Raw genomic sequence first — 57,671 nt, forward strand, 5'->3', positions numbered from 1 at the left:
TGGATAACCCGGTATATATTGTGATATCTCGTACAGGTAAGAGTAATAGCCCTTTGATTGTGCTGTACTGCGTGAAAGAACGGTTTGCGCGGTCCATTGATCGTTGAACCTATAATTCATTTGCCCTTGCAGGGTAGTAGTGGGGTTTTGCATGGTCAGATCATTACTGGTGAATGATTTGTTACGATCATACCCTAATTCTGAAAGATTTTTTGCCCTCAATGCTGTTCCCCTGTCAAAAAACAACATGGTTGGGTTGGTACCTTCGGCAGCTAAAAATTCAGCATTCACTAAAAAAGAAAGCTTATCATCTACTTTGTAAGATAGGGATGGGGCAAAAAAGCGGGTCTTTTTAAAACCGGCATCCTGAAAACTATTTTCGTCGTGGTAAGCGGCGTTAACCCTTAGTAACACTTTTTTAGCAGAATCCAATGGCGTATTAACGTCAGCCGTGAACCTGTTCAAGCCAAAACTGCCTGATGTATAGGTAACTTCGGTTTTGAAACTTTCAAATGGTTTTTTGGTCACAACATTGATCAACCCACCGTAAGAGATCAAACTACTACCAAATAATGTCCCTGATGGCCCTCTCAATACTTCAATGCGTTCAACGTTGGCTACATCAAGTCCGCCATTGGTTAAGCCCGGTAGGCCGTTCACCATAGTAGGCTGTACGGCAAACCCTCTTAAAGAAAAGTAACCTGCACCATCACCGGCACGGCCGGTTGACGACCAAAGTTTATCAATACCCGGAGTATTTTTCAAGGCATCATCAAAATTAGTGATCACTTGTTCTTTGAGCAGTTCGCTTGATATTACACTATGCGATTGTGGGTTTTCCAGGTTTTTGAGAGGCATTCTGGCAATGTAGTTACTCTGCTTTTTGGCAAATCTATTTGTTTTGTTATCGCTCACTGTAACCTCTTGCAGTGATGTTGCAGATATGTTAAATATTAATGGTTGCACCTTGGTTGTTTGGCCTGCTTGTACAGTAATTTGCGTTTCCTGGTTTTTTGCGCCTATGTGCGATATCACAATTGTATAAGTTCCGGCCGGAACCCTAAATGAATAATTACCATTTTCGTCAGATAATGTGCCAAAACGTGTATCCTTTAAAACTACATTCACATTTTCGGCTGGTTTATGTTCAATAGTAATAATTTGGCCATGTATGTTACCACGGGTTGCTTGTTGTGCAACTACATTTAGGGTAAATAAACTAAGAATAAGGGAAAGAAGTAAGAGTAAAGTTTCAGGTTGCTGTTTTTTCATTTTTATTTAGACTAATTATAATTAATGGCAAAAGTAATGATGAAATCTACAATTGCAAACTTTATTTATAATTATTCTAAATAGTATTAACGAATATCCATCACCTCTTTCTTTTTGCGGCTTCGCATCCGTTTAGGTACAAATTCAATTATCTCGGCACGTAAGGCTTCTATCATACGGCGTTTTAGGTAGTTCTTTTGTATAATGATGCTTACCTCACGCACGGGCTCTGGAGATTTGAAATAACGAACTTTGTCGAGTTGTTTTTCACTTAGGTCGGATAAAGCTAATTCTGGTAATATCGTGGCACCGCTGTTTTGATCAACCATCCGCTTTAACGTTTCAACACTACCAGTGTTATATTCAAAGTGCTGGAACCCCTTAGTTGAACGCCTGCGCTGACAAATGTTGAGCACCTGCTCGCGCATGCAATGCCCTTCGTTCAACACCCAAATTTCCTCCATATCAATATCATCGGGATTAATGCTTTTCTTTTTGTACAGGCGGCTACTTTTAGAAGCATAGGCAACAAAGTTTTCATAAAAAACAGGTATCTCCATTAACGATGGCTCATGCAAGGGGGTTGAAAGTACACCACAATCTATCATGCCTAACTTAACCTGTTGTATGATCATTTCGGTGGTTTGTTCCCAAACAATCAATTTAACCTGGGGGTACTTTTCAATAAACTTATTAATTATCCGTGGCAACAAATAAGGTGATATGGTTGGGATGATGCCTATCTTTAACTCACCCGAAAGTTCTTTTTGCCTATCACTAATGATCTCTTTGATCTTTACACTTTCGCCTAATAAAATGCGGGCCTGTTCTATAATTTCAATACCAATCTCGGTGGGTACAACGGGCTGTTTGCTTCGGTCAAATATTTTAACACCAAGGGTATCTTCAAGCTTTTGCACCTGCATACTTAGCGTGGGCTGCGTTACAAAGCACTTTTCGGCGGCGGTTACAAAACTACGGTAGCTATCTAAGGCTACAATATATTCCAGTTGTACTAATGTCATAATACTATAGATAAAATCTATTCAAATATAACATTAATTGATTTTGTCTATAAAATAAATTTCATCAGCTTTGATATATAAAGTTCAAGGCGATTATTATGGACGATCAAGGAAAAAAATTAACAGCCACAGGCTCAAACGTATCCGATTGGTTTGACAATAACGGACAACCTAAAAGCAACGATTACGCTCTGCTTGGCAACAAATACCGGTTATTGAGCGATAGTGAAAAACAACAACTCATTACCGCCATAATTAGTCTGTTGAAAGAAATTGATGGGCCCGAAAAGGAAATGACCATCAATCTCCAGCTTTGCCATTGGTTTAGAATTGATATGGGTTTAGGTATGGCAGTAGCCAATGGTTTAAATATAAACCTGCAAGATATCATGAAGAATATGCAGTAATTTAGAGGAGAGGTTAGACGTGAGAGTTGAGAAGCACCCTTGTGCATATCTCAACTCTCATATTGCTTTCAAGCCCGTGAGTAACCAACAAGGATTCTCAAATCTTACTCCACCGTAACAGATTTGGCAAGGTTCCGGGGCTGATCAACATTGCAACCGCGCATTACCGCGATATGGTATGCTAAAAGCTGTAAAGGAATTGTCGCGATAAGCGGAACAAAGGCTTCGTGGGTTTGAGGTATCTCAATTACGTAGTCAGCCATCTCTTTAACATCTACGTCACCTTCGGATACAATAGCGATAACTTTTCCCTTCCGGGCCTTTACCTCTTGTATATTACTCACCACTTTCTCGTACGACGAATTTTTGGTAGCGATAAATACAACCGGCATTTCTTCATCTATCAACGCTATTGGTCCATGCTTCATTTCGGCAGCAGGATAGCCTTCGGCATGGATGTACGAGATTTCTTTCAACTTTAAAGCACCCTCAAGCGCAACCGGGAATGAACTGCCACGGCCAAGGAAAAGACAGTTATTACTATCCTTAAACTTTTCGGCTATCTCTTTAACATGATCATTGCACTGCAAAGCGCGTTCAACCAGGTCAGGTATCTCATTAAGTTCGGTAAGGTATTCTATAAGCTTACTCTCAGTGATAGCGCCACGTTGTTGTGCCGCATAAAAGGCGATCAGCGTGAGGGCTGTTACCTGGGCTGTAAAGGCCTTGGTGGAAGCTACGCCAATTTCCGGGCCAGCGTGTGTGTAAACACCCGCATGGCTGGCACGCGGTATTGATGCACCTACCACATTACAAACACCAAAAATGGTAGCACCTTTCTCTTTAGCCAATTCAATAGCTGCCATTGTATCGGCAGTTTCGCCGGATTGTGATATGGCTATTACCAGGTCTTTTTCGGTAATAATAGGGTTACGATACCTAAATTCCGAAGCGTACTCAACCTCTACCGGTATACGGGCATACTCCTCTATCAAATACTCGCCTACCAAACCCGCATGCCATGATGTTCCGCAGGCTACTATGATAATACGATCAACATTTTTTATCTTCTCGGTATATTCTTTAATACCACCTAACTGTACTTTACCCGTTTTAGGGTAAATGCGTCCGCGTAAGCAATCTCTTATTGATCGTGGCTGCTCATATATCTCCTTCATCATAAAGTGATCATAGCCGCCTTTTTCAAGCATTTCAAGCTTAATATCCAATTCCTGTATGTACGGAGTTTGGATGGTATTATCTATATTTTTAACCAACAGATCATCCTTACGGATATAGGCTATTTCATTATCGTTTAGATAGATCACATTGCGTGTATACTCAACAATAGGTGTAGCATCCGATGCTACAAAATATTCACCCTTGCCAACACCAATTACCAGCGGACTACCTTTACGTGCCGCAATTAACTGGTCGGGCTCATCACTGCTCATTACTACTATCGCGTAAGCGCCAACAACTTTGTTCAAAGCAACACGTACAGCTTCGCGTAAATCAAGACCTGCCTCCAGTTGAATATCTTCTATCAGATGAATCAAAACTTCGGTATCGGTATCACTTTTAAAACCATGGCCACGGGCAGTTAAAGCCTCTTTTATAATGCCATAATTTTCGATAATACCATTGTGAATAATGGTAAGCTTGCGGTTGCCCGATGAATGCGGATGTGAGTTACGGTCGCTTGGTGCGCCATGTGTTGCCCAACGGGTATGGCCCATGCCAATGCAACCCTTAAGGTCAATATCCTTAACAAAATTTTCCAGATCACTAACCTTACCGGCTTTTTTGTAAACCTTAAGTTCTTTATCAAAAAGTGCAACACCGGCACTGTCATAACCCCGGTATTCCAGCCTGTGTAGTCCTTTTATAACAATTGGATAAGCATCTCTGTAACCTATATAACCTACAATTCCGCACATAAAATTCTTTTTTAGTAAAATAGAAAAGCACCCTTTTGTTTAATGCAAAAGTGGTGCTAATATCTTAATTAAGATCAATAATTTATTGAGTTGGCTAAATTATCTATTTAGTTACCCTGTTGTATAAAATGTTCAATTTCATTTTATAGGCCGATGTTTTATCGCCACCTAAAACCGCACGTGCACCCACCTGGGCAGTAGTACTGATATTAATTGAAGCGGTACCGGTTGATAGGCCGGTGGTGTCAGCAGGCGCAATAAAGGTGCCGTAATCAGTCAGTTTGCCACGCATCAGATCTTCAATATAACCAGTTATTACGTAGTGATATGATTTGTGATAATTATCATAAAAGCCACCAAATGAGCCTATCAAAATATAATGCAGATCACCCGCATAAGCATCAGGTATAAGTTGTCTTTGCTGGGCAATATCATTGCGATATAATGTTAGGCGAGGCAACGGTACATAAGGTATTTCTGTGCCAGTAACGGGGGTAACCACTAATTCGGCCCGGTTCAATACAATATCACCACCGGATGCTTGTGCAGCTGTTACTATTTTTTTAAGGTATGGGAAACTTATTTTAGCCCTTAAACCACCTAAACCCTGCACATATAATGTATTGTATGTGCCCTTAGGATTACCTATTTGCGTGGCGATAGCCGCGCCGGCACTACCCGAAGTAAAATTGTGTTTTATTTCTGCAGCGTGTGGGGTTCCAATAGCTAACGATACCTTTTCGGTATCAATGGTACTTCCACTAACTGTATGGTAATAAACATCCAGTCTGCTTGAATCGGCCACTACATTAAAAAACATATTGCCACCTACACCCGGTCTGGTTTTATCCAGTGTTATATAAAAACCTTTAATGTAGTTTTGGAATACAGTGTTAGTAGTTAACTGGCCAGAGCTTGCTCCAAAAAACTTGTTAAAAACAAAATTCTTATCAATAGGTATGCGCAATTGTGGCGAAACACGGATCAAAGTATCCTTAGCGCCAGTTACTATAGTTGTAATTTTAAACTTGGTTTTTGGTCTTGGCGAAAATATTTTGGTACCAAGCAAGGTACTGTTATAGCTCCATACCTTATTGTTGTAATAGGCTTTACTGGCTATGGGCTCATTTAACTGATAAACATTTGCCTTATAGCTTGTGGTAAGCGAATCGCCATAAAAGCCGTCAGCGTAAGACATGACCAATACAGCAGAATCAACCGAGATCGTTCCGGTTGGTATAGTATAGGCCGATAACGAAGGTAAATTCAGGCTCGCAACAATATTAGCTTCTGTAATACCAAAAACCGGATCTTTAAAGTAAGCCAAAGGAGCTTTTGATGCATTAGTGGTTTGCACACTATCCTCAAGTACAGTAGTAGTATTAATTGTAGCAGTATCAATCAGGTTGGTTTGCAACGCTTTAGTCGGATCTATAGGCAAACCTATGCTATCCGGATTTTTACAACTGCCTAAAATAAAAAGACTTATCAACAAGGTCAATAAGTCTATTCTGAAAAATTTCATATATAGTTTTGTCTTATGCAACATGTACCAATTCCTCATTGGTAATTTCGTCGTAAAAATTGTAATAATTTTCGTAATCTGAGGTAGATTCGTAATCCAAAACCAATTTATTGCTGTTTTTAACATTATTTAACACATCCGCCTCAATATTAGCACTGCCTAAAACAATACCATCAGAGTAATGGATAGCCCCTGCGTATAACGATGAGTTAGTACCTGGTTTGTAAATTTCGGTATTAGCCTCGGTCATATCAGTCATTACGGCTTTGTGTGCAAAGTCGGCATCCAATTGCTCGGTGAAAGCGTTTTCGTAAATAGAGTAAACTACTTTTGAATTCTTAAATGTAGGGTCGTCTTTATAAGTTGTTTTTAAGTAGGCAGGAACCAAAGCGCTCATCCAGCCATGGCAGTGAACAATATCCGGAGCCCATCCTAATTTTTTAACAGTTTCTAAAGCGCCTTTGCAAAAGAAGATCATCCTTTCATCATTATCGGCATAAAATTTACCATCCTTATCTCCAAACACTTGTTTGCGTTGAAAATACTCCTCGTTATCCAAAAAGTACACCTGCATACGTGCGGCAGGTATAGAAGCAACTTTAATGATCAAAGGGTTATCATTATCATTGATTATAATGTTCATGCCCGATAAACGGATCACTTCGTGTAACCTGTTCCTGCGCTCATTAATATTTCCGAAACGGGGCATCAGGATGCGGATCTCAAATCCTTTATCCTGCATAGCTTGTGGCAATTGCCTTGTAATTTCAGAAATTTTAGTGAGTTCTAAGAAAGGAGACATTTCATGAGTGATGAACAGTAGCTTAGATTTACCCATCTTTAGTCAGTATTAATTTTATGTAAAGAGTCAAAAATTTTGAGTTTGCAAATATAAGCATTATCTTATGATATATCAACGAATTATGCAAGTTGTTTTTGGTTATATTTAATCTATTGTTAATCTTTGCCAGCTTTTACCAAATTTAGCCGTGAAACCATCATTGACTAAGGCTCACCAGCCGGAATGAGTAAACCGGCTCATGATAGCTTCATCACAATTAAAAAGCAAATTAACACGGATGAAAATCTTTAACACCAGGAGCAGCCTACAGCAGTATTTGTCGCAAAAACGTTCCGAAGGCAATACAACAGGCCTTGTACCTACCATGGGCGCATTGCACAAAGGTCATATCTCGTTATTGGCCGAAGCCAAAAAATATGCCGATGTAATAGTTTGCAGCATATTTGTAAACCCCACCCAGTTTAACGACCCTAAAGATCTCGAAAAATACCCCCGCCCAATTGAGCACGATATTGAAATGCTCATTAATGCAGGCTGTGATGTGCTTTTTAACCCTACGGTTGACGAAATGTACCAACCCGGCGAAACCTGGCATTTAGATATCGGCCCGCTCGAAAGCATGCTCGAAGGTAAATTCCGCCCCGGCCATTATCAGGGTGTTACCCAGGTTGTATTCAAGCTGTTTGATATCATTAAACCCGATTTTGCCTTTTTCGGGCAAAAAGACTATCAGCAGGTTAAAGTAATTACCCGCATGGTTGATATGCTGCACATGCCGCTTAAAATGATCATGTGTCCCATCGTTCGCGAACCCGAAGGTTTAGCCATGAGTTCGCGCAATGTGCATTTAAGCACTAATGAAAGGGCTAATTCAATATTGCTATCAGCAACTCTGTATAACGTAAAACACCAATTCGGTAAGCTTACCATTGATGAACTAAAACAATTAGCCGTTAAGGAGTTAACAAGTAACCCCAATATTCAGCTCGATTATTTTGAGATCGCTGATGCGGATACCCTGGTGCCAGCAAAGGCTGATACCCAGCATATGGTGGCCCTTGTTGCGGCTAAAGTTGGCAACGTCCGGTTAATTGATAATATTATTCTGAACTAACCGGATTAAAGGGGGATTTCTATGCCTTAATTCCTACCCCTTGGTTCTGCTCCAAAGGGGGATTTTCAATCCATGTTCCTCTACTTTTTCATCCAAGGGGGGGGGGGATAAAGTAAGAATATTTAAAGAACATCTGAGCCCTTCAGGCTACGCATCTCACTCCACACAAATATACTCATTTTCAACCTCATATCAAAAATACCAAACACCCATAAAACAAAAAAAGTCCGGTGATTAAAACCACCGGACCAATAAATACATAATGCTGATTACCGCTTAACAGCGTACCCCAACCCTACATTCAACGATACAAACACCGCGCCCTGGCTCTTATCCGGGCCGTTGTTTAGTTTATAATCTTCTATCCTCCAATCCCCCCTGGCGGCATTAATATAATAACCCGCCCTGATACCTATCGGGATATTACGCTGAACGGTATAGCAATCCATTTGCTTAGGTTTCATCTTGATCACATAATCAAAACCGGCACCCAACTCAATACCAAAATTACCCTGGTACAATGTTTTGCTCGATGTGCTGTTCAGCAACTCCTGGTTAAAATTACTCACATTCTGCTCACGCGCTTTATCCCTGATGTTTAACACCGCTTCCGAAAAATTCAATCCCACAAAAGGATAAAATCTAAAATCGGTTGATTTTGAAATATCATACCCCGCTCTAAAATAAGCCTGGTACTGGTTAAAACGCGTCTTAATATTATTCACTTCGGATGATGAAAATGGCGTAAAACCAATCCCATCCTCAAACAACCATTTTTTATGAATATGGCTCATCGAAGCATTGATCCAGATATTATTATCCGATACCGAAGGCAGGCCAACGCTGTTCAACCCGCTATTCAATTGCCCCACATCATACTGCCGGTAAGTTACCTGTATCTGCATTGCGCCCGCAAAATCACGTTTGCCCATTTGCGCCTTCGCTGTAAAGCCCGCTAATAAAGCGAGGCCCAGGGTGTACACTAATTTTTTCATGTTGTTAGATTGATGTTTGTTTATGTAACGCTATTCGTTTTGCTTTGTTCTAATTACGTTTAAATCCATCTCCACGGTTTTACATAAAAAACAAAAGCCCCCGGATCACTCCGAAGGCCCTGCAATTGTTAATTATGATTGGGTTTGATTATAGACTAATTCACATTATAAATATCCACTTTTAAAGCCCTGGCCTTTCCAACACTACCTACTCTGCATCAACGGACTAAACTTATTACTATAATCCTTCAGCTTAGCCACCAGTTGCCCGTGCAGTTCTTTATCCTGATAAATTTTGGATGTATCAACCATCGCGTTCAATAACGACATCGATATCTGCACCGTACGGATATCTAACCCCTGTTCCTGTTTATCCAACAAGGTATAATTATAATCCAACTGGTCGGTAATGTAGTTATCAACACTCTTAATATATCGTTTACCCAACACGGCATCATGTAATCTGTAGGCAGTTTCTGCCAACAGATATTTCTTACTGGCGGTATCAATATCAGGGTTAATATCCGGCATTTCGGCATCAAACTTATGCAGGGCATTCAATGCCATATCCGGGTGCCCGTCTTGTATTAAACCATTCGCCAGGTTAAAAAAGGTATTCTCCATCACATCATAAAACTGCATGGTCGATATATTATCCAAATACTTAGCCTTTTTATAATTGCCATATTTAAACTTCGTCATTACATTATGGTACATCACCAAGCTGTTGATTTTATTATTGTTGTAATCATCGTGCTGTGCAGTATCAGGTTTAAAAGGCAGCAACCGGTAAGTAAAACCCTCTTTATACAAATACGGAGCAAGCCCGGCCATACTTTGGTTGCTCATGGTAGTAGTAAAGCAAATAGGGCGCTTCCAGTTGTTATGAGTCAAAATGTCCAGTATGGCTAAATTGTCTTTGGTCATGTAGTTACCATTGTAGGTCCACTCCATAGCTTTAGCGATCCTGTCTTTTTGCTCAGGTGTAACTACGCCATTTTTCATCACCGCGTCGGCATCAATAGTCAATTTAAAGTTTTTGGTGGGCAGGTAGTTCGACATTTCCCCATTAGAGTATTCCACTTTCGTGCGGCTATCGTCCGATGTAATAAAATCAAAAACATCCTTCACCTCAACTGCCCCGGCAAGTTTGGCATCATTATAATAGATCACATCGCGCGTGCCATCCTTATACTTACTAAAGTCCATGGTGATAGGCAGCGGGTCCGATTGATTCATTTTGCCCTGCATCTGGTGAACATACCAATCGCTGCTAAATAAGCTCAGGCAAACAATTCGCACATCTGGCCTGATACCTTCCACCTCCTGATCGTACCATAACGAGTACGTATCATTATCCCCATAAGTAAATAAAATAGCATCCTTAGGGCACGATATTAAAAAGTTATAAGCCATATCATGCGCCGTTAACTTGGTCGATCGGTCATGACTTTTCCATTCTTTGGCCGCAATCAAAACCGGCACCACCAAACATATCGCGAACGATCCGATAGTAGCCATCCGCACCGTCAGCCATCGCCGGGTAAACTCAATCAAGGCAATCACCCCAAGTCCTATCCATATCGCGAAAGCGTAGAACGAAACCACGTACGAGTAATCCCGCTCCCTCGGCTGCAAATTATCCTGGTTCACATACAGCACAATAGCAATCCCGGTAAAAAAGAACAGCAGGGCAATTACCAAAGCATCCCGCCTTTTATTCCTGAAATGGTAAACCATCCCAATCAATCCCAGCAAAAACGGAATAGCATAAAGCGGCGTATAAGTAACACTCCCCGTTACCGATTTTGGCAAATGCTTGCTACCATCAAAAATCCCGCTCGTCCAGTTACCATCAATACCACTTGGGTTTTGCTGGCCATCTGCATCATTATACCGGCCAACAAAGTTCCAAAGAAAATAGCGCACATACATCTGGTATATCTGCCAGTTAAACAGGTATTTCAAATTATCGCTAAATGTTGGCGCTTGCCCTTCGGCAATGCCTAAAAAGTTTTTATAGAACTGTACATTCTGCGCATAATTAGCATCGCTTTCGGTACTCCATATGCGTGGCAACAGCGTAGTATGGTCGTAAGTATAATTCATCCGCTTACCTGTTACCTCATAATTGGTTTTTCCCTTACGGTAGATGGGGCTGCCCTCGCTCTGGTCAACAACCTTGGCATCATAAAACGGACCGTTTAGCAAAGGTGTTTCACCATATTGAATGCGGTTCAAATAACCATACAAAGTAAAAGCGTTATCCGGATGCGAATTATTCAAATTCGTATTTGCCGTTGCCCGGATAGGAATATAAGCGAACGAGCTATACCCGAAATATATAAAAGCCAAACAAAGCAAAGCCAAATTCAAAATAGGTTTTGCTTTGCGGATGCTGTAAAACAAGCCATAAACAATAGCGCCAATAAGCAAAGCAAAAAACACAAAGGCGCCTGTGCCAAAGCCCATCCCCAACGTATTCACAAAAAACAGGTCGAAATAAGCCGCGATGTGTATGGTATATCCCCGCACCCCAAACTGCACAAAAGCCAGTATGGCAATGCTCATAGTAAAGGCAACCAACGCGCTCTTTACATTCACTTTTTTATGCCTGCGGAAAAAGTAAACCATCACAATCGCTGGAATGGTTAACAAATTCAACAAGTGTATCCCGATAGATAATCCTATAATATAGGCTATCAGCACAATATATTTATCTGCGTCTGCCTCATCAGCATGCGCGTCCCATTTCAGTATCGCCCAAAAAACAATAGCCGTACAAAGCGACGACATCGCGAAAACAATAGTCTCCACCGCCGAAAACCAAAACGTATCCGTAAACGTAAACGCCAAAGCGCCAACCAAACCGGCCGCCATAATCATCCAGGTATGGTTGCTATCCAACTTCTCAACCTTTTTCAGCATCAGCTTTTTAGCCAGCGCCGTAATCGTCCAAAAAAGGAACATAATAGTAGCCGCGCTTGCCAACGCCGACATTAAATTGGTATAAAACGCCACCTTGGCATTATCCCCCATCGATAACAGCGAAAAAACCTTCCCCAGCATCGCGAACATTGGATACCCCGGCTGGTGCGATATCTGCAACCTGAATGCGCAGGCAATAAATTCGCCGCAATCCCAAAAGCTTACCGATTGCTCAAGCGTTAAAATGTAAGTAATGGCGGCTATCCCAAAGCAAAGCCAGCCCAGCAGGTTATTCAGTTTTTTGTAGTGCATAGTGATGTGGAGTAAAGTTTTACCATAGCACCAATATCCAAACAGTTTTTGTTAAAGCATTGACATTTAACATGTTTTAACATCATTTAACTATAATCCGGACCCATTTAACAATTGAGGATGCGGATTTAACATTTGAGATTGATTATTAAAGTCACAAAGAAAATACAAAGTGCAGATATTAAAAGCAGCCCCAACTGTCACCCCAAAATCTTTTCCACAATCGTTATTTTTATTTGTGTTGATAAATTAATTTATTAAACTTACCTTTGCACCCACCAAACAACTTGAGGTAAAATACGTTATACATAAACAAATTACACAAAACTTAAACGCAACCCAGCCAACTACGCATAAAATATGCGGCTATATGGTTCACCAGGTAAAATTGTTTATAAATGTTGTTGTTATTTCAGTTGATTGTCATATAAATAGCCCAATGTTATTTATACAACAATTAAAATATATTTTTTTTCGTTAATCTACTTTAACGAAAGTATTTAGTACATTGTACAACCATCTGTGCAGTAAAATTATTTATGTTATTATAACAAATGAGACAACTCAAAATATCCCAATCCATTACCAACCGCGAATCTCAGTCATTGGATAAATATCTGACCGAGATTGGTAAAGTAGACTTGATAACTGCCGACGAAGAAGTTATACTCGCGCAAAAGATCAGGGAAGGGGATCAGGCGGCTTTAGAGCGCTTAACAAAAACCAACTTGCGTTTTGTGGTTTCTGTTGCAAAACAATACCAAAACCAAGGCCTTACCCTGGGTGATTTAATTAACGAAGGAAACTTAGGCCTCATTAAAGCGGCAAAACGCTTTGACGAAACCAAAGGTTTCAAATTCATCTCGTACGCCGTTTGGTGGATCCGTCAGTCTATCCTTTCAGCTGTTGCCGAGCAATCACGTATCGTTCGTTTACCATTGAACCAGATCGGATCATTGAATAAGATCCGTCAGGCATTCTCTAAACTGGAGCAACAATACGAGCGTGAGCCGTCGCAAGCCGAATTAGCCGATATACTGGAAACCACCGAAGACAAAATTTGTGATTCACTAAGCAACTCTGGCCGTCACGTATCAATGGATGCGCCCTTTGTTCAAGGTGAAGAAAACACTTTGTTAGACGTATTGCAGAACAACGAGCCAACAACAGATGATTATTTGATGGAAGAATCCCTTTCACAAGAGATCATGCGTTCATTGGTTACTTTAGCCGAGCGTGAGCGCGAAGTTATCGTTCTGTTCTTCGGTTTAGGTAACAACTACCCGCTATCTTTAGAAGAGATCGGCGAGAAGTACAACCTGACCCGCGAGCGTGTTCGTCAAATTAAAGACAAAGCATTACAACGTTTACGCCACACTTCGCGCAGTAACCTGTTGCAATCTTACTTGTAAGCAAAATTCTTAAAATATCCGAAAAGGGCTGGAGATGATCCAGCCCTTTTTTTATGACCGTTGATTTTTTTATGATTAGCCTGATTTCGTTGATCCTTGCTATATTTATAAAATCAGCCCAATCATGAAAATCAGTTCAATCAGCGGTCAATGGTGCATCAATTCCTCAAAAATATCTTAGCTAAACCCTTAGGCAAACTTGCCGATAAGTATGATTCCCGGCCAGATGCCCAAAGAGTTTTTCCCGCACTATCAGCCTTGAGCCAGAACATCAAAACCGATCCCGGCAAAAAAGGCCCGGTAATTAATTTTGACGATAGCCACTCCTTCATCATCTTTTCCGATCAGCATAAAGGCATAAAAAACGGTTCGGATATTTTCGCCTTAGCTGAAGGAAACTACATAACCGCTCTCGATTATTACAACAATCAAAACTACACCTACATTAACCTGGGCGATGGCGAAGAGCTTTGGCAAAACAACATCCCACAGGTAAAACGTAAAAACAAAGCCAGCTTTATTAAAGAGAAGCTTTTTGCCGATAGAAACGCCTTCATCAAAATATTTGGCAATCATGATCTCTATTGGGACAACGATCCCTTAGCCATCATCTTCCTCGAACGCATTTACAAACAAAAACTCCGCATCTACGAAGGTGCCATTCTGCAAACCCAAATAGATGGCAAACCGCTCAGCATCTTCCTCACTCACGGCCACCAGGGCGATCTGCAGAGCGATGGTAACTGGTTCAGCAAATTCTTCATCGGTAAAATTTGGGGCCCGCTGCAAATGTACCTCGAGCTCAATTTAAATACACCCTCTGTTGATGATCATCTCAAAACGCTCCACAATACCATCATGTTCAATTGGAGTGCACAGCAAGCTAATACGCTGCTTATAACCGGGCACACCCACCAACCAGTATTCGAATCACTCACGCATTTGGAACGTATGTATCGCAAGCTCGATATCGCCCAGGCTCAAAACAACCAGCAGGCTATAGCCGACATTCAACAACTGATAGATAAGCATGTAAATAAAGGCAGCGCACTGCCCAGCTTTAAAGGCTACAAACCAACCTACTTTAACAGCGGCTGCTGTTGTTTTGATGATGGTGATATTACCGGCATCGAGATTTGTGGCGGCTACATCCGTTTGATCAAATGGAAATATGATAATAAGGCATCAGTCAGAATTGTACTTGAAGAAATCACACTCAAAGAACTTATAAATACCATCTGAAACCCATATTTATATAATTACACTGAGTTGCACCTTTTTTTTTACATTCTTACAACAAAACCAAATCACATAAAATAACTCCAAACTACCTCTCCATCTGCATTAATCATAAAAATCAGCGTAATCAACGGTCGGTTTTTCAATGTTGTTAATATTTTAATTAATCAATTATCATAATTGTAATAAATAAATTAATTTGTTATAAATTATATAATTACATATCTTTGTTATTGAAATTAATTTATTAAAATAAGCAAATCATTACAACTATGAAAAAGATAATAACACTGATTTCTGTATTCACCATTGGATTTGGATTTTTTGCGAATGCGCAATATATAGGTATCAAAGATCTTCCGGCAAGCGTAACCGAAGACTTCTCTTTTAAATATCCAAAACTGTCAAAAGTAGACTGGGAGAAAGACGGAAAAAAGTTCAAAGCAACCTTTAACGTTGAAACTTACGCTCACGAAGTTGTTTACGATCAAAAAGGAAACGTAATATCGCAAGTATTCGCGGTACCGGTAGCAAACTTGCCATCAGATGTTTTCGACGGTGTGAAAAAGAATTTTCCTGATGTTCAGGTTAAAGAAGCTAACCAGATAGTTGAGAATGGTAAGATATCTTACAAATTAAACCTGGTTGACGAGAACAACGGCTTAGAGCGCATCCTGATAGCACCAGACGGTCGCATCATCAAAACCCTGATCACCGAAAACTAATTCTTCGCACCATCCGGGCGAGGCGCCCACATCCATCATATATGTAAGTTCTTCTTTTACAAAAGGGAGAACTTTTTTATTTTTAGCCCTATTGTCATTTCGACGAGGTACGAGGAGAAATCTTCTGAAATCGAAAGGCTTTTACCCTGTTCGGAAATGACATTTTAATTATAGATGCCTCATCTATTAATGCGTTAATTTGACAGGATAAATTATCACCATGAAAAGAATCCTCGGCATAATCGCCTTCCTTATAATTACCCTCAACTCATTCGCTCAAAGCAAACTGATCAACGGCACCTGGCACGCCTCGGTAAAAACATCAACAGGTAAGCTCATCCCTTTCACCTTCGAAGTAAAAGGCGAAGCTACCCACAAACAAATAGCCATCATAAACGGCAGTGAACACTTTGCCGTACCCGATGTAAAAGCTATAGGCGATTCCGTATTCATCCATATGCCTCTGTTCGATTCCGAGTTCAGAGCCGCCTTTTCGGGAGATAACTTAAAAGGCTACTGGATCCGCCACCTGCCAAAACAAGATGTTAAATTCGAATTCGCCGCCGAGCCAAACCAAAACTACCGCTTCTTTAAAACAACAGCCAAATCAGCCTACAATGTTGATGGCCGCTGGAACGCGATATTTGCCAGTGGCGATACCACCGTTGCCGAGTTTAAACAAACTGGGGCCAAACTAACCGGAACATTCCTAACCACCACCGGCGATTATCGTTATCTGGAAGGTACCGTTGCCGGCGATAGCGTTTACCTATCCTGCTTTGATGGCGGCCACGCATTCCTGTTCACCGCAAAAATTAAAGATGCGCAAACCCTAACCGATGGTAAATTCTATGCAGGCTATTCGGGCAAAGATGAATGGACGGCCATCAAAAACGCCAACGCCAAACTACCCGACGCCTACTCGTTAACGGCCCTAAAACCCGGCTACAAAAAAATAGCTTTTACCTTTACCGATCTAAGCGGCAAAAAGGTATCGTTAACTGATGAACGCTTTAAAAACAAAATAGTAATATTACAAATGATGGGCTCCTGGTGCCCTAACTGTATGGACGAAACCGCCTACATGGTTAACTTCTACAAAAAATATCACGCCAGAGGAGTCGAGGTTTTGGGATTAGCCTATGAGCGCAGCACAGATTTTACCCGCTCAAAGAAAAGTTTAGAACCCTTAAAAAACCGCTTCAATGTACCATACCCCATATTGATAACCGGTTACACCAATGACAGGGGCGAACCAGCTAAGAGCCTGCCCATGCTGGCTAATTTTGCGGCGTTCCCAACAACTATCATCATTGATAAAAAAGGAGAAGTACGCAAAATACACACCGGCTTTAGCGGACCCGGTACAGGCGATCACTATGCCGAATTTATAAACGAGTTTGAAAAACTAAATGACGACCTGTTGGCCGAAAAGTAATTACTTGCTCTCCTCGAAGCTATGGAACAGCATCTTAATTAATGCCAAAGCTATAGCGAACAAACATGCGGTAAAAAAGCCGCTGATATAAAAACCATTCAAAAGATGGCTTACTAACAAAACCATGCACACGCTGATAATAAACGATACCAAACCCAGCGTTAAAAAGTTAAGCGGGAAAGTAAGCACCCGCAAAATAAAACCAATGGTAGCATTCACCAATCCCAATAAAATACCGGCGATAAGCGCCGTAAGGTAACCATCAACTTTAACGCCCGGTATAATTTGAGCTATCAGCAATATGGCAAGGCCGGTCAGGAATATTTCGAGTATAAATTTCATCAGCGTATATTTGAGAATACAATTGTAATAAATTTTTGATAATGCGATGCTGCCTGCTCTGTTTTTTTATCCTGATCTGTGCATCATGCCACAGTCCATCAACTTCGGAAGTTAACAGGATCGGCATCCACCTCAGTAAAGATTCCCAAACGGTTTGCATTAGCGGCTTAGAATACGCCGTCCTTCGCGAAATGAAACAAGACTCGCTTACGCAAGAAAACTGGCAAGGCATTTTCCCTGTCTACCGCATGCCTGCGGATACAGACATGAAAGACCTTCAACCCGAGCAACCCGGCACCTACCAAATTACAGATAGCCTGCTCACCTTTAAACCCGACACAGTCTTCAAAAAGCAGCAACAATACTTTGCCCGCTTCTACGGCAACGGCACAAACTTTAGCACAGCCAACCTCATTCGCTCAAAAAGCAACCTGAAAGGCCAGAGTTTTACAGAAGTAATATTCAGGTTTTAGATAATATTCAATTACTTTCTTCAAGCGTCATTGCGAGCCTGCCTGTCGGCAGACAGGGTACGAAGCAATCTCTTTAGGACAAGCGACTATATAAGTGCATCATCAAGAGTTGTGGCGTTGTAACCCTACCGTTCCGCGCTAACCTTCTTCGTCAGCACCACAAAATCAGCAACACTCAAACGCTCTGCACGCAGCTCCAATAAAGGGTCGTCAGTAATCTTTTCTTTCGGGATAACCGATGATATCGCGTTACGCAAAGTCTTCCGGCGCTGATTAAAGCCTGCCTTCACCAGTTGCCAAAAAAGCTTCTCATCGCAATCCAAAGCAGGCGTTTCATTTCGCGTTAAGCGGATAACCGCCGATAACACTTTAGGCGGCGGATTAAACACACCAGCCTTTACAGTAAACAAATAATCAACCTTATAATAGGCTTGCAAAAACACGCTCAAAATACCATACTCTTTACTCCCGGGCTTTGCAGCACATCGCTCAGCAACTTCCTTCTGAAACATCCCAACAACCTCTAAAACCTGCTGCCGGTTATCTAAAACCTTAAAAAGTATCTGCGATGATATATTGTAAGGAAAATTCCCGATAATGGCGAATGGCCCCGCAAAGGTCTGGCTAAAATCCATTTCCAAAAAATCAGCGTTGATCAAACGGCTGCCTAATTGCGGGTATTTCTTTTTCAGGAAATCGTAGCTCTCGGTATCAATATCTATCAGGTAGGTTTCATAGTCGGTTTTCTGCATCAAAAAATCCGACAGTATCCCCATCCCCGGCCCAACTTCAAGCACCTGGTTGTAGCTTTCGGTAAGCTTCAAACTGTTCACAATTTTTTCGGCAATGTTCTTATCCGTTAAAAAATGCTGACCCAGATGCTTTTTTGCCCGTACTATGCTCATTATATTATACTTTACCGCAAATAACGTCATATTTGTGCTTTGTTAAGGTAATGAGGTTTAAAATCTTTTACTTTGCGGATAGAGAGCTGCAGGCCACAAGCTTCAGGCTCCAAATTAAATCGGTGTGAAATCTTTTTTTCCTCGGTGTAATCAAAAAAAACATGAGCGATAAATTAAAAATAGGAATAAGCATAGGCGATGTAAACGGCATTGGTTTAGAGGTAATTATCAAAACCCTGGCCGAAGTAAAAATATTGGATTACTGCACCCCCATAGTTTACGGGCATACTAAAGTAGCGTCCTTTCACCGCAAGGCTTTAAACCTGAATGATTTTAGCTTCAATGTAATTAACGATGCCTCCGAAGCAAATCCAAAACGATCTAACATGATCAATTGCTGGGAAGAGGATGTAAAAATAGAACTCGGCCAGTCAACCGAAACCGGTGGCAAATACGCTTTCTTATCACTCGAAAGAGCGGTTAACGATCTGGTTGCAGGCCATATCGATGCCCTGGTAACCGCGCCTATTAACAAACACAACATCCAAAGTGAAAACTTTAAATTTGCAGGCCATACCGAATACTTACAGGAACGCGCCGGGGCAGCAGATTCGCTCATGTTTTTAACCAGCGAAGATCTGAAAGTTGGCGTAGTAACCGGACACATCCCAGTTGGACAGATCTCTCAGAAGATCACCATCGAAAGCATCGTATCCAAGCTGAAGCTGATGAACGACAGTCTGAAGAAAGACTTCTGGATCCGCAAACCCAAGATTGCCGTATTAGGGTTAAACCCACATGCCGGCGACGATGGATTAATAGGTAACGAAGAACAAACCACCATTATCCCCGCCATAAACGAAGCTAAAGCTTTAGGCATACTGGCAATGGGCCCTTACGCCGCCGATGGCTTCTTCGCTAATAAATCATACCTTAAATTTGATGCGGTATTGGCCATGTATCATGATCAGGGCTTGATACCATTTAAACAGATCTCTTTCGAAAATGGGGTAAACTTTACCGCCGGGTTGAACTTTGTGCGCACCTCGCCAGATCATGGCACCGCCTACGATATAGCCGGAAAAAACGAAGCCTCCGAAGTATCCTTCCGCGATGCCTTGTTTGCCGCCATCCACATCGTTAAACATCGCCGTGAATCTGCCGACTTGGCCTCAAACACTTTGGTTTACGCTAAACTAAGCAGGGATAGGGACTAAAATTAACCATTATTGAACAGACATTTGCACCTTGAATACTAAGTAGATAGCCTTCATTTAACATTATTTAACAGTTTTATTATTCATTGATTAAAACAATTAACCTTAGGTTTCATTAAAAGGTTAATGAGTTTGAAGTTGAAAAACCGCGTTCAATCCATTGATATCTTCAGGGCGGTTACTATGTTCCTGATGATATTTGTGAACGACATAGAAGGTATTCCGGGTGTACCCGGATGGATACAACACGCAGGCGAACAAACAGACGGCCTTGGATTAGCCGATATCGTTTTCCCGGCATTTCTTTTTATCGTAGGTTTATCCATACCACATGCTATTCAAGGGCGGCTACAGCGCGGCCAAAGCAAGGGCAAAATAACGGGTTATATTATCAGTCGGTCGCTCATATTGATATTTATTGGCTTTATGCATGCCAATATGGAAACCTATAGCGATAGCGCTCCTATACCCTTAACCTGGTGGGAGATTCAGGTAACCCTGAGTTTCTTTTTGATCTGGATAGATTATCCTCGCCATACTTCAAAAATACTGGTTTACATTTTACGCGGAGCAGGTGTAGCCTTGCTCATAGCCATGTGTGCCCTATACAAAGGCGGCACACCTGCCGCACCAACCTGGCTGCACTTTAGCTGGTGGGGTATATTAGGGTTAATAGGATGGGCTTATTTACTTTGTGCCTTGATCTACTTATATTCCGATGGTCACCTGCTTGTACTGGTATCAGCCTGGGTATTATTTTTACTTTTCAATCTCGATTTTCACTTTGGCTGGCTCAACTTTTTAAATGGCACTCAAAACTATCTGGGGCTTGCCGGTAATGGCGCCATGCAAGCCTTCACCTCATCGGGCCTGGTCATATCATGCATGTACGATTGGTTTATGCGCAACAAACAACCCAAGCTAATTTGGGTAGCATTAATTATGCTTTCGCTGATCTTATTTAATATGGGTTTTATCGTACGATACTTTAGCGGGGGTATATCCAAAGCAAACGACACCCCATCATGGGTGATGATCTGTACCGCCATCAATATCCTCGCCTACGGCGTATTCATGTTTTTTATGGATATGAAACGCAAAGAAAACTGGTTCAGCCTCATTAAACCCGCGGGTACAAGTACCCTTACCTGCTATCTACTCCCATTTTTATTCTACCCACTTTACCAAATGACTAATATTGGCTACCCCAATTGGGCAACCCACGGTATTGGCGGGTTAATTAAATGTTTGCTCTTCGCCTTTTTAATGGTTTGGATGGCCGGTGTACTTGAACGTAAACACATCAAATTAAAGATATGATGGCTCTAATTAATAAACGTGATTCACCCTGTCATTTTTTATCGTTCTTTTCAAACCTTACCATTTCGGCACCTGCAAGCAAAAATGCGCCCAGGCCATGAATATCGTTTAACTCGGTTGGGCGAGAGTAATAAAACTTAATATCTTCGTCCATATTAGTACCTACACAAACATCCTGCATCTGGCCGTCGGCAGTAATTTTTGTGGCAAGCCCACGCCAACCTTCGTTGGCTATAGCTATGTATTTGGCATTGATCCAGCCTTGGTTCACAGCCCTTGCTACTGCATAAGTAAACATAGCCGTAACCGATGTTTCCAGGTACGAATCCGGTTTATCAAGCAATTGGTGCCACAAACCGGTTTGATCCTGGTAGCGTGAATAACCTACAATCTGTCTCAATAAAAGCCTGATCAATTCAGCCCGTTTAGGGTGACCGGCGGGCAACACATTCAACAACTGGCATTGTGCCATGGCCAGCCAGCCATTCGCCCTACCCCAACGTCCTACCCCGTTCATCTGCACATCATTGTAATAATTATGAATAAATAAACCCGTCATAGGGTCATAAAGGTATTTATTAAAGTTTTCTACCTGTTTAATAGCATCATCAAAGTATTTAGCATCGCCGGTAATTTTCCCCATTCGGGCCAAAAACGGAACGCTCATAAACAAATCATCGGCCCATATGGTGCCATCACGTGGGTTGGGGCGGCAAAGTGTACCATCGGCCAAACGCTGTTGCTTATGCGATATATAATCGGCCGAACGGCTTAAATATTCGCTATACTCCTTTTTATGCATCAGCGCATCAACATCGCATAACCCTGCCGACATAGCGCCACAAGCATCTAAATTCCCCATAGTAAAAAACTGGCCAAACTCAGGCTTTCCCATTTTCGCCTTATAGATCTGTTCAAAATAAGGAATGCTGCTAAAAATGAACTCGGAGTTATGTAATGAGTAATCCGAATATTTTTTATCGTTCAAAACATCAGCCATTTGCATCATCCCGATAGTTATAACCCCATTTACATAGTTCCATTTATTGTAGGCGGTTTCGGCTTTAATATCCGCGCTAAGTGGTAAACCTTTTGTAGAATCATACTTTTCTTTGGTTTTACTGTTAACAAACCTGAACGATGTATGCGCGATCACCTGATCGGCCACACCCCTCACAAGCTCTTCGCTGCTAATTTTTTGACCAAGCACTAAACCCGGGCAAGCAAGAGTTATAAAAAGCAATACAGATTTAATAGCTGGTGTTTTCATGCATAATTTTATTTGGGTCATAATTTAGGATCAATGAACTGTACCGGGCCCGAAACCTGTAAGCCCCGGTCATCAATTAACGAGAGGTACCATAGCGTTACACCCTTTGGCGGTAATGGCGCTATGATGGCATGATCATTAAACTTCACCTCAGTTGATACCCATTTTCTATTCATGAGCACATGGGTGGTATCTGTAGTATAATTAAAAAAGGCTTTATTTATTGGTGATGTATGTTTTACCGATGCCGTAATTGATGAACTACCAATTTCGGGATCAGCAATTTTGGCCAAAGGCGTACCATGATTAAGGTAACTATCAACAAAAGCGAAAATCTCATCGTTAAGCCAGGCGTAATGGTGACTATGTTTAAGCCCTATCTTTATACTGATATTTTTATCGTTCACCAGCTTATAAGTTTTAGCATAACTATCCAGGTAAAAATGCGGGTCGTTAGCGCCATTTAAAAACAACAAAGGCATTTTGCTTTTCACGATGTAGTTTGATGGGTCGTACTGCCTTATCCAGGTTTGTCTATCATGCTCGTTTAGCTGTAGTAAGCCCTGGCGCATCGAGCTGTTTTGAAACAGGTATCCACATCCGTAAACAGGTACACCAACTTTATACCGCTGATCAACCCCGGCCATTAAACAGGTAATAATACCTCCCCAACTTATTCCTGTTATGGCCGTCTGGTTAATATCAACCTCCGCGAAACTGCGTATCAAATTATTCGCCAGTATCACGTCGGCTACAGCCTGAAACATCCATTGCTCATTAATACCGGGTGTAATAGCAAAGTAGGGGGTTTGGGCATTATCCTCATCAAAACCACCTTCAATATGTTTTTTGCCGGGTCCGTTGCCCCGCAAATCCATCGCCATAGCGGCATAGCCTTTTTTTGCCCACATAATGGCCCATTCTTTAAATGCTGTGCCGCCCCCGCCATGTACCAATATCACAGCCGGCAGGTTTTTATCCTTGCTCCTATCTCCACCCAAAGTACCCGGCGTGGCATAATAAGCAAATACATTTTGTGGTTTACCCTTATAAGTCAAGCCCTGATATATTATCCCAATGGCCGAATCTGTACTTACGGTTTTATACTGCGGCACATCATAAATGCCTTTAATATCCCAAAGTGTGCCTTTAATTTGTGCCTGGCACATTACCGTGAAAAAGCAAAATACAAACAGAATAGATTTCATTACTTCTTGTTTTTATACCTGCGGTCCTTTTCCCAAAGCAAGCGGGCGGTTATGGGCATTGATACGGCAACTTTATTGGTATTGATCTCGGCATTGGCCATCTCCATAAACATATCTGGCCTAAACTCTGATAGATAGAGATACTCATCGCGCACAAAATTATCGCCACCGCCATGCCCGGTTCCGGTTGAACCATCTACCCGGCCCGCAAATTTGCCGTTGGTTACCGTACCCATTACCACATCGCAATAAGTATTGGCAAAAGGCAGCACATCGTTAAACGTTAAATGGTATCTGCCGCTATCATAAGCTATCCAAAGGCCTTCGCTATCGTAAGCCGCATGGTTGGTATCTTCCATACCTTTCGGATAAGCATAGGCCCAGGTATAACAGACCGTACCTTTTGCAGATCTGTTTGGTTTTGTGTTCGCTAAAAACCAATCAATATTAGGTTGTACAATGGCATCATAGTTGACTATCCGTTTAGTATCGTCGTTTAGTATCAGGTGGCATTCTACCAATCTCACCAAAGCATTGGTAACCATCCAGGCCTGGTTCCATGGAGCCGGCTCATTGGGTTTATAGGTATTTGGCGCACCGGGGAAATAGTAGTGATTATTTTCGCTTGCGCGGATAAAGCGGGGCAGTATCCAATTATCAATAACATAGTCGCCTTGTTTAATATAATTTAAGGCTCGCTCTTTATAGGTAGCCCCATAGTGATAGGCATCGCCTATATCAACTTTACTATCCCATAACAATGGGTTTTGCAGAATAAGTTTAGCACAAAAAGCCATATGCGCTATTTCGTCTCCTTGCTCTACCCCTGCTCCGGCAGGCGATACCTCAGGGTTTGATGATGGCCAAACCGGTTCTATCTTACCGGTCCAAACAATCCGCTGCCCTCCCTTATCTGCGGGCCACAAGTCATTCCTCCGCGAAAGCATCTCATCACAGTAATAGATCATCCTGTTCAAAATAGTTTTATCATGCGATACTTCGTACATCAGCCCGCAGGCTTCAATGCTTTTACCACCATTGCCAAATACCCAAACATTACCATTCCCCGGCGGGGCGTTCACCGTTTCAATATGCTGTTTAAAAGCATCTATTTCGTTTTGCGTAACAGGCCCCGTCAAACTTTCGATGATCATTTTTTGCGCGTGCGCATGCTCGATACCCAACATAAAAACGCTGCAAACTAACATAGCGATTTTTATTACAGGGAGGCTTAATTTAGTGGTCATAGGTATTGATGAAATATGGGGTCAAATAAGTAATAAACAACCTTTTAATACGCCATGCTATTGGCAAATTAGTAACTGTTATCGTCAAGCACCTGGCTGGAATTACAGAAGAACAGACGTATTCCTTGATCGCAACTTACACCCAAAGCAAAATATTTATACTTTTTATATTTTTTATATCTCAATACTTAATATAAAAAAAATACTTATTTTAATATAATTAATTTGTTTTATTAAAATATAGCCTTACATTTAATAAAACATTATTTAGTTACCATCTAGCTACTTATCAAATAATCCCCATTTGAAATTTAGAAGATTAATGTTTTTACCAATTATTTTTTTTCGAGATTTATTTTGCGGGTAAAACCGATTAATATATATTTTTTCTTAAACCTAACCTTAATCATGAACAAGTACAAAATCCTATGGATGGTCGTTTGCGTTATCGCGATCCTGACCTTTTTAAAATGCGCGTCGCCTGGCGAAAAAGCCCCGGATAACGGCGAAAAAACTGTAGATGACTCTAAAAACTTTCCCGACTTTGGCGCCATGATACCCGTGGCCCAATTTGTTAAGGATTACCCTGGTCATAAAATATTTAAACTAAGCCAGGATTACCCTAAAGCTTTACCCGGCGACGATAAGATCCCTGCATTCTTCAAGATCCCGTTTGACGATAAAAAAAGATGGATGGAATGGCTCGAAGCCGCCAAACAGTATTGCTTTGATGGCATGGTTGAGGCCGACTTTGTAGCGCAGGACAATAAAAAACGCGATTGGTACCACATGCCCTGGTTGCATTACGGCCCGCTGGCCTCCGAAGGTTTTAGCGGTTTAGCTAAAGAAGCACCTGTAAGCCCATACCAATTAGCCCCCGAACAAAAGCATAACGGGCAGGTATACGCGCTTGGTTACTATAACGATTTTGCCGGTCACACGCTTTATAAAATGTGGAACACCAAAACCGATCCCGATCCTTTTGTTACACAAGCGCCAAAAGGTGGTTTCCCGATAGGAACCGTGATCTTTAAATTTTTGTATACCGATCTGGACTCTACCGATGTACCTTTTTTGAAAAACCCGTATACCAGACTGGCCTTTATCACACCTACTTTTAAAGACAGTGTAAAAAGGATAGTTAAAACCATGAACCTGATCCAAATGGATATTATGGTGCGTGATAAAGCTGCCGAAAAATACGGCACCGGCTGGATATTTGGCAACTTTTGCTACAATGGCAACCTACACAAAGGCAATACCATGAAAGAGCGCGTAGCCAATTTAGTACCGGTAGGTATCCAATTTGGTAACGATAGTAAATACACCACCAACTGGATCAACCCGTACCCGGTTGTAAAAACCATGATCAATGATACTTTGAAAGAAACCTTTATCAACCCCTCTGCCGATCTTCCTCCGCAGCATTTAGGTTGGGGTGGCCGTCTGGATGGCCCGGTTGACTTGAACACGGCTTCATGTATGTCATGCCATGCAACAGGCGAGTTCCCTCAATTGGCTAAACTGGTACCCGATGAAGCCTTTATTGGCGATACAGCAGCCAATGGCTCTATGAAATATTTAACCAATACCAACAGCCCTGCCTGGAAAAAATACTATCGCAACTTTAAATGTGGTACCGCTTACGATCCTAAAAAGGCTACCTCAACCGATTTCTCGCTACAGGTTTCGCTGGCTCTGGAATATTACTGGTTATGGAAAAATAAAGATGTAGGTGGTTATTATGCCAGCCAGTTTGCCGGCGTACAGCATATGGCAGTAAGGGGTGGCATGCCTTTTACCCGGATGAAGACACTTAAAAAAGGCGGCAAAAAACAAAAAGCCGACGTTTTACCAGAAGGACAATCATTTTAACAGCTAATAAATCCAGACATGCATTCTATTTCTTTTTTCCTGAATGGTAAACGGGTAACCGTGGATAATCCGTCGATTGATACCCTGTTGATCGATTATTTAAGATCGCCGGAGGTTCATTTATGCGGGCCCAAAAAACCTTGCGGACAAGGTGGCTGTGGTGGTTGTACCGTTATTGTTTCGCAATGGAACGCCGAAGGTAAAACTGCCGATCACCTCGCCATCAACTCCTGCCTACGGCCATTGGTGGCTGTTGATGGCATGGTGGTAACCACCGTAGAAGGTACCGGAGCGGCACGTAAGCCCAACCCCGAGTACCTTACACACTCCCAAGCGTTTAGCAGGGCGGCACCACCTGCCGATCAGCCTTTGTCTAACTCGATAGTAAAAGCGCAGGTAGAAGTGCAGGAAAAAAGAGAGCAGGTTAGCGAAACAATTCAGATAGCGGCAAAGCAATCAGATTCGTTAGATATATTGCTGCAGCCCGATGTTTCGCCTTTCCCATCAGAAGTTACCCAAATGGGTATGAACCCGGTGGCGCTTTGCCTGGCCATGAATAATGGTACGCAATGCGGCTATTGCACCGTAGGCTTTGTGATGAACATGTCGGAGTTTATAGCCAATAATCCTAAAGCTACCAAAAAAGAGATCGAAGATATATTTGATGGTAATGTTTGCCGCTGCACAGGTTACAGGCCCATCCTTACGGGGATGAAAACCTTCGCATCCGACTGGACTGCAAAAGATGAAAAGGAACGGATGAAATGTTTGGGTGATGATGCCGTAAGGTCGCAATTGGCGGCTTCATCCATCGTGATCCCCTTCCCACCCGAAGCCAGAAAAACAGCGCATGGCGTATCTGTTGACGATGGTACACGCAAGTGGATCAACCCGGTAACTTTAACAGAGCTAACCGATACCTTAAAAAAGTATAAGCACGAGCAACCATTTATGGTTCATGCCAATACAGGCTATGGTATTTACAAGTCCGAATTTTTGGATGCCAGCATTGTGGTTGATCTCCGGAACGTTCCTGAGTTAAATTTTGCCCCGGTTGTTACAGCACAATCCATCAAAGTTTCCTCGGGTACAACCTATAGCAGCCTGATCAAAATACTCGAAGGCGCTTTGCAAAAATACGCAACCCATATTCCAAAAGGTCGCGATCCTGAAACTATGCCTTGGGGAGCGGCCCTGTTTATGGCCAAAAGAACAGCGGGCCGTATTGTTCGTAACGCGGCAAGCGTTGGCGGTAATACCATGCTGGTACTTAAACACATCGCGGCTGGTGAACCTTTCCCTTCAGATCTGTTAACCGCCCTTACCGCGGCCAATGTTAAGATAGATTATATAGACCCATACGGCCCCAAAGGCAGCAGTGTTAAAAGCAGCACAGTTGGCGAAATTGCAGATACCCTGCTCAAAAATCCGAAGCTTGCTCAAAGCATGGTATTACTGGCGTTCCATATTCCATTTGGCACGGCCGATGATGTTATCCTTGCTCAAAAAGTAGCTTTGCGGGATGTTAACTCGCATAGTATTGTTAACTCGGCAATACGGATAGAAACAAACGCGGGTATGAAGGTAAACGATGTCCGTCTGGTTTTTGGTGGCTTGGCTCCCTACCCATGGCAGGCGGCGAAAACAGAAAAACTATTATCAGGCAAAGTACTCACCTTACAATTGATTCCGGATCTCATCGCATCATTAACCGAAGAGGTTAAAGCCGTAATGCTACAATGGAAAAAAAGACTGCATGGTTTACCCGATGAAGGTTTTACCGATGACTATAAAGTACAGTTGGCTGTTGCTTTTTTCTATAAAGCTATTATCAAAACCTTGATCGAGAAAGGTGTTAACGTTCCGCCAGGTATCCGCTCAAGCGCCCTCATTACATGGGGAAGATGGCCGGTAAGCAACGGCCTTCAGTATTACGAAGCTCAGGAATTTAAGGCCCCGCTATCTAAACCATATATCAAATTTACAGCGGTTGAACAGGCTTCGGGCCAGTTACATTATACGCATGAATTACCCGTTCCACCGGGAACTGTATATGGTAGTTTGGTACAAAGTCGGAAATCGTTGGCTAACTATTATTTCACCATTCCGGGCCAGGAAGGCCAGGTAACATCAAATGAGTTACGGGATTACCTATCCGGAAAGTTTGACAGCTTTATTGATCTGATCAACTACGAAGTATTTAAGGATGGTGGTATCAACATGCTTGGCATGGGTGCCGATCAGCCCGTATTTAGTTCTGGTGAAGTAAACTATGTAGGCCAATGTATTGCCATGATAGGAGCGGATAGCGAACAGCATGCCGAAATGATAGCCGATTACGTAACCGACAATTGTGTAGGTTATACAGCAGTCAATCCGATACCTAATACACCGGATTGGTGGAGCAAACCCATCCTGAGTTTAAAAGATGCTATCGATAAGAACAGCATTTATCCCGATTATCCGGAAGCGGCCAGCTTTGTTTCGCACATCTGGAAAATAACCCGGCCAGGTAGCCAGCTGGAATGGGTAAAAACGAAAAACCCGGTAGACGAAAAGATAGTTAACCGCACAACTTTAGTTGATGGCAATATATGCGCGGTTGTAGAATCAACCCAACTATCAGGCGGGCAGGCACATTTTTACATGGAAACCCAGGCCGTTATTGCCGAACCTGTTGATGGTAAAAGAACCATCATCCGCCCATCATCGCAAAGCCCAATGGGTGTACACTCGGCTGTAGCCATGTCAACAGCGGTGCAATATAACAGCATTGATGTACGTGTATCACCGGTTGGTGGCGCTTTTGGTGGTAAAACCGAGCAAAGCAATTTTGTTTTTGCCGCGGCTGCCGTTGCATCCAAAGCATTGAAACGGCCGGTACGTTTGATACTTTCGCGCGAGCAGGATACAGGTATGATAGGTAAACGACACGCCTATTATTCGCAATACCAGATAGCGATAGATAAAGGAGAAACCACTCCGGCCAATAAAGGCTTGCTGCGTGGTTTATCCAATAAAATGTATGGCGATGGGGGTGCTTTTTACGATTGCTCTTTCATCGTATCCAACTGTATCATCACCCGGGCAGACAATGCTTATCGCATTGCCAACTTTCAGGCGCAGATTGATGTTTGCCGTACCAATACCTCTCCAAGCACAGCGTTCCGTGCCTTTGGAGATATCCAGGGGAAGATAATGCTGGAAAACGCTATTGACGATGCCGCTTTCTCTATCGGGATGACAGCCGAAGAAGTAAGAGAAAAGAATTTATATGATCGTGGCGATGTTACCCCATTCGGGCAGGCACTCACCTATTGCTACATGAAGCAGGTATGGAAATACCTGAAAGAAAAAACCGCTTATGATAGCAAAGTGAAAGAGGTAGCCGAATACAATAAACAAAACAAATGGCGCAAACGCGGCCTGAGTATTATCCCGGTTAAATATGGATCTGGTTATAACCTAACCTTGCTGGAACAATCGGGCGCAATGGTATCTATTTACCAGGGCGATGGCAGCATCATTGTTCACCAGGGCGGTGTAGAAATGGGGCAGGGTTTGCTAACGCAGATCAGGCAGGTGGCATCTTACATCCTGAATGTACCGATGACGCTGATCGAAGTTTTAGGACCAAAAACCAGTATCATACCTAACCCAACCAGCACCGGCGCATCTACCGGAACATCGTACAATGCCGAAGCTGTAAAACGGGTGTGTGAGCAGTTACGTTCCCGCTTAATGGATTTTGGTTACGAAATGCTGAAACAACACGGTAACGAATGGTGCCAAAAACAAGGCATTGATTTTTGGAACCACGGTATTTTAGGTTGGCGGGCAGAACCAGGCGGCAGTACAGGAAAAAGCAAATTGATATGGCAAAACCTGGTTTCAATGGCCTTCCAAAACAGGATAAGCCTTACCTGCAACCTTAACATGCCCATTACTGGTGGTGAAACCCCAACGCCTAATCTGAGCTATAAACCCAATAACGAGCAGCCCAAAATTCCCGGCTACATCAGTAAACCTGATGGGGCACCGGGTGCTTTTGATTCCTTTAGCGGCTTTACGTACTCGGCGGCTTGCTCGGTTGTTGAAGTGGATATCCTTACGGGAGAAACCAAGATACTAAGCTCGGATATTGTTTACGATATCGGCTGGAGCATGAACCCCGCCCTTGATGTGGGCCAGGTTGAAGGCGCTTTTGTTCAGGGTATTGGTTATGTTTTAACCGAAAAACTGGCTTATGAACCAGAAGGACCAGATGCCGGGCGATTAAATACCCTAAACACCTGGACGTATAAACCACCTGCAACAAGTACCATCCCTTTGGAAATGAATGTGCATTTGTTCCCACGGAATAATCCTGATGTGGTAAACATCCCTCAAAGCCCGTCGGATATCATGTCGGCTAAAGAAGTGGGCGAGCCGCCTTTGGTATTGGCAGCATCGGTTTTCTTTGCTATTAAGGCCGCGGTGAGAGCATCGCGCATTGAAAGAAAATTGAGTGGTTTGTTCAAAATGGATTCACCGGCAACGGTGCAGGAAGTACGCGAAGCTTGTGAAGTAAGTAATAAAGATTTTTAAACCTATTAATTAAACTATAAACCTAAATCAACATGAAGTTAAACCTCAGGCTGTTGTGTACAATTGCCTTTATGCTCGTATTCGCAATTAAAAGTAACGGGCAAAGTACACCCAACACCATGTCGGCACATTTTATAAATGTAGGGCAGGCCGATGCTACCTTACTTGAGTTTCAGTGTGGTGCCATATTGATAGATGCAGGCGCGGCCGATACCGTTTACGCGGCTAAATTGGTTACTTATCTCAAAGCCTTTTTCGCCCGCAGAACAGATCTGAACAATACGCTTGATCTGGTAATTATTACCCATGACCATATTGATCATGATTTTGCTTTGGATAGAGTGGCCAAAAATTTCACCATTACTCATTTTATTGACAACGGAATGCCAACCGGTTCGGGTTCAGAAAACCAGGTAGCGATGGAAAAAATGGCCCAGCAAAAAGGCATTCCTTATGCCAGCTATTCTTACGAGCAAGCCATAGCCAGTGGCGATCACAAGGGTATTACAAACAACATCATCGATCCGATTAACTGCTCTGTAACTAACCCCCAGATCAGTATTTTATCCGGAAGGTTTCAAACCAAACCAGCGAGCTGGACATCCGAAGAATTTGATAACCAAAATGACCACAGTGTAGTGATCAAAGTTGTATTCGGTAAATCATCCTTTTTATTCACCGGCGATTTACAGTTAGAAGGCCTTACCCAATTGATGAATTATTATGGTACCAGTACAGCGCTTAACGTTGATGTTTTACGCGTAGGTCATCATGGTTCAATTAACGCTACTACAGCGGCTTATTTAAAGGCGGTATCACCTAAATACGCCATTATATCATGTGGGATATGGAACACGGGCCAGGGCCCTCCTATCGAAACTTTTTCAACCTATTCATACGGGCACCCGAGCAGTACCGTTATCTCCCTGCTTTCTGCAAGTGTACCGGGTAACAGGCCAACGCCCATCACCGTTCACGAAGGAACAGGGTCCAAAAAGTTCATCTTAGGTAAAGTGGTTAAAAACATTTACTCCACCGCCTGGGATGGAAATATCACAATCACAGCCAGTGATGCTGGTGTATATACCTTAGCCAGGGGCAAGTAAAAGCTGGTTAATAGTTTTTTAAAAAGCGCCTTTGATAAAAAATCAAAGGCGCTTTTTATTGGTTAATCTATAAACTACTTAGCCGCGTTATAATTAAACTTGAATACTGTTCCTGGTGTGATCTTGTCGCCTTCGTTTGATATATACAGGTTGCTCTGATTATCAAAAGCAATACCTTCCGGTTGAATAAATAAGCCGGGATTAATGGGATAAACCGATTTCACTTTCCAGTTATTATCAGCAACCACAATCATTTTATTTACCGACGAAAGTATATACCACTCATTAGTCTGCTGGTTTTTAGCTAATGCTGATGGATGGAAGGCGATCTTTTTTGTACTCATTAACGCCTCAATTTCTTTCACGTTTACACTGAAAGTACCGCTTTGCCTGATTTGCCCGTTGGCTATTTTAAAGATATATCCGCTGCTGCTTTTGCTGGTTTTATCATCACTGCAATGTTTGCATAACACATAAAGCTGTTGCTCTTTTTCGTTGGCGTACATACCTTCGTACTCGCCCTGCGGCAAAATATCCTTCCATTTTTGCACGTTACCGATATCCGGGTTTCTCAATCCCTTAAACGGGAATGTAAACAGCACGCCGTCGCTTCGAAGCATAATAACCTGTTCGCCTAAAATGGCAATGTCCTCATAGTCCCCAGCCTTACCAAATGTAGAGTGATTAACCTGTTTATCGCCCAAACGAAAGTAATATACGCGGCCAGTTTCGTCCTCTTCGGCGTACAGTGAATCGGGCTTGCCATGGTAAAAAGCGATACCCGATATCTCACGTAATTTATCAGGCATATTAAACCGGGTTGGTTTAGTCAGGTCATAGCCTTTAGGACTAGTATAAGTTTGCGCATTGGTACAGGAGAACGCAGTAATTATTCCACTAATTATTAATGTTGATCTGATAAACATGCTCGTTCCTTTCCTGCCCATATCTTTATTTTTTATCTTTTGCTGTGCTTTGTAACAACTCATATATAGCATGTTGAGATTGTATCAACGGCGCTTGCGCATCCATCTTTACATTCTCAATTTCATCGTTCAATAACACGGCGTGCACATTATCTTTCAATTGCAGATTAATAATAGCCATAACCTCCGCCTTTACTTTCTCATCATAAACAGGGAAGCAAACTTCTATCCGGTTATAAATATTCCGGTTCATCCAATCTGCCGATCCTAAATAAACTTCGGGCTTAACGTTGTTATTAAATATGAACGCCCTGCCATGCTCCAGGTACCTGTCAACAATCCGTTTAACGGTAATGTTTTCGCTCATGCCTTTAACTCCCGGAATTAAACAGCAAATACTCCGGATGATGAGGTTGATCTGCACCCCGGCTTGTGATGCCTCATACAATTTACTGATCAGCACACGCTCTTCCAGGTTATTCATTTTTAAGGTGATACGGGCCGGTAAACCCTGGGCCGCGAATGCAATTTCGCGATCTATCATTTCAATAAACCTGCTTTGCAAATTAAACTGGGCCACTAAAATATGCTGGAAATTAATAGGCAATTCTGCCGATGGCTTTTCGCGGCGCACTAAAAACAAGAACAACAATTCAATTTCGCGCAGTATGTCTTTATTGGTAGTGAACAGAATATGATCGGTATAAAACTTAGCTGTAGTTTCGTTAAAATTACCTGTCGCCAATAATCCCGAATACAGCATCCTGTCGCCATTACGGGTTTTAACTAAAGCAACTTTGGCATGCACTTTATTGGCGTTTATGCTGTAATATATCTTCACCCCGGCGCTCTTCATTTTCTGGGCCCATTTCAGGTTATTGGCTTCGTCAAAGCGGGCTTTTAGCTCAACTACCACACGCACACTTTTCCCGTTCCTGGCGGCGCTTATCAAGGCGTTCACAATGCGGGAATTACTGGCCACACGGTATAGCGTTACGCTGATCTCCTCCACATCGGGGTTAATGGCCGCTTCATTAAAAAAGCGCAGCATAGTATCATAGCTCTGGTAAGGCGTATGCACCATCATATCCTTACGGCGAATAATCGAGGTTAATGATTCGGCTTGTGCCAGCTCATTGATCACTATGGGCGGCCAGCTTTTAAATGATGAGCCGGGTAAGCTTAAAGGTATCGCCGTCAAATCTTTCAGATTATGATATACACCACCTGCCACCGTAGTTGCGTTGCCCATATCCAACTGCACACTTACCTTTTGTAAAATACGCAAAGGGATACCCGCCTGATGCAAAAAGCGTGTAGCAAAACCAAAATCCCGTTTTTTTAACTGCTGCTCTATCTCGTCGGATAGGTCGCCCGAATAATCATCTTTCAGATCAAGTTCGGCATCGCGGGTAACCTTAAAGCTGTAGCAACTTTTAACCGTTTTACCTTTAAATATTTTATCCAGGTTAAACCTGATCACATCATCCAGAAATATAATATACTGCTCATCGCCTGCTTTTACAGTGTAAAACCTTGGCAGATCATCTGATGGAATATTAAGCAGCACGATCTCTTCTTGATCCCCATCCATCAATTGTACCATAAAGTACAGCTTATTATTTTCTGGGAAGAAAGACTTGTTATTATCCAGACTTACTGGCTGCATAAAAGCCAGCACTTCGCCCATAAAATAATCCTTTACCGGTTGTACAACAGCTTCGGGCAAAGGCTCGTTGTAAAGCCAATAAACTTTGTTATTTTTAAGCTCAGGAATAATTTGCGTAGTTAATATACTACCAAACCTTACCTGCAGCTTATTAATAGTATCTATAACTTTTTGTAAGATAGCAGCACGCTCATCACCATCTATCGAACTACTTTCTTTGGTGCCTATCTTATGCAAGGCTCGGATAACAGGCATACGCACCCGGTAAAATTCATCCAGGTTTGATGAGCAAATGCCTAAAAACTTAATGCGCTCAAGCAATGGCGTATTGGCATTAGCTGCCTGCTCCATTACCTGCTCATTAAAGCTGAGCCAGCTTAAATCGCGGTTATAAAAACGGTATTCCATCAATTAAGCTTTTGTTGCAGGTGCAGCATGGTTAGCAATCACTGCCGCAATAATAAAAGCCAAAACCGCTGCAATAAGTCCAAACATAAAAATGCTATAGGCTATCCGCAACAGTTGATATTTGCGCCCCAGCACAACCCCCTGCGAATATTCGTCCTTAATTAAACTACCGTATAAAAAATCGCTATCCTCCATCATGGCACGCATACCATAGCTAAAATCATCAAGCGGCATTTTATAAAAGTTACCAAAAAACAACAGGTTCACTTGCTTATTATCAACCTCCTCCCGGGTAAAAACCCCCTTCGGAATAGTTGGCCTGGTTGACAGGATAGAGAACGTAATAGCCAGCACACTAACGGTGAGTAAAATAATAGATGGGATAATTAAAAACCCATACTCGCTTATCTTACGCAACACCAAACTGATAATTGCCGATAGAATGATCGAATTAACAGTAATCATGATATGAGCCTTTCTATCGGCCATATCGCTCAAACGCTGATGGTTTGATGAACTAATTCTAAACATGGTTTCGATGCCCTTTTCAGGACGATCCTTATTCTTATCCTTATTTTTCTTCTTCTCAGTTTTGATTTGCTGATCAGGATTGTTTACTACTATGGTATCCTTAACTATATCCTGGCTTACTTCTTCCTTAGTTTCTTTAATTTCCTTATCTTCTTTTTTATTGATCTTTTTCTGCACATCAGCCAGGTTTTTAGCTTGCTTTCCGCTCAGTAACAGCTTGCAGTATTCTGTATAATATTGGTGATCCTGTAAAAATTTGATGGTTTTTTGATGCCATCCCTCTTTAGACAAGTCCATGTTGTGGCAGGCGTTTACCTCCTTGCGCATCAGCTTATCTTTTTCGGAAAACGCATCTGTTCCTAAATGGAAAAGATCCGCATCACAAACAATCTGCTCCAATAAAGTTGAGGCCGATTGTGGCATCTGGGTAGCCATAATGCAAGCCTTTACTTTGGTAATAGATTCTTCATCCACCCCAAGTGTTTTTAAAAGCTCAGCGGCAAGTTCGGCGCCTTTACGCTCGTGGTTCTTAGGATCCTCAAAATACCCCGTATCATGAAACCAGCATGCGCTTATTACAATAAAAAAGTCGCTATCACTTAACTGATAGTGGTTGGCTATTTCGGTACCGGCCGCAACCACACCATTAGTATGTTGCAGGTTATGATAAATAAGCTTACTATCATCGTGTGTTTTATAATAGTTAAGCACATGATCTTGTACTTGCTGAAGTAATTGCTGATAGTTCATTATAAGGTAATTTTGTATAGTTGAGGCAGTTTGCTGTTCGGCTTTATCTAATTATTACTAACTTGCTCTGCATAATAAAAGTAAGAGATTCTAACGGTAAAATTGGCTTAAAAATTTCATTATATGCATGTACGTTTCTTTTTATTGTCATTTTTACCATTCCTGTTTCTTATTACTACCCCCAAAGCTTCGCATGCACAGCTATCCGGAATAGAACGATTGGATAACAACATCATGATCGATCTGGCCGAACATCGTACGCCCGAAAAGACCGCCTTTTTCCTGTTCATGTCAAACACCTACAAATATGGTGATATTGGCACCCCCGCGGCTTTATTGGTAGGCGGCATAGTTGGTAACGATCAGCAAATGCGTCAAAATGCTTTATACATTGCAAGCAGCACGGCAATATCATACGGGTTAACTTACCTCGTGAAGATCATTGTAAAACGGCCAAGGCCATTTATCAAAAACCTTAAGATCACATCTGTTTACGTAGCCCAAAACTATTCATTCCCATCCGGGCATACATCCAGTACTTTTGCAACCGCTACAGCATTATCTATCGCGTATCCCAAATGGTATATAATTGCCCCAGCCTATTTTTGGGCAGGTTCAATAGGTTACTCGCGCATGTATCTCGGCGTTCATTACCCTACCGATGTTGCGGGTGGTGTTTTAGTAGGCGGTGCCAGCGCGGCAACCATGCTGATATTGAAAAACGGAATGCAAAAGCCCTGATCTGCAAGGTATAATAATATTCTTTACGTCATTTTGTCCTCATCTACAGGTCAGGAATTTTTTTTTGATGCGATATGGTTTTATATTTATATAAATTTGCAGCAATAATCTCATCTGTACATGAATCTCCCGCAATTCCCATTAAGCCCTTTTCAACTCCGGCTTTCTTTCCATAAAGTGATCGAAAAGCTGGAACAAGTGGCAGCGAGTAATATTGCATACGATAGTGAGAAGGCAAAAGATCTGTTAAAAAGGGTGAATCAGCATCCAGAACTAAGAGATGGCATTACCGATATTGCCCAGATAGAAAATAGCGAACCCCTTATTGCCGAATTGTTAACCGAGTTATTTCCGCCATCGCTTAGTGTAAACGAGATCAAAGCAATAAGCATACCTTACCAAGGCTATTTATTTAATATATCCGCGCGTTTTAAAAACATCTTAAAAGCGGCTGGTAATAACTTTGACGTTAACATTCGCGATTTTGACGATCACCAGTTTTTTATAGCCAGTTGTTGCCTGATACTGAACAGGTTTTACGGCACCCAACTCAATTTTAGCAAACCTTTATTTTATGATATTCCGGATGCCAACGGAATTATTAAACATTACCGAATATTTTACAACGCCGATTTTCTGGAAATCATTCATACGCCAAAATCTCCAAAACTCTCGCCAGAAGATATAAGCTTGCTATTGGACAATTATGATGATCTGGATCTTTGGAAATCAAAATTCCCGGATAAAAGCTATCTGCTAAAAGGTTTCGCTATCATGACCTTGTTTGATGTGACGGTAGAGAACGCTGTATCAACATTAAAGAGCGATTTATTGGGTAACTCACCGGCCCCCGATATTCAGCACAACTTTGAAACCATAGTAGCCTCTATTTATGGAATACCTGATCTGCATGTTGGCTTTACACCTTTTGATAATGAGTTAGGTGAATTTAACAATACCTCTCCCGGTAAAAAACTTCAAAGCTATTTATTACCGGCAGACCAGAGTGATGATGGTGCTCCTTTACTTTGTAACGAGTCACATCGGCTCGTTATTGAGAGCCACAAATACTTCGCGGTAAGCGATATTAACAAGTTTATAGCCGATGAACCCGATAGTTCAGCAGGGAAGCGCCTCGCAGCGCAAAATGTGCAAAGCTTTATTTTAGCTCCCGTTGTTAAAGACGGTGTTTTACTCGGTATTTTAGAATTCATATCATTACGAAAAAACGATTTCAACAGCATTAATGCCAATAAGCTCGATGTTGTGCTGCCCTTTTTAACGGATAGCATTGATCGTAAAATCAAAGAGTTCCAAAACCGCGTAAGGGCCGTTATACAAAATAATTACACCACGCTGCATCCAAGTGTAGACTGGAAATTTAAACGCGAAGCCCAGAATTCCATTTACAGCAGTAACGAGGGCGCTCCGTATACTTTAAAACAGATCACATTTAAAAAAGTGTACCCAATGTATGGGCAGGTTGATATTAAAGATTCGTCCATAACCCGGAATTTGAGCGTGAAGAATGATCTGGAAAGGCAGATCAACAAGCTCATCGCTTTATTGGAGCAACTGCATCAGTATGAGTTTACAGAACTTGCCGAGCATAGCCTATTAACCTTAAAGACGTTTCTTACTGATCTATCCATTAATCTGAATGCCGACACCGGGCAGCAAATACAGCATTATTTAGAAAACGATATCCACCCCATATTAACAGCTATAAATAGTAATGATAAAGCTATAACTGATAAAATAGCCGATTACTTTACACAAACCGATATGGCGGAAGGTGAGTTTTTTACAGACAGGCGTAACTACGAAAAAACTATTGCCCTGCTCAATGCCAAACTAATCACGATAATGGATAAAAGGCAAGCCGAGATACAGCCTTATTTCCCGCACTATTACGAACGGTTTAAAACCGATGGGGTTGAGCATAACCTATATATTGGCCAATCAATAGCGCCAAATCAAAAATTTGACCTTGCAGATGTTAGCCGCCTACGCTTATGGCAATTGCGTGTTATTGCCGAAATGGAGAATGAAGTATATCATCTTAAAAAAACACTCCCTATTGAATTAGGCGTAGCATCACTGGTATTAGTTTTTGGTACGCAGATAGACATTCGTTTTAGGATGGACGAGAAACATTTTGATGTGGATGGCGCCTACAATATCCGCTACGAGGTGATCAAAAAACGGATAGATAAGGCTTGTATTAAAGATACCGAAGAGCGCATTACCCAACCAGGCAAAATAGCCATCATTTATAGCACTGCCGAAGATGAACAAGAGTACAGGCAATACATTGCCATATTACAACAAGCAAATGTATTGGCTAAAAACGTTGAGCAATTTGATGTTGAAGACCTGCAAGGTATCTCGGGCTTAAAAGCATTACGTGTTGACCTTTTGTATAAAGAGGACAACCAGCCCGGAGATCAAAACATGTATACCGCTTTGTACGATGCCTTATCAAAACTACCATCACAGCCCGATGGTTTGAAGCTGGTTAAAATCTAAACCCTGCCGAAATATAAGGGTAGGTACCCTCACTTGAATGGCCTACAACCCCTTGTATCAATATCAACTCGGCCGGAATAAAGTATATGCCACCACCATAACCATCATGCCATTTATTGGAGTTTTCGCCGGGGATCCACACCCTGCCCACATCGTTAAAAGCGATAATGCCTATGGTTCCCGGAGTTACATAAGATACAAAATCAAACATTTTAAGCCTTAATTCAATATTATTATAGGCCATGCTTTTACCGGTAAAGCGCTCAAAATTAAACCCGCGAAGCCCTTCATTACCCCCAAGCTTAATTTGCTGATAATAGGCCGCGTTGCCAACGGTTGTACCACCGCCAAAACGCGCGGCTATCACAAATACAGAGTCTCTGTCGGGATTAAGATAGAGGGTAAACTCGGATGTAGCCTGACCATAATTATTTGCCTTTGAGCCAAAACCACGCATGCCTGTAATATCAGTCCGCCAATAAATACCCCTATGGGGTAGGGTTCCCTTATCACGGGTATCAAAAGAAACTGTACCTGCAAGGCCCGCGTATCCCGTTGGGGCAAATACATTTTCGTTGGGATGTAATTGGTTATAAGCGCTTAAAAACCTACTTAGATTATCTTCTTGGTCTCCATTATAATACTGAGCTGTAATACCTACGCTCGCGATCCAATTGCCATAATCATGTTTCAACCTGATGTTAGCTTCCTGATAGTTGTAAATATTTTGATAATACTTAAGCTTAAACGGTTTTTCATTCACAAAAACACTCTCGTTACCCAAACCAAAAAAGTTGCTGGTATAGTTGGGCCCTTTCGATAGTACATCGATGATTAGATCGTTTTTACCTACAACCTGCTTAAAATCGCCTTTATAATTTAACATGAGCGAGTTTGTACCAAAACCATAATTAACCAGCAAACTTTGCCTAAACGCGTATGGCTCTTTACGGAAGCCCTGCTTCTGATAAATAAAATCGCCTATTAGCTGAAAGCCATAATCTTTATTATAACTGCCTACAATAAGCGGCTGTAAATAATTGTACTTAAAGTTCCTTTTTACATAAGTGTTAACGCTCGTATCTGCAGATGTACGGATATGCGCCTGGTTCTTATTGGGCAGTACATTCTTCTCGTCCGATCGATCGTAGATATACCTCCTGCCTTTCCCGGTAAGGGTACTATCAATCAAAAAGGTATCCTTATCACCCCCGCCTATCATTCGCACTTTGATGGGCGACGAGGTTTCGCCATGTATAGCAAATACATCCTTCCCATCCATAGCAAACAGCCTGATCTCGTTGGTAACAGCCGGGTCAAAAGTGCGTGCGTAAATAACCTGCTCTTGTTTGCCATCCTTTTTCAGCTTATTGATCTTTACGGAAAGCTTACCATCGGGCAGGTTAGTGATATTAAAATACTCGTTCTTATCGCTGGCAGGTATCTCTACCGTTTGTGATAAAATGCGATAATACCTTAAAACCTGTTGTTTAAGATTGTTACGTCGGGCAATCAACCTGTTCACTATGCTCTCGCCGCTTATTTGATAAATATTAGGCGGCATTAGCTTAATTGCCTTTATGATCACTTCATCCGTAAGCGTATTCCTGAAAAAATCTATCTGCGTTTCCCAATCCTTCTCGCTCAGGCCATTTAAAAAATAGCGGTCAAAGTAACGGGCATTGCGGTTCCATCGCCCTATCGATGTTATTTTATCGCCAAAGCTTTGAAACTTAGCCATCAATAAATGCTTGGAAAGCAACCACGGAAAAACGCCATATCCATCATAATAAACCTGGTCGCGGTCGCGGGGTACGGGTTCATACACTATGCCGGTATCGTTTTTTGTACGTTCCCAGCGCCATTGATCTTCGTGCCGGTCCCAATCGCCTACCAGCATATCAAGCAGGCGTGCGCGTAAAACCATTTTCTGGTCAACACGGTTATCGTTATCTTCCTGTAGTTTATCCTGCGCCTTGTCTGTATTATCCGTTTTATCCGCGTCAAGGGGTTCGCGCTCCTCAAACAAAAAAACCTGGTTGGCAAAATCTTTACGGTATTCACCAAAAGCCGCGTCATCCGGAACATAAACCAATTCGGGATTAGCATGCGGTATACCCAAAGCTTTTGCCATTGGCGGGATAGTAACCGAAGCAAAAGGGTGCTCGGCCGAGATCTGATCCTGAACAATATCCTTGGCCACTGTAGCCCTTAATGTTGGTGGCAATACCTTTTCGGGATTCTTTTGTACCGACCGGATCACCCACTCCTGCCCGTTCTTATCCTTTAACCTTAACGATTTGGATTGCATACCGCCCCCGCGCTGTAAAATCTGCAGACCGCCTTTTTCCTGATTCAAATGAAACACCCTGAATTTAACCGGAGTGGCCCATAGCTTACGATAATCTTCGCCCAAAAAAAAGCGGTGCGCGCCACTAACCTTATCATATTCGGGAGCTATGGCAACTTTAACACTATCGGGATGAGGTTTTGATTGGGAATATCCCGAAAAGGAAACCCCCATTAATAGGCTTGATAACGGAACGGCTAAAAGCAAAAAGCGTATTGAAGCAATCTTAAACATAAATGCGCTCAGGGAGCAATGTGATAAGGGTGAATACAAAACCAATGTTATATTAACACAAATACCTTGTAAAAACCGCACCTTTTTTAAGCTAAATATTAACGGTGGTATGTAATAACAAACATAAATATAATGTTCAGCAAATTTTATTCATATCTTGCAATAAATGATGGAGTATATCAACCTAATTAAAGACTGGATTATTGGCTTAGGCGAAAAGCATGAGGTTGATCCTTTGCTGTTGGGCTGTCTTTACTTAATCAGCAAGCTCTTCTTTTTTGGCTTTCTGGGCTGGGCGTTAAAAACTTACCGCTCAAAAAAACCCATCCTTGTTCCGCTACTATTCGCATCTGTAAGTTTTAGCCTCCCCTATTTGTACCTCATCATAGCCGGGCGCAATATCTCTATCTGGGTATATGTATTTATTGCTTTGATGTTTGCCTATGGAGGATTCACCATCTGGAAAAAACTAACCAAGCCTAACGACATGCTTAGTATCTGATCTAATGTTACCCTGAACTAACAGGGGGAAATAGTAAGAATATTTCATCTTAATTCCTGAGTCTTACCTCTTGGCTTCCCTTCCCCACAATATACAAAAACCCTGTCGCAATCTAAAATTTTTGTTCTCCTTCAGGAGGTTTCTTCCTCCTGCATCACATCCCCTACCTGCTCAAAATTACTCCGCACAAAGTGGCACCAGTCACATTCTTTTTTACCACAACCTACGCTAAATTCATGGTTCATAATTTTCTGGTAAACATCTTTTATCTGCGTAGTCACCTCGGCAACGTCGCCCGGTGTTATTACCACCTTTTCTTTATGATATTCGCCCTCGGTTATTGGTTCAACAAATTCAAATTCGGTGCTTATTACATCCCAATCGTTGGTTCGGTCATGGTCAATTAATATCTTATAAAACACGGCCTGCCGCCAGTAATCACCACCAACAGTTTCCACACCATCTGGCCTGCTAAATTTATCTTTAGCATTTTTATATTTCCCGGTTTTATAATCAACCACGTTAACCTGTTTGCCGTTAAACTCAATTTTATCCAGGTTACCCTTGATCGGGATTCCATCAAGTTCTACATTTTTGATGGCCTTTTCGGTGATGGCAACCTTGTTCCATACTTCTAAATTCTGCTCGTAGTAAACCGGCAATATCCGCTCCCCATATTCAAGGCGCAGTTTATAATCCTCCTTAGTGAACGAATCCCTGTTCCGGCGCATATACCAGCGGTAGTGATCCATAAACTCATGCGTAAGCGGAAACTCATCATTGTTATCCGCCAAGGCCCTAAAGGCCTTATTCAAGGCCCAGTGCACCGCCTGCCCAAACGTAGCCGCCGGGCTTTTACCCGATGGCACCCTGATCAGGTTCTGAAAATAAAACTTCAACGGGCAATCCAAATAATTGCTTAAATGCGTTACCGAAAGCGTATAGTTTTGAAGCAACTGATTAATATAATTATCATCTATCAGTTGCACCTTAGGCTTAATGGTTTCGCTAAACTGCGTAGCAATAAACTCCGCCATATCATCCCCGCTCACCTTAGAGTGCTGAACCTGCAAATGTGTATCAGCCAATATCTCACCAATAAATTGCGATGCCTCCTGCGGCTTACCACTCCTGTCACTGGCCGAATACGATATCATCAAACACTGCTTGGCGCGAGTTAAAGCCACATAAAACAACCTGCGCGATTCTTCTTTCTGCGCTATATCATCAGCCGCCGCCTGCGTTAAAGTATCCGGATAACTAAAGCCATTGTTACGGCCCTTGCTGTCCCAAATCTTTTTGCTGCAACCAATTAAAAACACATGCTCAAACTCTAATCCTTTTGATCCATGCGCCGTCATAAAATTAACACCGTTCTCGGTAAAAATAACCTGGTTCAAATCCAGGCTGATCTTATTGCGCTTCATCAGATCGATCACAGCCACAAATTCCGCAGCCGTTATGTCTGGTTTCTTGCGACTCTCATCTTTCAAAAAGTTAAAAATACTGGTCAATATCTGCATGTACCAACCCTTGTTGGGCTGCTGCATAATATATTTCAGAATGCCGGTTTTGGCTATCATTTGCTGGAAAAATTGCTGCAAGGTTAAGCTCACGGCATCCTTCAACAACAGGTCAATATTGCTTACCAGGTATTTCATCTCCTGGTTCTGCTCGGCGGTATCAAACAAACTGGCCTGTTTAACCAGCTTCATCTCGTTCACATAACGCCTGATAGAAGTTTTAGAATCATTTGATTTATACGAATTGATATTCTGCTCCGATACTTTCACACTCGCTTTCGCGATCTCAATCGGTGGGATATTAAAGAAATCATAGTGCATGATCTCAAACAGCAACTCATCCCCGCTATAAGGCGAATCCAGTTCCATCGACAGGTATCTCAAAATATTAATGATCTTCTCGCCAAAAGGCTCCTCAATAATATTGATCTTCCGTTTGGTGCTTACCGCGATACCTTTCTGATCCAAAAAATGAACCATCTCTTCAACCTGACTGTGATTACGGTAAATCACCGCCACCTCACCCGGCTCAACGCCATCTTTAATTAGCTTTTCTATCTTCAAAGCCACGTCAACCAATTCCTGTTCCTGGTTAGCATATTCGCTGATGGTGGGCTCAATCACCAACTCATCAAACCTCGGGTGTGCTGCCTGTAAATTCTTATCCAGTGCTAACTGTTTGGTTAACCGCTCATTATTATTATCGATCAGCACCCGCGAAATATCCAGAATATGTTGATTAGAACGATAATTATGCTTCAAAACAACTGTATTCAGCGTAGCCACATAATCGTTAGCAAAGTCAAGTATGTTTTTCATATTGGCTCCCTGAAACTTAAATATCGACTGGTCATCATCGCCCACCACAAACACGTTCGGCGTTTCCCAATAAGCCAAAATAAATTTCAATAATTCGTTTTGCGAGCCACTCGTATCCTGAAACTCATCCACCAAAATATACTGGTAGCGCTCCTGGTAGCGGCGCAAAATCTCCTCGTTTTCACGGAAGGCTCGTAACACCCAAATGATCATGTCGTCATAATCATAGCGGCCATCACGCTTCATTTTGGCATCGTAGTTTTTATACTCGCCAACCGCGGCAAGCAAACTTTTCATTTTTTCGTGAGCCGCGTCAATATCTTTCTGTTTTGGGTCGCCTACGTTAATGCCCAGTTTGGCATTGCCGCGCTTGTAAACAAATTCTTCCCTTGTCGGGATATCGGCCAAATAATCTTCAACCGCTTTGGTTATCATTTCAATACCCCAGCCCTCTCGCTTCATAGTACTGAACAGGCTCTTCAACCTTGTCACATCATAATAAACATCCCCGGTAAAGCGCTTCAACACATGGTCGTTACCCAAATCATCTACCAACTCCCTAAACAACAAAGCCGCATCCAGGTCGCTTAATGGCTCCAAATTCATCTTACCAAAGTAATCCAGGTTCTCTTGTATTACCTCGTTACAAAAAGCGTGGAAAGTATAAATATTAACCCGGTAAGCATCGGGTCCAATAAAATCAAAAAGCCGCTTACGCATGGCAACCGCGCCGGCATCCGTATAAGTTAAACACAAAATCTCGTGCGGCAAAGCATCCGTTTCGGTCAAAATCTTTCCTATACGCGCCGCCAGTATCTGTGTCTTCCCCGTTCCCGGCCCGGCAATAACCAGCACCGGCCCATCCATCTTATTCACCGCGGCAAGTTGCTGCGGGTTCAAATTATTTAGAGCTTCCTGAAATTTAGCGTTGTATTTATGGTAAGCAGATTGCATACGTAAAAATACGAAGATTTGACGGGAGTGAGAAGTAACATTTGGGCGTTACCTACGGCCCGCGCTTTACACTTAAAATATAATTTGCACTTTATTATTTCTTTATCTACATTCGCCTAACCAATTAAATGTCAAAACGACATTTTAACCAATAACCAACCAATGAAAAAACACATTACCCTCCTAACACTGCTTTTTAGCGTTTCCCTGCTTCTGGCCCAAACTCCAAAACTCACACTGAATTTCACCAAACCCGGTGTAGATGTTAGCCCCAAACTCTATGGCTTAATGACCGAAGAGATCAACCACTCTTACGATGGCGGCCTCTATGCCGAGCTCATCCGGAACCGCGTTTTTAAAGATAACTCCAAGGCCCCCGATAACTGGACAGCCTTACAACAAAACGGCGCCAAAGCAAAAATTGAGCTGGACACTAAAAACAACATCAACGAAGCACTAACAACCTGCCTCAAACTAACTGTCGAGAATAGCAATGGCCGCGCAGGCATTATCAACGAAGGCTATTGGGGTATCCCGGTAAAACCGAAAACCACCTATAAAGCATCGTTTTATGCCAAAGCCGCTGACGAAGGTACTATACCATTAACTATCAGCATCGAAAGCAATGATGGCACCATAACCTACGCAACAGCCCCCGTAACCTTAACCAAAGGCGGCTGGAAAAAATATACAGCTACGCTAACCACAACCGCCGATGTTAAACCAACAACACAGGCACATTTCGTCATCTCAACCAAACAGGCTGGTACTTATTGGTTCAATTTAGCTTCTCTTTTCCCGCCAACGTTTAACAACCGCCCCAACGGCAACCGCAGCGATATTATGCAGCTAATGGCTGATATGAAGCCAACCTTTTTACGTCTGCCCGGCGGTAACTACTTAGAGGGCGACATGTTCTCAACCCGTTTCGACTGGAAAAAAACTTTAGGTTCTTTAGATGATCGCCCCGGCCACCGCGGCTGCTGGAACTACCGCTCATCAGATGGCATGGGCCTTTTAGAATATTTAGAATGGTGCGAAGACCTCAAAATTGAACCACTATTGGCCGTATTTGCCGGCTATGTTTTAAAAGGCGATTACGTGCCCGCAGGCCCCTTCCTGAAACCTTATGTTGATGAAGCATTAGAAGAGATTGAATATGTAAGCGGAGATGTAACAACCAAATGGGGGGCACAACGTGCTAAAGACGGTCACCCTAAACCATTCAAGCTAAACTATATTGAAGTAGGTAACGAAGACGGTTTTGACGTATCAGGAAGCTACGATGGCCGTTTCGCCCAATTTTACGATGCTATCAAAGCAAAATACCCTAAACTACAGATCATATCAACCGTTGGTGGCCGCGATCCATTAGGCCAAAGGGTTAAAATAACCAAGCGCCGCCCCGAATTATTCGACGAGCATTACTATCGTTCAGCATGGGAAATGGAAGCCGATGCCACACACTACGATGATTATGACCGCAAAGGACCAAAAATATTTGTAGGCGAATGGGCAACCCGCGAAGGCTCGCCAACACCAAACATGAATGCCGCCCTGGGCGATGCCGCCTGGATGACGGGAATGGAACGCAATTCAGATCATGTAGTGATGTCTTGCTATGCCCCGCTCTTCGTAAACGTAAATCCGGGAGCAATGCAATGGAGTTCTGATCTGATAGGCTACAATGCCATATCAAGCTATGGTTCACCATCATACTACGCCGAGGTTTTATTCGGCAACAACATCGGCAACAAAACTGTAGCTATGAGTGGCGAAAACATCCCAACCCAAACACGTACCCCAAGCAAAAAGGATAGCATAGCCGGTATAATACCCAAACCAATCCCGGCCCTGTTTTACGTAGCCACCAAAGACACAAAAACCGGAACACTATACATCAAGATAGTAAACACAACAGGCACAGCGCAATCAATCAATATTGATATGCAGGGCATCGGCAAAGTATCCCCGGAAGGAATACTGACAACGTTAAAAGGCAGTACCCCACAAGATACCAACTCTATAACCGAGCCAAACAAAATCATCCCGGTTGATCAGAAAATATCGGGTATTAGTAAAAGCTTTACCCGGTTGTATGATGCTTATTCAATCAATGTAATTAAAGTGCAACTGTTGTAGATTGTTTCATCACCACACCCAACCCATTCGGGAAAAATGTATTAATGCTAACCGGCAATTTGCCGGTTGGCTTTGCCTGTACGGTTAATACCTTCACGGCAGAGCGTTGCATTTCATCACTCATTTGGTAACCCACCAAAAGCGTTTGGCTTTTCTCAATCCCCGGCAAACCGGCAAGGGTATAAGGGTTAGCAAACACGCTGATGGCTGTATTTTTATGTGCAGCCAGTTCGGCAACAAAAAACTTCACATCACTGGTATAATCAAGCTTAGCTGCAGGGCGTAAGCGGCTATCGTGTACACCTACAATCACAGCGTCATAACTTTTTAAAGTTTCAAGCAATTGGTTCATCTCTGGCACACCGGCATTCTTAGCCAAATTAAACTGGACGCTGTTGGTATAATACTGACTTAAACCTTGTTGAAATACGGTAGCTTTTGGCGTTCCTATACTTACCAAAGCAACTCTATCGGTACGGGCAGGTGCAAAAATAGTATCACTCTTCAACATCGTAATTGCCGAATCACAAAGTTGTTGTACTAATGCTTTAGCTTCCGGCCTGTTCAGGTCTTCAAAAACATTGGTTGTTCGTACCTCTTTTACATTATTTAAGCCCGCCCAATATTTAGCAGTTAATATCTTCCTCACCCGCCTATCCAATTCACTTTTCTCTATTTGTTTTTTGCGGATCGCTTTCTTAATCATCTTCACAGCACGCTTAGTATCCCCGGTTAACTCCAGAATATCCATACCCGCGTTAAAACCCATTACATCAGCTTGTCCATTCGGGAAATACTTAACCACCCCCTTCATCTCCATCGCATCCGAAACTATCAAACCTTTAAAACCCAGCTGATCTTTCAATATGCCGGTAATAATTGGTTTTGATAATGTAGACGGCAGATGCGCGGTAGAATCCAGCGCAGGGATATTCATATGCGCCACCATAACCCCGCTCAAACCAGCGGCAATAGCCTGCTTAAACGGATATTCTTCCAACGAATCTAACCGTGCTTTATCAAACGGCAACTTAGGCAAATCAAAGTGCGAATCCACATCCGTATCACCGTGTCCGGGAAAGTGTTTGGCTGTGGTCAGGATACCATTATCCTGCATTCCCTCCATATAAGCTATACCTTTTTTAGCCACATTGTATTTGTTATCACCAAAAGAGCGATAACCAATTACCGGATTGTTTGGGTTGTTGTTCACATCCATATCCGGCCCAAAATTCATTTGCATGCCCAGGCGCTTAAAATCATTAGCCACCTCGTGCCCCATTTTGTAGATCAGCGTATTATCCTGAATCGCGCCTAAAGTCATCTGATAAGGATATGATATCGTCGAATCTAATCGCATACCTAAACCCCACTCACCATCCATCGCGATAAGCAAAGGCACCCGGGCCAGCTTTTGATAGGTGTTTGTCAATACAGCTTGCCTTTGCGGCCCACCCTGAAAAAACACCAAACCACCTATCTTCTCTTTCTTAACCACCCGGCCAATAGAGTCCGAAAAAGCTTCGCCCTTATTGGTATGCGCCCTCACCATAAATAGCTGCGCTATTTTTTGCTTTTTATTGAGTTTCTTAAAAACAGAATCAACCCAATGGTTTTGCTGATCTAATGATCCAATAAAACTTTCCTTTTTTTGAGCTGATGCACAGCTTATTGAAAAAGCCAGCACAACAGCGGCTAATATTTTACAGTGGCGAGATGGTAGCATAATCAAAACTATCAATTATACCCTTTATTCCGAAATGTGGCGGCGTAATTAATCAGCAAAGAGCTAACTGTATTCTAAAACATACATTTTCAACGGCCCGTTGCCATTTAACTTATAAGTAACACCAAAACTACAACCCTTTACAAATACAGATAAACAGCATTTTACGAGTTAAATAAATGTACAACCTGCATAAAACCGGGTTGTTGGCACATTTATTTCATATACTCCATCAATTAATATTAAACTCAAAATGAAAAAAATTATATTGTTCGCTGTTGGCTTGCTTGTGGCAGGCGCAGTAAATGCCCAGGTTAAATTTGGTGTTAAGGGTGGTTTAGATGTTTCAAACATTATTAAAACCAACGACCCAAATTTCAATACAAACTATGTAATAGGTTTTAACGCCGGTGTAACTTTAGAGATCCCCCTCATCGGCCCGCTCAGTGTGCAGCCCGAAGTTGTATATGCCCAAAAAGGTTACAAAGCAATTTTAAGCACAGGCGATTTTACCCAAACCCGTAATTTTATTGATATACCCTTATTGGCAAGGCTTCGTTTAGCCGATAACTTCGCTATTGTTGTGGGTCCGCAGTTCTCGTTCGCTACATCAACTAAAAATGTGTACAGCAATGGTATCACAGTAACACAACAAACCCAATACGATAACGACAGGAATAATTTCCGTAACAGTATTGTTGGTGGCGTGGCTGGTTTAAGTATCGATTTAAGCAAGTCGGTTGATTTCCATGCCCGATACGCGCTCGACTTGCAAAAGAACAACGGCGATGGCTCATCACAAACCCCCGAATTCCGTAACCAGGTATTCCAGTTTGGTTTGGCCTTTAAAATACTGTAATAAACGAGTTTAGATTGTTAGTTTTTTTAGAAAGCCTTCTTCCTTTGGGAGAGGGCTTTTTTATTACCGATCATCTATTAACTATAACAAAAAAATATTTTTCATATTAATTGAAATAAATCAATAATAGAAGCGATATTGACAAGTCAAAAAAACAAATAACACATTTCTATCTACATAGATGAATTCCAGAATACTTAAAATAATAGTCATCCATGTAATCGGCAGTGTTTTGTGGATAGCCGCGAGTGATCTTCTAATCATTTATCTTGAAACTGTTTCAGCCAGTGATGTTTTACTAATAGGTAGCGCAAGTGCGTTACTTTATGTAATCTTGACAGGTTATATTTTTTTCAAGTTAATTATACTCCATTATAACCGCATCGAAAACAGCGAGAAGCAATATCGCAGCTATTATGAAGATAATCCTAATCCAATGTGGGTGTATGATCGCAACACCTTGCGGTTTATATCTGTAAATGATGCTACAGTATCTAATTATGGATATACTAAAGAAGAGTTTTACCAGATGACCATCTTAGATATTCGCTCGCCCGAGGAATCTGAAAAGGTATTAAGAGCAGTTAAAGCTTTTGATGCCGGTTATAAAAACTCGGGAATTTGGCAGCATAAACGCAAGGACGGTACTACTATATATGCTCATGTCACATCACATCTTATTAAGTCGGCCAAAACGGATTATGTGATGATCATGGCAAATGACACCACTGAGCGCCTACTGATAGAAATGAAATTACAGCAGGCAAACGACGAGCTCACCAAACAAAACGGAGTCCTGAGGGAAATATCCTTGGCCGAATCTCATAATGTTAGGCGGCCATTGGCTTCAATACTTGGCCTATTGAACGTGCTACGAAACACAAACGATGAAAAAGAAAAGGAACTTTGTATCAATTATATCGAAATATCAGCTTCCGAATTAGATATTATGATACATGATGTTAGCCGGCAGATCAATGATGCGGCTAATTTGGGTAATTAAACAAAAACGCCCGGCGTTTGCCCGGCGTTTCAATATATCTGTTACCCCATCATATCCACAAAATCATCAAACAGATAACGTGAATCATGCGGACCAGGGGATGATTCCGGGTGATATTGTACCGAAAAAGCTTTCTTACCCTTAACGCGGATACCTTCTATCGATTGATCGTTCAGATTAACGTGAGTGATCTCTACTTTATCCGATGCTCTAACCGCCTCGGGCACTACGCCAAAACCATGGTTTTGTGAAGTTACCTCGCAGTGGTTCTTAATTATATTTTTAACCGGGTGATTTAAACCACGGTGACCGTTAAACATTTTCTTGGTGGGGATATCATTAGCCAAAGCCAGCAATTGATGACCTAAACAAATACCGAACATTGGTTTCTCAGCAGCTAAAATCTCTTTAACAGTATCAATAGCGTAAGGCATGGCAGATGGATCGCCGGGGCCGTTTGATATAAAATAGCCATCCGGTTTAAACTCTTCCATTTCGGCAAAAGTAGTTTTAGCCGGGAAAACCTTACCATAAACATCCCTGTGCGCAAAATTACGCAGAATATTTTTCTTCACACCCAAATCCAAAACCGCTATGCGTTTACTATCGGCGCCTTCTTCCCCAAAATTATAAGTTTCTTTGGTTGATACTTGCGATGATAACTCCAATCCATCCATTGATGGTACAGCATCCAGTTTCTTTTTCAACTCGTCAATATCAGTGATCTCTGATGAAATTATGGCGTTCATAGCACCTTTCTCGCGTATGTAACGCACCAGTTGGCGGGTATCAATGTCAGATATCGACACAATATTCTGCTCCTGGAAATAATCCTGGATAGATTCATCAGCTTCTTTACGGCTATAAGCTATGTTGTAATTTTTACAAACCAAACCAGCGATCTGTATCTGATCAGATTCTACTTCTTCTTTGCGGATACCGTAATTACCTATATGCGCATTGGTAGTAACCATGATCTGGCCGAAGTATGATGGATCAGTAAAAATCTCCTGATAGCCTGTCATACCAGTATTAAAGCATATTTCGCCGGTTGTGGTTCCAATTTTTCCGGCAGCCTTGCCATGAAATACTGTTCCGTCGGCCAATAATAGTATAGCAGGTAGTTTAGTTAGATAGCTCATTTTGTAACGAATTTAAAAATGAAAAACGAAGGGTTAGGCAGTGTAAAGCTCCGCAGAATAGGATAGAAAATATGAAGTATGGCACCTCTGTATTCACAGCCGCAAAGGTAAAAGTTTATTTTGGATTTGCGATGTTCGATTTCGAATTTTTTGAATGAGAAAATAGCTCCTTTTATAGTCAACAGAAATCAGAATCAAATATTTTTTAATAATTACAAATCCGAAATCGAACATCCGGCATCCGAAATAACATAATAATCCTACCTTTGACCACTTAGAACTCAAAACTATGTCGGTACATAAAGAGGTAAAACGGATAACCACCCACATTTTGCAGGAGATGAAACAGCGCGGCGAAAAAATTGCCATGCTTACCGCCTACGATTATTCTATGGCTACCATTGTTGATGATGCAGGAATCGATGTAATACTTGTTGGCGATTCTGCCTCAAACGTAATGGCCGGACACGAAACTACCCTCCCTATCACGCTCGATCAAATGATTTATCACGCCTCATCAGTGGTACGCGCCATTAAGCGGGGTTTGGTTGTTGTCGATCTCCCTTTCGGTTCTTATCAGGGTAACTCAAAAGAAGCCTTGAACTCCGCGATCCGCATCATGAAAGAATCTGGCGCTCATGCCGTTAAAATGGAAGGTGGCCTTGAAATAGCCGAATCCGTTAGCCGCATTTTAGCCGCTGGTATCCCTGTAATGGGGCACTTGGGTTTAACCCCGCAATCCATCTACAAGTTCGGAACTTATACCGTTCGCGCTAAAGAAGAAGCCGAAGCCCAAAAACTGCGCGAAGATGCTTTAAAGCTCCAGGAATTAGGCTGCTTTTCGATAGTACTGGAAAAGATACCCGCCAAATTAGCCCAGGAAGTAAGCCAGAGCATAGCTATACCAACCATAGGTATAGGCGCGGGCCAGCATTGCGATGGTCAGGTTTTAGTTATTCACGATATGCTTGGCCTTAACAAAGGTTTCCGCCCACGTTTTTTACGCCAATACGCCAGTTTGTACGATGTGATGAACGGCGCCATCCAGAATTATATTAAGGATGTAAAGGCAAAAGATTTCCCAAGCGAAAAGGAGCAGTATTAATATTCAATGGCCAGAGTAGAATTCCATAACCCGCAATACGACGTTACCGATAACGATGTTCTTTACGAAGACAACCACCTCATCGCCATCAATAAACGCGCCGGAGATATTGTGCAGGTTGATGATACCGGAGATGAATCGCTTGATGAGAAGGTTAAAAAATACATCGCCAAAAAATACAACAAACCAAACGGCGCTTTTTTAGGCGTGGTTCACCGCTTAGACAGGCCCGTAAGCGGCGTGATCATGTTCGCTAAAACCAGCAAGGCGCTTGAGCGGATGAACGCCCTGTTCAAGGGCCGTGAAGTACACAAAACCTATCTGGCCGTGGTACGCAACCGCCCCGTTCCCGAAAGCGGGAACCTGGTACATTGGCTAATTAAAAACCCACAAAAGAACGTAACCAAAGCTCACGACCATGAAGTGACCGGCAGCATGCGTTCCGAATTAAACTACAAACTGATAGGCGAGCTAAACGGTTACTATTTGATAGAGGTTGACCCGATAACCGGCCGGCCGCATCAGATCCGCGTACAACTCTCTACCCTGAACTGCCCAATTGTTGGCGACAATAAATACGGCTATCCGCGCGGAAGTTTGAAGAAAAGTATTTGCTTACATGCCCGCCGCATTCAATTTATTCACCCCATAAAAAAAGAGCCGGTTGATATTTATGCTAAGCTACCGCAGGATGGTTTTTGGGATAAATTTGAAAGCCTTGCCCATATAGCAAAAACTTAAATTATTTTATAAACGCTACGGCGGCAATTGGTACACTTGTACCTTTTAATTGGTAAAAAGAATAAAAAAACTTTTACAGCTTTAGGTTTTCTGGCACGCAGTCTCAGCCTTTCACCGCAATAGTTGCAGCGAGCATAATTTATCTTCAGAGATTCTTCACTTTCTTCTCTATAAAAATCTTCGATCATAGCTAATTAACGCTATTACAATTACTCCGTATGATTGTTAACAGACAGGAATAAAAATACCATAAATAACTAATAATCAAAAATATTTATGAAGATGGCGACCAATAATTACCTGATAAAATAATCATATTCAACATCTTAATACTGTTATCATAATAATCAAAAGTATCCAGGTCAAATTTCAATATGTAATCCCACACCTGGTTCAGCCAATTTTGGTTCTGCTTATCAACCATAGCCGATACCGCGAAGGGCGCTATAAAGCTCATCGCTTCAAAATACCTGTTTTTCAAGTCATTACCCTGCAAACTATACCCTGCCGATATATTATCCGGGTTGCCATTGGTAGTCCCCTTTATCCAGTTGTTAATTTTATCTACCACAATTTTGGACCGTTTATCTCCATACAATATATAGTCGATAGCTATGCGCCAGGGCACTCGGCAAGCGTTATAGTTATAACTACCGTCATAAACCGACTCCAGATATCTCGCTTTTGCAGGCACAGGCTTGCCATCAACATGCTGAATAAAATCGGGCACCAAACCAGCATCCGGACTAAACTTATTCTGCATTAATTTAAACAGGGAATAGTTTCTATCCACCACCTTATCCCATGCCGCATCATTACCCACTTTTTTAAACTCTTTAAAATGAGCCGGCATAAAATCGCTGGTGCGCGTATCAAAATAATCTTTACTATCATGCTCAATCGAGTTTCCTAATAATATCGAGTACGTTTTCAGGTTGATCTCCTGCTTCATTATAGCGGCAATCATCTGTTTACTCTCACTCAGGTAATTGATCGTGCCACTACTTCCCCACTGCTTATCAGCTAACAATAACGAGTAGGCAATATCCATATCGCCATCCGTAGCGCTATCTCCGCTTATATCTTTACAATTCTTATTCTGCGCCCAGGCCATCAATTTAGAGCTACGCTTACTTGGGTGCGCTTTATAATACCTATATAAGCCATCAAAAGTGGCTTGGGCCTTTTTGTCATAACCGGCCATCAGGGCAACAATCATCATACCATAACCCTGCCCTTCGGATACACTTTGCTTGCCCGGTTTTTCAAACCAAACATAGTATTGCCCCGCGCCACAATTGGCATTAATATAACGCTCTTTCCATAAAATGTAAAACGACTTGACACTGTTATCCAACTGCTTCTGCGACAGATCAGGTTTAATAACACCATGATAATATGATATATGTTGCGGAAACGGCCTCGATGCCTTTTGTGCAAACACAGAACAGCTTACAATTAACAATACAGCTACGGCAGATAATCTTTTATTGAAACTCATACTTTAAAACAACTTATGGTTTTTCAATCAAAATACAATCGCATTCCGTTTTTTGTTTGCCTACAGGCTTAACACCTTGTTCCATATCGTTTCATCAACCGGTATTCCTTCCTTAATATTGCGCTCTCGTGTACGCAAAGTATTCTCGCCGGGGTACGATATTTTACCGCCTTCCTTTTCGGGACGGCTACTTTTTGCATAATCCAATATCTGCTCTATTAACTGATGGTTCATCTCCGTATCCGGCTGATGAATCGCGATAAACACCTGCGATACCCCCGCTTCCTTCTTGCTCTCCGTTATCTTTTCTGTCGATCTCCCCTGGCTCAGTATCGTAACCAGCAGATCCAGCATCAGCGATAAGCCCGAACCTTTCCAAAACCCAATAGGCAATATTCTTTTAGATTCCATAATAGCCGCCGGATCTGTACTTAAATTACCTTCGCTATCATATCCTCCCGGTAAAGGTAATTCCTCGTTGTTAGCCTGATACTGCATCAGCTTCCCAAACGAATACTGTGATACTGCCATATCCAACACCACATGCCCATCCTTACGGGGCACAGCGATGATCAACGGATTATTCCCTAATCGCGGGTCTATCCCTCCCCAGGGCGGTACGTTGGCAATGGTATTGGTAAAGCAAATGCCTATACAGCCGGCTTCGGCGGCTTGCCAGCCATAAGTTCCGCCACGCATCCAGTGGTTGGTATCGCGTATGGCAACGCAACCAATGCCGTTCTTCTTAGCCAAATCAATAGCCCTTTGCATACAATGCCCAGCATTCAGCACTCCCGCTGCATAATTGCCGTTCCATTGTTCTATCATACCC

The 57,671-nt window shown here is 42.1% G+C and carries 41 protein-coding genes (2 of these 41 only partly in view); 20 read left to right on the forward strand and 21 right to left on the reverse strand.

The features are described 5' to 3' along the window. Together ABIN91_RS03645 and ABIN91_RS03650 are read right to left on the reverse strand one after the other, a co-directional pair. On the reverse strand, window positions 1–1,272 hold the 5' portion of the coding sequence (locus tag ABIN91_RS03645) for a TonB-dependent receptor (protein ID WP_348048551.1). 1,137 nt of this gene lie to the left of the window's left edge; the window shows 1,272 of its 2,409 coding nt (coding positions 1–1,272); its start codon is at window positions 1,270–1,272; its stop codon lies beyond the left edge, outside the window. Between the two features lie 86 nt (window positions 1,273–1,358). Then, complete coding sequence (locus ABIN91_RS03650; RefSeq protein WP_348048553.1) at window positions 1,359–2,297, reverse strand: LysR substrate-binding domain-containing protein; 939 nt, start codon at window positions 2,295–2,297, stop codon at window positions 1,359–1,361. A gap of 98 nt (window positions 2,298–2,395) precedes the next feature. On the opposite strand from ABIN91_RS03650, the gene ABIN91_RS03655 reads away from it, so the two are divergent. Then, complete coding sequence (locus ABIN91_RS03655; protein WP_348048555.1) at window positions 2,396–2,704, forward strand: catalase-related domain-containing protein; 309 nt, start codon at window positions 2,396–2,398, stop codon at window positions 2,702–2,704. 104 nt (window positions 2,705–2,808) lie between these two features. Here ABIN91_RS03655 and glmS read toward each other — a convergent pair whose 3' ends face one another. From glmS to ABIN91_RS03670, 3 genes are all read right to left on the reverse strand, one after another. Then, window positions 2,809–4,644, reverse strand: coding sequence for a glutamine--fructose-6-phosphate transaminase (isomerizing) (gene glmS / locus ABIN91_RS03660; protein ID WP_348048557.1), 1,836 nt, complete (start codon window positions 4,642–4,644; stop codon window positions 2,809–2,811). Between the two features lie 103 nt (window positions 4,645–4,747). Further along, window positions 4,748–6,169, reverse strand: a complete 1,422-nt coding sequence (locus tag ABIN91_RS03665; protein ID WP_348048559.1) for a DUF4270 family protein — start codon at window positions 6,167–6,169, stop codon at window positions 4,748–4,750. 13 nt (window positions 6,170–6,182) lie between these two features. Beyond that, window positions 6,183–7,007, reverse strand: coding sequence for a glycogen/starch synthase (locus ABIN91_RS03670; protein ID WP_348048561.1), 825 nt, complete (start codon window positions 7,005–7,007; stop codon window positions 6,183–6,185). A gap of 241 nt (window positions 7,008–7,248) precedes the next feature. Between ABIN91_RS03670 and panC the strand changes: the two genes are divergently transcribed. Beyond that, window positions 7,249–8,085 carry a pantoate--beta-alanine ligase gene (gene panC, locus ABIN91_RS03675; protein ID WP_348048563.1) on the forward strand — a complete coding sequence of 279 codons (837 nt, stop codon included), beginning with the start codon at window positions 7,249–7,251 and terminating at the stop codon, window positions 8,083–8,085. Between the two features lie 269 nt (window positions 8,086–8,354). Here the strand turns inward: panC and ABIN91_RS03680 are convergent, their stop codons facing one another. Together ABIN91_RS03680 and ABIN91_RS03685 are read right to left on the reverse strand one after the other, a co-directional pair. Then, complete coding sequence (locus ABIN91_RS03680; protein WP_348048565.1) at window positions 8,355–9,080, reverse strand: hypothetical protein; 726 nt, start codon at window positions 9,078–9,080, stop codon at window positions 8,355–8,357. Between the two features lie 204 nt (window positions 9,081–9,284). Next, entirely contained in the window at window positions 9,285–12,320 is a 3,036-nt protein-coding gene (locus tag ABIN91_RS03685; protein ID WP_348048567.1) for a DUF2723 domain-containing protein, read from the reverse strand. A gap of 554 nt (window positions 12,321–12,874) precedes the next feature. Here ABIN91_RS03685 and ABIN91_RS03690 point away from each other — a divergent pair. From ABIN91_RS03690 to ABIN91_RS03705, 4 genes are all read left to right on the forward strand, one after another. Beyond that, window positions 12,875–13,732, forward strand: coding sequence for an RNA polymerase sigma factor RpoD/SigA (locus tag ABIN91_RS03690; RefSeq protein ID WP_008508553.1), 858 nt, complete (start codon window positions 12,875–12,877; stop codon window positions 13,730–13,732). Between the two features lie 150 nt (window positions 13,733–13,882). Next, window positions 13,883–14,974, forward strand: a complete 1,092-nt coding sequence (locus tag ABIN91_RS03695) for a metallophosphoesterase (RefSeq protein ID WP_348048569.1) — start codon at window positions 13,883–13,885, stop codon at window positions 14,972–14,974. Between the two features lie 269 nt (window positions 14,975–15,243). After that, the gene (locus ABIN91_RS03700) at window positions 15,244–15,696 is read left to right on the forward strand and encodes a hypothetical protein (RefSeq protein ID WP_348048571.1); all 453 of its coding nucleotides are present in this window, start codon (window positions 15,244–15,246) and stop codon (window positions 15,694–15,696) included. Between the two features lie 220 nt (window positions 15,697–15,916). Further along, entirely contained in the window at window positions 15,917–17,134 is a 1,218-nt protein-coding gene (locus tag ABIN91_RS03705; protein ID WP_348048573.1) for a TlpA disulfide reductase family protein, read from the forward strand. On the opposite strand, the gene ABIN91_RS03710 is transcribed toward ABIN91_RS03705, so the two are convergent. After that, window positions 17,135–17,476, reverse strand: a complete 342-nt coding sequence (locus ABIN91_RS03710) for a phage holin family protein (RefSeq protein ID WP_348048575.1) — start codon at window positions 17,474–17,476, stop codon at window positions 17,135–17,137. Between the two features lie 41 nt (window positions 17,477–17,517). Here ABIN91_RS03710 and ABIN91_RS03715 point away from each other — a divergent pair, with 41 nt between their 5' ends. Further along, on the forward strand, window positions 17,518–17,949 hold the full coding sequence (locus ABIN91_RS03715; RefSeq protein ID WP_348048577.1) for a hypothetical protein: 432 nt from the start codon (window positions 17,518–17,520) through the stop codon (window positions 17,947–17,949). Between the two features lie 125 nt (window positions 17,950–18,074). Here the strand turns inward: ABIN91_RS03715 and rsmA are convergent, their stop codons facing one another. Further along, complete coding sequence (gene rsmA, locus ABIN91_RS03720; protein WP_348048579.1) at window positions 18,075–18,854, reverse strand: 16S rRNA (adenine(1518)-N(6)/adenine(1519)-N(6))-dimethyltransferase RsmA; 780 nt, start codon at window positions 18,852–18,854, stop codon at window positions 18,075–18,077. Between the two features lie 161 nt (window positions 18,855–19,015). Here rsmA and pdxA point away from each other — a divergent pair, with 161 nt between their 5' ends. Further along, window positions 19,016–20,071 (forward strand): 4-hydroxythreonine-4-phosphate dehydrogenase PdxA, encoded by a 1,056-nt coding sequence (gene pdxA / locus ABIN91_RS03725; RefSeq protein ID WP_348048581.1) that lies wholly within the window; start codon window positions 19,016–19,018, stop codon window positions 20,069–20,071. Window positions 20,072–20,197: 126 nt separating this feature from the next. Then, on the forward strand, window positions 20,198–21,391 hold the full coding sequence (locus ABIN91_RS03730) for a DUF5009 domain-containing protein (RefSeq protein ID WP_348048583.1): 1,194 nt from the start codon (window positions 20,198–20,200) through the stop codon (window positions 21,389–21,391). Window positions 21,392–21,422: 31 nt separating this feature from the next. Here the strand turns inward: ABIN91_RS03730 and ABIN91_RS03735 are convergent, their stop codons facing one another. From ABIN91_RS03735 to ABIN91_RS03745, 3 genes are read right to left on the reverse strand one after another with little or no spacing between them, the layout of a single operon-like run. Then, window positions 21,423–22,661 (reverse strand): glycoside hydrolase family 88 protein, encoded by a 1,239-nt coding sequence (locus tag ABIN91_RS03735; RefSeq protein ID WP_348048585.1) that lies wholly within the window; start codon window positions 22,659–22,661, stop codon window positions 21,423–21,425. 17 nt (window positions 22,662–22,678) lie between these two features. Beyond that, window positions 22,679–23,869: an acetylxylan esterase gene (locus ABIN91_RS03740; protein WP_348048587.1), complete on the reverse strand. Its 1,191-nt coding sequence runs from the start codon at window positions 23,867–23,869 to the stop codon at window positions 22,679–22,681. Then, window positions 23,869–25,116, reverse strand: coding sequence for an alpha-1,2-mannosidase (locus ABIN91_RS03745; protein WP_348048589.1), 1,248 nt, complete (start codon window positions 25,114–25,116; stop codon window positions 23,869–23,871). Before ABIN91_RS03745 ends, ABIN91_RS03740 begins: the two co-directional genes overlap by 1 nt. Window positions 25,117–25,524: 408 nt before the next feature. On the opposite strand from ABIN91_RS03745, the gene ABIN91_RS03750 reads away from it, so the two are divergent. The 3 genes from ABIN91_RS03750 to ABIN91_RS03760 are packed head-to-tail and all read left to right on the forward strand — an operon-like array spanning window position 25,525 to window position 32,684. Continuing rightward, on the forward strand, window positions 25,525–26,991 hold the full coding sequence (locus ABIN91_RS03750) for a hypothetical protein (RefSeq protein ID WP_348048591.1): 1,467 nt from the start codon (window positions 25,525–25,527) through the stop codon (window positions 26,989–26,991). A gap of 18 nt (window positions 26,992–27,009) precedes the next feature. Further along, entirely contained in the window at window positions 27,010–31,578 is a 4,569-nt protein-coding gene (locus tag ABIN91_RS03755) for a molybdopterin cofactor-binding domain-containing protein (protein WP_348048593.1), read from the forward strand. 32 nt (window positions 31,579–31,610) lie between these two features. Further along, a complete protein-coding gene (locus ABIN91_RS03760; RefSeq protein ID WP_348048595.1) occupies window positions 31,611–32,684 on the forward strand; it encodes an MBL fold metallo-hydrolase in 1,074 nt (357 codons plus the stop codon). 74 nt (window positions 32,685–32,758) lie between these two features. Here ABIN91_RS03760 and ABIN91_RS03765 read toward each other — a convergent pair whose 3' ends face one another. Genes ABIN91_RS03765 through ABIN91_RS03775 form a run of 3 tightly spaced genes read right to left on the reverse strand, consistent with a single transcriptional unit; the run spans window position 32,759 to window position 36,968 of the window. Then, entirely contained in the window at window positions 32,759–33,673 is a 915-nt protein-coding gene (locus ABIN91_RS03765) for an SdiA-regulated domain-containing protein (RefSeq protein WP_348048597.1), read from the reverse strand. Next, the gene (ppk1, locus tag ABIN91_RS03770) at window positions 33,636–35,687 is read right to left on the reverse strand and encodes a polyphosphate kinase 1 (protein ID WP_348048599.1); all 2,052 of its coding nucleotides are present in this window, start codon (window positions 35,685–35,687) and stop codon (window positions 33,636–33,638) included. Before ppk1 ends, ABIN91_RS03765 begins: the two co-directional genes overlap by 38 nt. 3 nt (window positions 35,688–35,690) lie before the next feature. Beyond that, window positions 35,691–36,968, reverse strand: a complete 1,278-nt coding sequence (locus tag ABIN91_RS03775; RefSeq protein ID WP_348048601.1) for a Pycsar system effector family protein — start codon at window positions 36,966–36,968, stop codon at window positions 35,691–35,693. A gap of 123 nt (window positions 36,969–37,091) precedes the next feature. Here ABIN91_RS03775 and ABIN91_RS03780 point away from each other — a divergent pair, with 123 nt between their 5' ends. Continuing rightward, window positions 37,092–37,709, forward strand: a complete 618-nt coding sequence (locus ABIN91_RS03780; RefSeq protein ID WP_348048603.1) for a phosphatase PAP2 family protein — start codon at window positions 37,092–37,094, stop codon at window positions 37,707–37,709. Window positions 37,710–37,829: 120 nt separating this feature from the next. Then, window positions 37,830–40,238, forward strand: coding sequence for a GAF domain-containing protein (locus ABIN91_RS03785; protein WP_348048605.1), 2,409 nt, complete (start codon window positions 37,830–37,832; stop codon window positions 40,236–40,238). On the opposite strand, the gene ABIN91_RS03790 is transcribed toward ABIN91_RS03785, so the two are convergent. Next, entirely contained in the window at window positions 40,228–42,822 is a 2,595-nt protein-coding gene (locus ABIN91_RS03790) for a BamA/TamA family outer membrane protein (RefSeq protein WP_348048607.1), read from the reverse strand. The two genes, ABIN91_RS03785 and ABIN91_RS03790, sit on opposite strands and share 11 nt — an antisense overlap. A gap of 166 nt (window positions 42,823–42,988) precedes the next feature. On the opposite strand from ABIN91_RS03790, the gene ABIN91_RS03795 reads away from it, so the two are divergent. Continuing rightward, a complete protein-coding gene (locus tag ABIN91_RS03795; RefSeq protein ID WP_348048609.1) occupies window positions 42,989–43,324 on the forward strand; it encodes a hypothetical protein in 336 nt (111 codons plus the stop codon). A 131-nt stretch (window positions 43,325–43,455) separates the two neighbouring features. On the opposite strand, the gene ABIN91_RS03800 is transcribed toward ABIN91_RS03795, so the two are convergent. Next, window positions 43,456–46,620, reverse strand: a complete 3,165-nt coding sequence (locus ABIN91_RS03800; RefSeq protein WP_348048611.1) for an ATP-dependent DNA helicase — start codon at window positions 46,618–46,620, stop codon at window positions 43,456–43,458. 162 nt (window positions 46,621–46,782) lie between these two features. Here ABIN91_RS03800 and ABIN91_RS03805 point away from each other — a divergent pair, with 162 nt between their 5' ends. Continuing rightward, entirely contained in the window at window positions 46,783–48,762 is a 1,980-nt protein-coding gene (locus ABIN91_RS03805; protein ID WP_348048613.1) for an alpha-L-arabinofuranosidase C-terminal domain-containing protein, read from the forward strand. Here the strand turns inward: ABIN91_RS03805 and ABIN91_RS03810 are convergent. Then, window positions 48,743–50,488 (reverse strand): glycoside hydrolase family 3 N-terminal domain-containing protein, encoded by a 1,746-nt coding sequence (locus ABIN91_RS03810; RefSeq protein ID WP_348048615.1) that lies wholly within the window; start codon window positions 50,486–50,488, stop codon window positions 48,743–48,745. The genes ABIN91_RS03805 and ABIN91_RS03810 overlap by 20 nt on opposite strands. Window positions 50,489–50,741: 253 nt before the next feature. On the opposite strand from ABIN91_RS03810, the gene ABIN91_RS03815 reads away from it, so the two are divergent. Then, window positions 50,742–51,347, forward strand: a complete 606-nt coding sequence (locus ABIN91_RS03815; protein ID WP_348048617.1) for a porin family protein — start codon at window positions 50,742–50,744, stop codon at window positions 51,345–51,347. A gap of 181 nt (window positions 51,348–51,528) precedes the next feature. Then, on the forward strand, window positions 51,529–52,350 hold the full coding sequence (locus ABIN91_RS03820; protein ID WP_348048619.1) for a PAS domain S-box protein: 822 nt from the start codon (window positions 51,529–51,531) through the stop codon (window positions 52,348–52,350). A 41-nt stretch (window positions 52,351–52,391) separates the two neighbouring features. On the opposite strand, the gene carA is transcribed toward ABIN91_RS03820, so the two are convergent. After that, a complete protein-coding gene (gene carA, locus ABIN91_RS03825) occupies window positions 52,392–53,492 on the reverse strand; it encodes a glutamine-hydrolyzing carbamoyl-phosphate synthase small subunit (protein ID WP_348048621.1) in 1,101 nt (366 codons plus the stop codon). A gap of 289 nt (window positions 53,493–53,781) precedes the next feature. On the opposite strand from carA, the gene panB reads away from it, so the two are divergent. Together panB and ABIN91_RS03835 are read left to right on the forward strand one after the other, a co-directional pair. Next, entirely contained in the window at window positions 53,782–54,597 is an 816-nt protein-coding gene (panB, locus tag ABIN91_RS03830) for a 3-methyl-2-oxobutanoate hydroxymethyltransferase (protein WP_348048623.1), read from the forward strand. A gap of 6 nt (window positions 54,598–54,603) precedes the next feature. Beyond that, the gene (locus tag ABIN91_RS03835) at window positions 54,604–55,338 is read left to right on the forward strand and encodes an RluA family pseudouridine synthase (RefSeq protein ID WP_348048625.1); all 735 of its coding nucleotides are present in this window, start codon (window positions 54,604–54,606) and stop codon (window positions 55,336–55,338) included. A 274-nt stretch (window positions 55,339–55,612) separates the two neighbouring features. Here the strand turns inward: ABIN91_RS03835 and ABIN91_RS03840 are convergent, their stop codons facing one another. Both ABIN91_RS03840 and yiaK read right to left on the reverse strand, forming a co-directional pair. Continuing rightward, the gene (locus tag ABIN91_RS03840) at window positions 55,613–56,839 is read right to left on the reverse strand and encodes a glycosyl hydrolase family 8 (RefSeq protein ID WP_348048627.1); all 1,227 of its coding nucleotides are present in this window, start codon (window positions 56,837–56,839) and stop codon (window positions 55,613–55,615) included. A 60-nt stretch (window positions 56,840–56,899) separates the two neighbouring features. Further along, window positions 56,900–57,671: the 3' portion of a 3-dehydro-L-gulonate 2-dehydrogenase gene (gene yiaK, locus ABIN91_RS03845; RefSeq protein WP_348048629.1), read on the reverse strand. Its footprint extends 218 nt past the window's final position; the window shows 772 of its 990 coding nt (coding positions 219–990); the start codon falls outside the window, past its right edge; the stop codon is at window positions 56,900–56,902.

The organism is Mucilaginibacter sp., from assembly GCF_039921305.1.
In the GTDB taxonomy this organism is placed as follows: Bacteria; Bacteroidota; Bacteroidia; order Sphingobacteriales; family Sphingobacteriaceae; genus Mucilaginibacter.

Excerpts from the sequence above, each read along its gene's own strand:
- ABIN91_RS03805 (WP_348048613.1), top strand. The coding sequence starts at position 46,783 with ATGAAAAAACACATTACCCTCCTAACACTGCTTTTTAGCGTTTCCCTG.
- ABIN91_RS03815 (WP_348048617.1), top strand. The coding sequence starts at position 50,742 with ATGAAAAAAATTATATTGTTCGCTGTTGGCTTGCTTGTGGCAGGCGCA.
- pdxA (WP_348048581.1), top strand. The coding sequence starts at position 19,016 with ATGAGCGATAAATTAAAAATAGGAATAAGCATAGGCGATGTAAACGGC.
- glmS (WP_348048557.1), bottom strand. The coding sequence starts at position 4,644 with ATGTGCGGAATTGTAGGTTATATAGGTTACAGAGATGCTTATCCAATT.
- ABIN91_RS03695 (WP_348048569.1), top strand. The coding sequence starts at position 13,883 with ATGGTGCATCAATTCCTCAAAAATATCTTAGCTAAACCCTTAGGCAAA.
- ABIN91_RS03800 (WP_348048611.1), bottom strand. The coding sequence starts at position 46,620 with ATGCAATCTGCTTACCATAAATACAACGCTAAATTTCAGGAAGCTCTA.
- ABIN91_RS03750 (WP_348048591.1), top strand. The coding sequence starts at position 25,525 with ATGAACAAGTACAAAATCCTATGGATGGTCGTTTGCGTTATCGCGATC.
- ABIN91_RS03835 (WP_348048625.1), top strand. The coding sequence starts at position 54,604 with ATGGCCAGAGTAGAATTCCATAACCCGCAATACGACGTTACCGATAAC.
- ABIN91_RS03680 (WP_348048565.1), bottom strand. The coding sequence starts at position 9,080 with ATGAAAAAATTAGTGTACACCCTGGGCCTCGCTTTATTAGCGGGCTTT.
- ABIN91_RS03665 (WP_348048559.1), bottom strand. The coding sequence starts at position 6,169 with ATGAAATTTTTCAGAATAGACTTATTGACCTTGTTGATAAGTCTTTTT.
- ABIN91_RS03795 (WP_348048609.1), top strand. The coding sequence starts at position 42,989 with ATGATGGAGTATATCAACCTAATTAAAGACTGGATTATTGGCTTAGGC.
- ABIN91_RS03715 (WP_348048577.1), top strand. The coding sequence starts at position 17,518 with ATGCGATGCTGCCTGCTCTGTTTTTTTATCCTGATCTGTGCATCATGC.
- ABIN91_RS03705 (WP_348048573.1), top strand. The coding sequence starts at position 15,917 with ATGAAAAGAATCCTCGGCATAATCGCCTTCCTTATAATTACCCTCAAC.
- panC (WP_348048563.1), top strand. The coding sequence starts at position 7,249 with ATGAAAATCTTTAACACCAGGAGCAGCCTACAGCAGTATTTGTCGCAA.
- ABIN91_RS03655 (WP_348048555.1), top strand. The coding sequence starts at position 2,396 with ATGGACGATCAAGGAAAAAAATTAACAGCCACAGGCTCAAACGTATCC.
- ABIN91_RS03775 (WP_348048601.1), bottom strand. The coding sequence starts at position 36,968 with ATGAACTATCAGCAATTACTTCAGCAAGTACAAGATCATGTGCTTAAC.
- ABIN91_RS03730 (WP_348048583.1), top strand. The coding sequence starts at position 20,198 with ATGAGTTTGAAGTTGAAAAACCGCGTTCAATCCATTGATATCTTCAGG.
- ABIN91_RS03820 (WP_348048619.1), top strand. The coding sequence starts at position 51,529 with ATGAATTCCAGAATACTTAAAATAATAGTCATCCATGTAATCGGCAGT.
- ABIN91_RS03670 (WP_348048561.1), bottom strand. The coding sequence starts at position 7,007 with ATGGGTAAATCTAAGCTACTGTTCATCACTCATGAAATGTCTCCTTTC.
- ABIN91_RS03840 (WP_348048627.1), bottom strand. The coding sequence starts at position 56,839 with ATGAGTTTCAATAAAAGATTATCTGCCGTAGCTGTATTGTTAATTGTA.
- ABIN91_RS03755 (WP_348048593.1), top strand. The coding sequence starts at position 27,010 with ATGCATTCTATTTCTTTTTTCCTGAATGGTAAACGGGTAACCGTGGAT.
- ABIN91_RS03760 (WP_348048595.1), top strand. The coding sequence starts at position 31,611 with ATGAAGTTAAACCTCAGGCTGTTGTGTACAATTGCCTTTATGCTCGTA.
- ppk1 (WP_348048599.1), bottom strand. The coding sequence starts at position 35,687 with ATGGAATACCGTTTTTATAACCGCGATTTAAGCTGGCTCAGCTTTAAT.
- ABIN91_RS03700 (WP_348048571.1), top strand. The coding sequence starts at position 15,244 with ATGAAAAAGATAATAACACTGATTTCTGTATTCACCATTGGATTTGGA.
- ABIN91_RS03780 (WP_348048603.1), top strand. The coding sequence starts at position 37,092 with ATGCATGTACGTTTCTTTTTATTGTCATTTTTACCATTCCTGTTTCTT.
- rsmA (WP_348048579.1), bottom strand. The coding sequence starts at position 18,854 with ATGAGCATAGTACGGGCAAAAAAGCATCTGGGTCAGCATTTTTTAACG.
- ABIN91_RS03810 (WP_348048615.1), bottom strand. The coding sequence starts at position 50,488 with ATGCTACCATCTCGCCACTGTAAAATATTAGCCGCTGTTGTGCTGGCT.
- ABIN91_RS03735 (WP_348048585.1), bottom strand. The coding sequence starts at position 22,661 with ATGAAAACACCAGCTATTAAATCTGTATTGCTTTTTATAACTCTTGCT.
- panB (WP_348048623.1), top strand. The coding sequence starts at position 53,782 with ATGTCGGTACATAAAGAGGTAAAACGGATAACCACCCACATTTTGCAG.
- ABIN91_RS03745 (WP_348048589.1), bottom strand. The coding sequence starts at position 25,116 with ATGACCACTAAATTAAGCCTCCCTGTAATAAAAATCGCTATGTTAGTT.
- carA (WP_348048621.1), bottom strand. The coding sequence starts at position 53,492 with ATGAGCTATCTAACTAAACTACCTGCTATACTATTATTGGCCGACGGA.
- ABIN91_RS03785 (WP_348048605.1), top strand. The coding sequence starts at position 37,830 with ATGAATCTCCCGCAATTCCCATTAAGCCCTTTTCAACTCCGGCTTTCT.
- ABIN91_RS03790 (WP_348048607.1), bottom strand. The coding sequence starts at position 42,822 with ATGTTTAAGATTGCTTCAATACGCTTTTTGCTTTTAGCCGTTCCGTTA.
- ABIN91_RS03710 (WP_348048575.1), bottom strand. The coding sequence starts at position 17,476 with ATGAAATTTATACTCGAAATATTCCTGACCGGCCTTGCCATATTGCTG.
- ABIN91_RS03685 (WP_348048567.1), bottom strand. The coding sequence starts at position 12,320 with ATGCACTACAAAAAACTGAATAACCTGCTGGGCTGGCTTTGCTTTGGG.
- ABIN91_RS03650 (WP_348048553.1), bottom strand. The coding sequence starts at position 2,297 with ATGACATTAGTACAACTGGAATATATTGTAGCCTTAGATAGCTACCGT.
- ABIN91_RS03690 (WP_008508553.1), top strand. The coding sequence starts at position 12,875 with ATGAGACAACTCAAAATATCCCAATCCATTACCAACCGCGAATCTCAG.
- ABIN91_RS03765 (WP_348048597.1), bottom strand. The coding sequence starts at position 33,673 with ATGAGTTGTTACAAAGCACAGCAAAAGATAAAAAATAAAGATATGGGC.
- ABIN91_RS03740 (WP_348048587.1), bottom strand. The coding sequence starts at position 23,869 with ATGAAATCTATTCTGTTTGTATTTTGCTTTTTCACGGTAATGTGCCAG.